General features: G+C 36.5%; 55 protein-coding genes (2 of these 55 cut by a window edge). 17 read left to right on the forward strand and 38 right to left on the reverse strand.

From position 1 onward, the window contains the following. Positions 1-931: the 3' portion of an amino acid permease gene (locus QN089_RS12020; protein WP_285215398.1), read on the forward strand. 446 nt of this gene lie to the left of the window's left edge; the window shows 931 of its 1,377 coding nt (coding positions 447-1,377); the start codon falls outside the window, past its left edge; its stop codon occupies positions 929-931. Positions 932-977: 46 nt separating this feature from the next. Here QN089_RS12020 and QN089_RS12025 read toward each other — a convergent pair whose 3' ends face one another. The 7 genes from QN089_RS12025 to lplA all read right to left on the reverse strand — a co-directional run bounded on the left by QN089_RS12025 (position 978) and on the right by lplA (position 8,283). Next, on the reverse strand, positions 978-1,223 hold the full coding sequence (locus QN089_RS12025; RefSeq protein WP_068451151.1) for a hypothetical protein: 246 nt from the start codon (positions 1,221-1,223) through the stop codon (positions 978-980). Beyond that, positions 1,220-2,668: an AMP-binding protein gene (locus QN089_RS12030; RefSeq protein WP_068451149.1), complete on the reverse strand. Its 1,449-nt coding sequence runs from the start codon at positions 2,666-2,668 to the stop codon at positions 1,220-1,222. Before QN089_RS12030 ends, QN089_RS12025 begins: the two co-directional genes overlap by 4 nt. A gap of 207 nt (positions 2,669-2,875) precedes the next feature. Next, positions 2,876-4,816, reverse strand: a complete 1,941-nt coding sequence (locus tag QN089_RS12035) for an FtsX-like permease family protein (RefSeq protein ID WP_285215399.1) — start codon at positions 4,814-4,816, stop codon at positions 2,876-2,878. After that, the gene (locus QN089_RS12040) at positions 4,788-5,561 is read right to left on the reverse strand and encodes an ABC transporter ATP-binding protein (RefSeq protein ID WP_068451145.1); all 774 of its coding nucleotides are present in this window, start codon (positions 5,559-5,561) and stop codon (positions 4,788-4,790) included. Before QN089_RS12040 ends, QN089_RS12035 begins: the two co-directional genes overlap by 29 nt. Before the next feature lie 14 nt (positions 5,562-5,575). After that, positions 5,576-6,565, reverse strand: a complete 990-nt coding sequence (locus tag QN089_RS12045; protein ID WP_068451143.1) for a sensor histidine kinase — start codon at positions 6,563-6,565, stop codon at positions 5,576-5,578. 1 nt (position 6,566) lies between these two features. Further along, a complete protein-coding gene (locus tag QN089_RS12050; protein WP_068451140.1) occupies positions 6,567-7,271 on the reverse strand; it encodes a response regulator transcription factor in 705 nt (234 codons plus the stop codon). Between the two features lie 19 nt (positions 7,272-7,290). After that, on the reverse strand, positions 7,291-8,283 hold the full coding sequence (gene lplA, locus QN089_RS12055; protein ID WP_068451137.1) for a lipoate--protein ligase: 993 nt from the start codon (positions 8,281-8,283) through the stop codon (positions 7,291-7,293). A gap of 142 nt (positions 8,284-8,425) precedes the next feature. On the opposite strand from lplA, the gene yhfH reads away from it, so the two are divergent. Next, entirely contained in the window at positions 8,426-8,551 is a 126-nt protein-coding gene (gene yhfH / locus QN089_RS12060) for a protein YhfH (RefSeq protein ID WP_082701353.1), read from the forward strand. A 224-nt stretch (positions 8,552-8,775) separates the two neighbouring features. On the opposite strand, the gene QN089_RS12065 is transcribed toward yhfH, so the two are convergent. The 9 genes from QN089_RS12065 to hemE form a co-directional block, all read right to left on the reverse strand. Beyond that, on the reverse strand, positions 8,776-11,256 hold the full coding sequence (locus QN089_RS12065) for a YhgE/Pip family protein (RefSeq protein ID WP_068451134.1): 2,481 nt from the start codon (positions 11,254-11,256) through the stop codon (positions 8,776-8,778). Between the two features lie 68 nt (positions 11,257-11,324). Next, complete coding sequence (locus QN089_RS12070; RefSeq protein WP_068451132.1) at positions 11,325-11,894, reverse strand: TetR/AcrR family transcriptional regulator; 570 nt, start codon at positions 11,892-11,894, stop codon at positions 11,325-11,327. 120 nt (positions 11,895-12,014) lie between these two features. After that, the gene (locus QN089_RS12075) at positions 12,015-12,401 is read right to left on the reverse strand and encodes a FixH family protein (RefSeq protein ID WP_068451129.1); all 387 of its coding nucleotides are present in this window, start codon (positions 12,399-12,401) and stop codon (positions 12,015-12,017) included. After that, positions 12,398-13,795, reverse strand: coding sequence for a sensor histidine kinase (locus QN089_RS12080; protein WP_087679956.1), 1,398 nt, complete (start codon positions 13,793-13,795; stop codon positions 12,398-12,400). The genes QN089_RS12075 and QN089_RS12080 overlap by 4 nt, the downstream gene beginning before the upstream one ends. Further along, entirely contained in the window at positions 13,792-14,472 is a 681-nt protein-coding gene (locus tag QN089_RS12085) for a response regulator transcription factor (protein WP_068451123.1), read from the reverse strand. Before QN089_RS12085 ends, QN089_RS12080 begins: the two co-directional genes overlap by 4 nt. Beyond that, the gene (locus QN089_RS12090; RefSeq protein WP_087679955.1) at positions 14,469-15,425 is read right to left on the reverse strand and encodes a YncE family protein; all 957 of its coding nucleotides are present in this window, start codon (positions 15,423-15,425) and stop codon (positions 14,469-14,471) included. Before QN089_RS12090 ends, QN089_RS12085 begins: the two co-directional genes overlap by 4 nt. 168 nt (positions 15,426-15,593) lie before the next feature. Continuing rightward, on the reverse strand, positions 15,594-17,015 hold the full coding sequence (gene hemG / locus QN089_RS12095) for a protoporphyrinogen oxidase (protein ID WP_285215400.1): 1,422 nt from the start codon (positions 17,013-17,015) through the stop codon (positions 15,594-15,596). A 19-nt stretch (positions 17,016-17,034) separates the two neighbouring features. After that, positions 17,035-17,970 carry a ferrochelatase gene (gene hemH, locus QN089_RS12100; protein WP_068451116.1) on the reverse strand — a complete coding sequence of 312 codons (936 nt, stop codon included), beginning with the start codon at positions 17,968-17,970 and terminating at the stop codon, positions 17,035-17,037. Positions 17,971-17,994: 24 nt separating this feature from the next. After that, a complete protein-coding gene (gene hemE, locus QN089_RS12105) occupies positions 17,995-19,032 on the reverse strand; it encodes a uroporphyrinogen decarboxylase (RefSeq protein ID WP_285215401.1) in 1,038 nt (345 codons plus the stop codon). 294 nt (positions 19,033-19,326) lie between these two features. On the opposite strand from hemE, the gene QN089_RS12110 reads away from it, so the two are divergent. Together QN089_RS12110 and QN089_RS12115 are read left to right on the forward strand one after the other, a co-directional pair. Continuing rightward, positions 19,327-19,863, forward strand: coding sequence for an antibiotic biosynthesis monooxygenase (locus QN089_RS12110; RefSeq protein WP_068451112.1), 537 nt, complete (start codon positions 19,327-19,329; stop codon positions 19,861-19,863). Positions 19,864-19,880: 17 nt separating this feature from the next. After that, on the forward strand, positions 19,881-21,056 hold the full coding sequence (locus QN089_RS12115; protein WP_285215402.1) for a M20 metallopeptidase family protein: 1,176 nt from the start codon (positions 19,881-19,883) through the stop codon (positions 21,054-21,056). Between the two features lie 51 nt (positions 21,057-21,107). Here QN089_RS12115 and QN089_RS12120 read toward each other — a convergent pair whose 3' ends face one another. The 3 genes from QN089_RS12120 to QN089_RS12130 all read right to left on the reverse strand — a co-directional run bounded on the left by QN089_RS12120 (position 21,108) and on the right by QN089_RS12130 (position 24,120). After that, positions 21,108-22,109, reverse strand: a complete 1,002-nt coding sequence (locus QN089_RS12120) for an LLM class flavin-dependent oxidoreductase (RefSeq protein WP_285215403.1) — start codon at positions 22,107-22,109, stop codon at positions 21,108-21,110. A 96-nt stretch (positions 22,110-22,205) separates the two neighbouring features. Then, positions 22,206-23,387, reverse strand: a complete 1,182-nt coding sequence (locus QN089_RS12125; protein WP_068451104.1) for an ABC transporter permease — start codon at positions 23,385-23,387, stop codon at positions 22,206-22,208. Further along, positions 23,380-24,120, reverse strand: a complete 741-nt coding sequence (locus QN089_RS12130; RefSeq protein WP_068451101.1) for an ABC transporter ATP-binding protein — start codon at positions 24,118-24,120, stop codon at positions 23,380-23,382. Before QN089_RS12130 ends, QN089_RS12125 begins: the two co-directional genes overlap by 8 nt. Before the next feature lie 135 nt (positions 24,121-24,255). Here QN089_RS12130 and QN089_RS12135 point away from each other — a divergent pair, with 135 nt between their 5' ends. The 7 genes from QN089_RS12135 (at position 24,256) to QN089_RS12165 (ending at position 28,680) form a co-directional block, all read left to right on the forward strand. Continuing rightward, positions 24,256-24,681 (forward strand): HIT family protein, encoded by a 426-nt coding sequence (locus tag QN089_RS12135; protein WP_068451098.1) that lies wholly within the window; start codon positions 24,256-24,258, stop codon positions 24,679-24,681. A gap of 113 nt (positions 24,682-24,794) precedes the next feature. After that, positions 24,795-25,322 (forward strand): tryptophan transporter, encoded by a 528-nt coding sequence (locus QN089_RS12140; RefSeq protein WP_285215404.1) that lies wholly within the window; start codon positions 24,795-24,797, stop codon positions 25,320-25,322. 159 nt (positions 25,323-25,481) lie between these two features. Further along, entirely contained in the window at positions 25,482-25,877 is a 396-nt protein-coding gene (locus tag QN089_RS12145; protein WP_068451092.1) for a YtxH domain-containing protein, read from the forward strand. 101 nt (positions 25,878-25,978) lie between these two features. Further along, entirely contained in the window at positions 25,979-26,500 is a 522-nt protein-coding gene (locus tag QN089_RS12150) for an HTH-type transcriptional regulator Hpr (protein ID WP_068451090.1), read from the forward strand. Between the two features lie 226 nt (positions 26,501-26,726). After that, positions 26,727-27,290: a DUF3267 domain-containing protein gene (locus QN089_RS12155; RefSeq protein WP_068451087.1), complete on the forward strand. Its 564-nt coding sequence runs from the start codon at positions 26,727-26,729 to the stop codon at positions 27,288-27,290. A 48-nt stretch (positions 27,291-27,338) separates the two neighbouring features. Beyond that, positions 27,339-27,521 (forward strand): hypothetical protein, encoded by a 183-nt coding sequence (locus QN089_RS12160; RefSeq protein ID WP_068451084.1) that lies wholly within the window; start codon positions 27,339-27,341, stop codon positions 27,519-27,521. Between the two features lie 262 nt (positions 27,522-27,783). Continuing rightward, positions 27,784-28,680, forward strand: a complete 897-nt coding sequence (locus tag QN089_RS12165) for a peptidylprolyl isomerase (protein WP_068451080.1) — start codon at positions 27,784-27,786, stop codon at positions 28,678-28,680. 51 nt (positions 28,681-28,731) lie between these two features. Here QN089_RS12165 and yhaM read toward each other — a convergent pair whose 3' ends face one another. Then, entirely contained in the window at positions 28,732-29,670 is a 939-nt protein-coding gene (gene yhaM / locus QN089_RS12170) for a 3'-5' exoribonuclease YhaM (protein WP_068451077.1), read from the reverse strand. 236 nt (positions 29,671-29,906) lie between these two features. Between yhaM and QN089_RS12175 the strand changes: the two genes are divergently transcribed. Then, positions 29,907-30,089 (forward strand): YhzD family protein, encoded by a 183-nt coding sequence (locus QN089_RS12175; RefSeq protein ID WP_068451074.1) that lies wholly within the window; start codon positions 29,907-29,909, stop codon positions 30,087-30,089. Between the two features lie 47 nt (positions 30,090-30,136). Here QN089_RS12175 and QN089_RS12180 read toward each other — a convergent pair whose 3' ends face one another. Beyond that, complete coding sequence (locus QN089_RS12180; protein WP_068451071.1) at positions 30,137-30,913, reverse strand: enoyl-CoA hydratase; 777 nt, start codon at positions 30,911-30,913, stop codon at positions 30,137-30,139. A 699-nt stretch (positions 30,914-31,612) separates the two neighbouring features. Here QN089_RS12180 and QN089_RS12185 point away from each other — a divergent pair. Continuing rightward, a complete protein-coding gene (locus QN089_RS12185) occupies positions 31,613-32,791 on the forward strand; it encodes a pyridoxal-phosphate-dependent aminotransferase family protein (protein WP_285215405.1) in 1,179 nt (392 codons plus the stop codon). Between the two features lie 2 nt (positions 32,792-32,793). After that, positions 32,794-34,380, forward strand: a complete 1,587-nt coding sequence (gene serA / locus QN089_RS12190) for a phosphoglycerate dehydrogenase (protein ID WP_068451064.1) — start codon at positions 32,794-32,796, stop codon at positions 34,378-34,380. A gap of 239 nt (positions 34,381-34,619) precedes the next feature. Here serA and QN089_RS12195 read toward each other — a convergent pair whose 3' ends face one another. From QN089_RS12195 to QN089_RS12255, 13 genes are all read right to left on the reverse strand, one after another. Then, the gene (locus QN089_RS12195) at positions 34,620-35,411 is read right to left on the reverse strand and encodes an HAD family hydrolase (protein ID WP_285215406.1); all 792 of its coding nucleotides are present in this window, start codon (positions 35,409-35,411) and stop codon (positions 34,620-34,622) included. Positions 35,412-35,578: 167 nt separating this feature from the next. Further along, entirely contained in the window at positions 35,579-36,505 is a 927-nt protein-coding gene (locus QN089_RS12200) for an ABC transporter ATP-binding protein (RefSeq protein ID WP_285215407.1), read from the reverse strand. Next, positions 36,506-37,555 carry an ABC transporter ATP-binding protein gene (locus QN089_RS12205; RefSeq protein WP_068451055.1) on the reverse strand — a complete coding sequence of 350 codons (1,050 nt, stop codon included), beginning with the start codon at positions 37,553-37,555 and terminating at the stop codon, positions 36,506-36,508. It abuts the gene before it with no gap. Between the two features lie 13 nt (positions 37,556-37,568). Continuing rightward, positions 37,569-38,486 (reverse strand): ABC transporter permease, encoded by a 918-nt coding sequence (locus QN089_RS12210; RefSeq protein WP_285215408.1) that lies wholly within the window; start codon positions 38,484-38,486, stop codon positions 37,569-37,571. Then, entirely contained in the window at positions 38,483-39,415 is a 933-nt protein-coding gene (locus tag QN089_RS12215; protein ID WP_068451049.1) for an ABC transporter permease, read from the reverse strand. Before QN089_RS12215 ends, QN089_RS12210 begins: the two co-directional genes overlap by 4 nt. Before the next feature lie 106 nt (positions 39,416-39,521). Then, positions 39,522-41,165 (reverse strand): peptide ABC transporter substrate-binding protein, encoded by a 1,644-nt coding sequence (locus tag QN089_RS12220; RefSeq protein ID WP_087679939.1) that lies wholly within the window; start codon positions 41,163-41,165, stop codon positions 39,522-39,524. A gap of 456 nt (positions 41,166-41,621) precedes the next feature. Beyond that, the gene (locus QN089_RS12225) at positions 41,622-42,518 is read right to left on the reverse strand and encodes an ABC transporter ATP-binding protein (RefSeq protein ID WP_068451045.1); all 897 of its coding nucleotides are present in this window, start codon (positions 42,516-42,518) and stop codon (positions 41,622-41,624) included. After that, the gene (locus QN089_RS12230; RefSeq protein WP_068451042.1) at positions 42,511-43,569 is read right to left on the reverse strand and encodes an ABC transporter ATP-binding protein; all 1,059 of its coding nucleotides are present in this window, start codon (positions 43,567-43,569) and stop codon (positions 42,511-42,513) included. Before QN089_RS12230 ends, QN089_RS12225 begins: the two co-directional genes overlap by 8 nt. 12 nt (positions 43,570-43,581) lie before the next feature. Then, positions 43,582-44,499, reverse strand: coding sequence for an ABC transporter permease (locus QN089_RS12235; protein ID WP_068451039.1), 918 nt, complete (start codon positions 44,497-44,499; stop codon positions 43,582-43,584). Next, positions 44,496-45,428: an ABC transporter permease gene (locus QN089_RS12240; protein ID WP_068451036.1), complete on the reverse strand. Its 933-nt coding sequence runs from the start codon at positions 45,426-45,428 to the stop codon at positions 44,496-44,498. Before QN089_RS12240 ends, QN089_RS12235 begins: the two co-directional genes overlap by 4 nt. Before the next feature lie 935 nt (positions 45,429-46,363). Beyond that, on the reverse strand, positions 46,364-47,197 hold the full coding sequence (locus QN089_RS12245) for a DUF2785 domain-containing protein (RefSeq protein ID WP_068451033.1): 834 nt from the start codon (positions 47,195-47,197) through the stop codon (positions 46,364-46,366). 100 nt (positions 47,198-47,297) lie between these two features. Continuing rightward, positions 47,298-48,392 (reverse strand): glycerate kinase family protein, encoded by a 1,095-nt coding sequence (locus tag QN089_RS12250; RefSeq protein WP_285215409.1) that lies wholly within the window; start codon positions 48,390-48,392, stop codon positions 47,298-47,300. Positions 48,393-48,495: 103 nt separating this feature from the next. Then, complete coding sequence (locus QN089_RS12255) at positions 48,496-50,010, reverse strand: coproporphyrinogen III oxidase (RefSeq protein WP_285215410.1); 1,515 nt, start codon at positions 50,008-50,010, stop codon at positions 48,496-48,498. A 66-nt stretch (positions 50,011-50,076) separates the two neighbouring features. Here QN089_RS12255 and QN089_RS12260 point away from each other — a divergent pair, with 66 nt between their 5' ends. Next, entirely contained in the window at positions 50,077-51,366 is a 1,290-nt protein-coding gene (locus QN089_RS12260) for a globin-coupled sensor protein (protein WP_285215411.1), read from the forward strand. A 144-nt stretch (positions 51,367-51,510) separates the two neighbouring features. On the opposite strand, the gene QN089_RS12265 is transcribed toward QN089_RS12260, so the two are convergent. Further along, positions 51,511-51,867 (reverse strand): YlbF family regulator, encoded by a 357-nt coding sequence (locus QN089_RS12265; protein ID WP_068451021.1) that lies wholly within the window; start codon positions 51,865-51,867, stop codon positions 51,511-51,513. Positions 51,868-51,887: 20 nt separating this feature from the next. After that, positions 51,888-53,027 carry a DUF445 domain-containing protein gene (locus QN089_RS12270; protein WP_087679935.1) on the reverse strand — a complete coding sequence of 380 codons (1,140 nt, stop codon included), beginning with the start codon at positions 53,025-53,027 and terminating at the stop codon, positions 51,888-51,890. Positions 53,028-53,159: 132 nt separating this feature from the next. Between QN089_RS12270 and QN089_RS12275 the strand changes: the two genes are divergently transcribed. Further along, positions 53,160-53,366 carry a DUF5342 family protein gene (locus tag QN089_RS12275; RefSeq protein ID WP_068451017.1) on the forward strand — a complete coding sequence of 69 codons (207 nt, stop codon included), beginning with the start codon at positions 53,160-53,162 and terminating at the stop codon, positions 53,364-53,366. 51 nt (positions 53,367-53,417) lie between these two features. Here QN089_RS12275 and QN089_RS12280 read toward each other — a convergent pair whose 3' ends face one another. Both QN089_RS12280 and QN089_RS12285 read right to left on the reverse strand, forming a co-directional pair. Then, positions 53,418-55,169: an ABC transporter ATP-binding protein gene (locus tag QN089_RS12280; protein ID WP_285215412.1), complete on the reverse strand. Its 1,752-nt coding sequence runs from the start codon at positions 55,167-55,169 to the stop codon at positions 53,418-53,420. Between the two features lies 1 nt (position 55,170). Then, the gene (locus QN089_RS12285) at positions 55,171-56,910 is read right to left on the reverse strand and encodes an ABC transporter ATP-binding protein (RefSeq protein ID WP_087679933.1); all 1,740 of its coding nucleotides are present in this window, start codon (positions 56,908-56,910) and stop codon (positions 55,171-55,173) included. A 509-nt stretch (positions 56,911-57,419) separates the two neighbouring features. Here QN089_RS12285 and QN089_RS12290 point away from each other — a divergent pair. Then, positions 57,420-57,671 carry the start of a hemolysin family protein gene (locus tag QN089_RS12290; protein WP_285215413.1) on the forward strand. The gene runs 1,095 nt beyond the window's last position, so 252 of the gene's 1,347 nt are visible here — the first part of the coding sequence; it begins with the start codon at positions 57,420-57,422; its stop codon lies off the right edge, out of view.

Here is a 57,671-nt window from a genome sequence, read left to right on the forward strand (position 1 = left end):
CGAATTCTGGTTCGCCTTTATTAAAGTATTTGCGATTATCGCGATGATTGTAATTGGTTTAGCTGTTATTCTATTTGGGATTGGCAACGGTGGTGTTGCAACCGGTTTCTCTAATTTATGGTCACATGGTGGATTCATGCCAAATGGATTCTCAGGCGTAATCGGCGCATTACCAATTGTTATGTTCGCATATCTAGGGGTGGAGATGATTGGCGTAACAGCTGGTGAAGCAAATAATCCAAAAAAGACATTACCAAAAGCAATTAATACGGTATTATGGCGTGTGTTAATTTTCTACATAGGTGCATTAACCGTTATTCTATCAATCTATCCTTGGAGTGATATGGACGGTCAAAGTAGTCCATTCGTTATGATGTTTGATCAAGTAGGTATTCGCTATGCTGCTGGTATTATTAATTTTGTCGTATTAACAGCTGCTTTATCAAGCTGTAACAGTGGTATTTTCAGTACAGGTCGTATGTTATTCAACCTAGCTGGTCAAAAACAAGCACCGAAAATTTTCCACAATGTTGGAAAAACAGGTGTACCAACTGTCGCAATTCTATTCTCAGCTATTGTTTTATTAATCGGTGTTGTCTTAAACTACTTCGTAGATGAAAAAGTATTTATCTATTTAACAAGTGTGTCGACATTTGGTGCCATTTGGACATGGCTCATTATATTATTTGCGCAAATTAAATTCCGTAAAACACTGACAGGCGATCAAGTAAATAAGCTGTCATTTAAAAATATTTTTTATCCATTAGGTTCTTACTTTGCAATCGCTTTCTTATCCATGGTTGTTGTGCTTATGTATTTCAACGTGGATACACGTATTGCACTCATCGTAGGTCCTATCTGGATTGCCTTACTCATTTTCTTCTACTTTGTTGTTTACAAAAAGCAAAAGAATCAAGGCGATTCATTCTAAATTTCAATACGAAACAGGCTGAAGCATATATGCTCCAGCCTGTTTTTTATTTTGAATCCGTATTTTTTTGTTCAGTCTGTTCATTGTATTTTTGTTCTTGTTGCACTTTTTCACGCGTTTGTGAAATTGGATTACGCCCATCCATATCGGGTCTTGTACCTGAAGTCGCCTCATCAAATGGTGCATATATGTGATCTGCTTTATTGTGTCGGAATAAATATCTGAAAATCACATAAATCACAAGAATAACGAGTATTAGACTAATCGCTCCCCAAACAATTGTTGCAATCATCTCAGTTCCTCCTCTGCTAATTGTCTTTTCAATACCTTACCTGTAGAATTCTTTGGTAATTGCTCGACAATTCGTATTTCTGTAGGACACTTATACTCTACTAAATGCCCTTCACAATACATTTTCAAACGTTCTGGATGAATTTCTTCTTTCAACGTAATATATGCACATACCTTTTCACCGTATTCTACATCTTTTAATCCAACAACAGCTGCTTCTAATACCGCTTCGTGTTGATATAAAACTTCCTCAACTTCTCGTGGATAAACATTATATCCACCTACAATGATTAAATCTTTTTTACGGTCAACAATAAATACATAACCCTCTTCGTCCATATAGGCTAAATCACCTGTGTATAGCCAGCCATCTTTTAAGACATTAGCGGTTTCTTCAGACATTTTATAATAACCTTTCATCACATTCTTACCACGTACTGTTAATTCACCAATCTTCATACGCGGCACTTCAAGTCCTTGTTCATCTACAATGCGATTTTCTACATGAACGATACTCTGCCCGATTGAACCCACTTTTTGTTTACCTAAAGGATTAAAACATGTAACGGGAGACGCTTCGGATAAGCCATACCCTTCTGAAATACGAAGCTGGAATCGTTCTTCAAATTGTTCAATTACTGCCTTTGGTAAAGATGAACCGCCTGAAATAGCTAAACGAATTGAACCGAGTGGCTTTTCATAACTAGATTCTGTATGTAGTAAAAAATTATACATAGTAGGAACGCCCGCCATAACAGTGGCTCCTTGTTCATTTGCTGCTTCGAAAATTCGAACAGGGCTAAAATGTGATTGAAGAAGTAGTGTTGCACCTTGTAAAAGTGGTGCATTGACAGCTACGGTCAATGCAAAAACGTGAAATACAGGTAATACTGTAATCATACGATCATCATGATAAATACCTAGAAATTCTGCTACATCTCGAGCATTTTCAAATAGATTTTCATGCGTTAACATAGCTCCTTTGGGATGACCTGTCGTACCTGATGTATATAAAATAACAGCCACATCTGCCATAGAATGTATATGAATATCTTGTAAACAGTTGTTTATAGAGGATAATTCAACTATTTCCACAGAACATACTATTGCCTCTAATGCTTGATATTGTTGTGTGACCAGTACAGTCTTTGCATCACTTTGTTCTAGAATGTATTGAATTTCGTGTTTAGTGTAATTTGGATTAATTGGAATGGCTGTTGCCCCCATTGCCCAAATTGCATAGAGTGAAAAAATAAAGGTTGGCTCATTGCCTATCATAATCGCAATATGGTCCCTTGCTTTGTACCCTTTCTCCTTTAAATCTCGTTGAATTCCTTCGATTACACGACTCATTTCTTCGTATGTATAAGATTCACGTTCTGCTTGAATCGCTAATTTAGTTGGATTTTTTCGCACATTTTCAATAAAGCTGTTCAAAAGACTCATATCATCACACTCCTATTACGTTACATTGTATGTTAATTTTTTGCATTTCACAATGTTAAGAAAAAAACAGATTGGGACAAAACAGTTCATCTTCTTTTTTAGCGTTCGCAACAAAAAACTGGAACCGCACCATAGCGCGATTCCAGTTCTTCTTATGCTCATGTGGGGTCATGTTTTTACACTTATCCCCCCCAATTTATTTTTAAATTAAATATTTATTTTTAAATGCGCTAAATAACGCCAGCGAATGAGATAAAAATAGAGCAATTGTAAGAGTGATACGCCAATCATCACTAAAATAATCTCCCTCATAATTGATAAATCTGCAATACCTCGCCAAAATACTTGTAAAGAGATGAAAGCAAATAAGCTATTCACCATCGCAATCGCCCATGGTAAAAAGAACTGTGGAATGAGTTGTCGATTAACGAGTTTACGAATTTCTTTTTTCGTTACACCCATTCGGTACAATGTTTCATATTGTTTTTTCTCTTGTTCTAGATTCGTATAAAGTTTGAAGTAAATAAAACTTCCCGCAGCTAGGAAAAAGACTGCTGCAGCTAATAAACCAATGAATAATAACAGTGCGAATGTCGAACGAATAAACGAATAATCTAAACCTGTATTTTCAAAATAAAAAGGTAATGATGCTTCAGTTCCCATCGCATAAGCAGTATTAATCATCATTTCTAGGTCATGCCCTACATATTTAGTATCTTGCCATTTTGGGACATTAAAAATATAAATATGACTTGAAGACTGTGTACCATTCATGCCTGTCATAGGTGCATAAATACGTTTAAAATCTTCATCACTGACAATAATTTGATTCGTCCCTAACTTATCTGCTGGGAATACAATTTTCGGATAGGCAGAATCAATATGTAGTTTCACATTTGATTCTTGTAGCGTTGTATAAACATTTTCTTTTGATAGCATTTTTAATGACTCTTCCGAATACGCTAGGAAAAGCGCATGTCCTTTTTCTAGTGAGACAAGTGGATAACCTAACGAAACAGCTAAATTATTCAAATCTTTTTCGCTAATAATCTTAACAGGTGCATACGTTTTAGAAGAAGTCTGCCTTTTTACGACGACACGATCTAATCGATAACTTAATCCCTCTTCTTGTAGTTCATGTTGAAGGTTCGTAATATGACGATGTTCATACGGGTTGTCTGCTGAACTTGTATATACGAGACTGAGTGGATTCAGTTGATGATATTTATGCGAAAATGTTGATAGTGAACTCAATGTGCCAATCGCTAAAAAAGCGAGCGTTGATACCATCGACGAAATGAAGAACATGCGTGCATTCTCTTTTAACATGGCTGCTACTTCTGAAACAGATAGTAAACGATATTTACGCCAGTAAACATGTTTATTTTTCCGAATGAGCTTTAAAAAGACTTGTACTGTATCTGTAAAGAATAAATACGTACCGAGTGTCACGATTGGTGGTAATAATCCTGCTAATGTCACTAAGTTACTCTTCGTCGCATTGGCAGCTAAAACGTACCCTACAACCAGTAATACCATACCAAAGATTGCACGCGCCCATGAGAATGTGACATCTTCTGGTTTTCGCTGTGTTCCTTTAATTAGTTGAATGACATGATCGTCTTTAATCGTAAAAATACTCACATAGGAGATGACGATAAATAGTGTCATAAACGTACCAATCGTAAGTGCAAAAGGCTTCCATGAAAAATAAAGTGCAAGCGATTTAATCTCTAAAATTTCACGTACAACCATGAAAAAGAACTTTGAAAAAACAAAGCCAAATAGAATACCTAAAATGACTGAAGTCATACCAATAATTAGAATTTCTAAAAGAACTAAACGATTTAACTGTTTTTTTTCCATTCCTAATTGCATTAAAATACCGAATTCTTTTGAACGCGCTTCTAAAAAGGCACGTACAGAATAGAATAAAAAGAACAGCATAAATAACACTAAAATAATTTCCGCAATAAACATCCCACGAAATGCAATCTCTGTTACAAATTCATTCTCAACACGCGGATGATACATGAGCATGGAATAAATGAAAAATACCATGACCGATGAAATACTTGCCATAAAAAAGGCCGCATATACACGGCTATTTCGAATGACATTACGGAAGGCGAACTGACGTAAAGTCACCAACATTCCCCCCTAGTAAGCTCAAGACATTCAAAATCCCTTGGAAGAATGTTTGTCGCTGATTGTCTTTATAAATTTCATTGAAAAACTCCCCGTCTTTAATGAACAGTACGCGGTCACAATAACTTGCTGCAATCGGGTCATGTGTTACCATAACAATTGTGGCGTTTTCTCGTTGATTAATGCGTCCTAATAACTCTAGTACATCCTTTGTTGATTTAGAATCTAAATTCCCTGTTGGTTCATCAGCTAAAATCAGCGTAGGACGGTGAATTAATGCACGACCAATGGCTGTCTTTTGTGCCTGACCACCTGAAATTTCGTTCGGTCTTTTTTCTAAAATTTTCGTTAAGTCCAGTTCTTGTGCTAATACATCAATACGACGCTGCATCTCCTCTACATTCATACCATCAAGTGTTAGAGGTAGCACCATATTTTCTTCGACATTGAGCATGGGAAGTAAGTTGAAATCTTGAAATATAAAGCCGAGTTCTTTTCTTCTAAAGTAAGCAAGCTCTGTTTTATTTAAGTCATGTGGATTCACACCGTCTAATTCAATCACGCCAGAAGTCGGACGATCAATCGTGGAGATAAGATTGAGAAGTGTCGTCTTGCCACTACCAGATGGTCCCATAATCGCTAGAAACTCACCCTTCTCTACTTCAAAGCTAAATTGATTCAAAGCACGATGCGTCACTTTACCTTCGTATACTTTCGTCACATCTTCAATTTTCAATAAAGCCATTTTCATCCCTCATTCTAAGCGTATTTAAAACAAACGGTAATTGTTGTTCCTTCTCCGACCGTTGATTCAATCGTCAATTTATGTCCTAATTTTGTGCAGATTTCCTGTGCTAAATAAAGCCCCATTCCTGTCGATTCTCCCGTTTTACGACCATTCTCTCCTGTAAAGAAAGCTTTCGTAACACGTTTTAAGTCCATCGCTGGAATACCAATTCCTTCATCCCGAATTTGAAGTGCAATTCCTTCTTCATGTTGAATCGCTGAAATATATACTTTTTTGCCATCTTCAAACGTATATTTCACCGCATTCGTTAAAAACTGTCCTATCATGAACTTGAGCCATTTTGGATCAGTTGGTACTTCAATATCATCTGATACATCAATACTTGGAAAGACATGATTCGAGATAAAAAGGCGTTTGTGTTGATTGACGACTTCTGTCACGATTTGTTTCAAATGTGTTTGCTCAATTTTTAAATCTTCTTCAAATGTATCCAATCGTGCATTCATTAATACCATTTCTAAACCATGTTTTAGGCGTTCCATCTCTTCACGTGTACTTTTTTTATCGAGTGGTTCATCTTCTTGCAACATCAATTCCATCACTGCAATTGGTGTTTTCATCTGGTGTACCCATTGATTCATAAACTGAAGATGACGATTTTGTTTTGCATATAATTCTTGCGCTTCTAGCTGATAAATACGATATAACTCATGCATGTACTCCTCGACTTGTACTTCTTCTGCTGTTTTCGCATTTTTTTGAAGCGCATCATCCATCGTCGTTGGTAAATGCACAATTTTTTTATAGAATGCTTGGCGCATCATATAACGTAAAGCTAAAAAAGTCAGCGTAAACACAATCGTTACGATGATGGAGTAAATAGCTGTACTCGTATTACGAAAGCCATCTAACCAATAAAGTAGCAGAATAAATGCTACAAGAAACAATTCGAACACGAAGAAAATAGCGTGGTCACGAATGAAAAGCTTAAGTGCTGCCATGCTACGCCTCCTCCTCATGCAATAAGAAACGATAACCTGCTCCTCGTACAGTTTCGATAGTTGACTGTACGTCATAATCCGCTAACTTTTTTCGAACGCGCGTCATATTTACATTTAGCGTATTTTCATCAACGAAAGCTTGGTCGTCCCATAATTCTTCTAATAAGCGTTCACGAGAGACAACTTTTGGTGCTTCACTCATAAGTAACTCTAAAATGACACATTCTTTTTTCTGCAAAGGAATCATCTCATCCTTCACTTGTAATTCCATACGTTCTAAAAATAATTGTAATTGCCCTTGTTGTACGGTTCTCTCCTCTTGTTTTGAAGCATATTCACCATACGTTCTTCTTAAATGACTTTTAATTTTTGCAAGTACGATTTCATAGTGAAATGGTTTCGTAATAAAATCATCGCCGCCATTTTCAAGTGCAAAAATTTGATCCATTTCGCCCGAACGAGCAGATATATAAATGATGGGTACTGTTGTGAATTGGCGTAATTGGCGACACCAATAGTAACCATCATAAGAAGGTAAGTTGATGTCTAACAAAACAAGATGAGGAGAGAAGGCCTTAAATTCCTCTACAATCTGGTCAAAGGCCTGTACAGTTTGGACTTCATAATGGTATTTTCGCAATGTATCCGCAAGCATAGAAGCAATTTTCAAATCATCTTCTACAATTAAAATACGATGCTTGTCCATTTTGTCCCCTCCTTCTCTATTAATACATTAATTGTACAAATTCTTCTTCTGTCACGCCACCAAAGTAAGTTGGTAAATCAAATGGTTGAAGTGCCTCTCGTATAGCGCTCGCTTCATATCGAACGCCTTTTAAAGCTTGTTCTAAATCTACCATATCACCAACACCGAAGAAATCGCCAAAGATTTGAATATCTTCAATCATACCTTTTTTCACTTCAATGTGTAAGTCGATAAAGCCCGATGCAAACTTCTTCGAACGCTGTGTATTGAATTTCGGTGACTTCCCGTAATTCCACTCCCACTTTTGATAGCGTTCTTCTGAAATTTTATGAATCGCTTTCCAATCTTCTTCTGTTAGTTCATAGTAACGAATTTGATCTTCTCCACCAAAAATAGCCTGTAAAATTTCTAAACGGAAATCTTCGATTGTAACCGTTTGGTCATCTAATAAATCAATAATATTCGTAACGCGTGAACGAACCGATTTAATACCTTTTGACTCCATTTTTTCTTTTTTAGGGCGTAAAGCGCGTACAACTTCTTCAATGTTTGCATTGAACATCAGTGTACCATGACTGAACATACGACCATTTGTTGAAAACATCGCATTCCCTGAGAATTTCTTTCCTTCTGCTAAAATATCATTTCGTCCTGATAATTCTGCTTTTACACCCATGTGATTTAGCGCGTCTACTACAGGTTGCGTGAACTTCTTAAAATTTTGGAAATTGTCTCCTTCATCTTTTGTTAAAAAGCTAAAGTTTAAATTACCTAAATCATGATATACAGCACCCCCACCTGAAAGACGACGAACGACGATAATATCATTTTCTTCGACATAGTCCGTATTGATTTCTTCGATTGTATTTTGGTTACGACCAATAATAATCGACGGTTGATTTATGTAAAACAGTAGTAAGCCCTCTTCTACATCTAAATTTGTCAGTGCATACTCCTCAATTGCTAAATTTATACGTGGGTCTGTAATCCCTTTATTATCAATGAATAACATAGATTCGTTAGCTCCTTTTTTAAGTTCTCACATCTATTTTACTTTATTTTTTATGTTTTGTATTGACTTTTCAATCTGTATTATAATACAATGTTAAATAACAAATCAGTAATATAACAGATTGCTTAGGAGGCGAATTCAAATGTTAGAAAACGTTGTAGAATTTTTCAAGAACCTGCCGGACAAACACTGTGCCAAATGTGGAGAGAAAATCGAAGAACAAAGTGAGTGCTACTCAAACACTTGCCATCATTGTGAATCACTGTAATCAATACTGTTGTGTGCTGAGCTAGAAATTCCCCAAAATATTTCTAGTTCAATCATTACCGTTCATATTCTATACTGAACCATAGAATATGAACCTATATAAAGTCGCTTAATTTTATGGAGTAAATCCAAAAACGCTTAGAGATTCTGAACCAATCTCTAAGCGTTTTTTCATATGTAAAAAGCGCTTCTACCTTCTATATAAAGGCAGAAACGCTTTTATTTTTATGCTTGTGTTTCTTCAGTTGGTGTACCTGAATAGCGTTTTTTAAATAGTAATTGGAAGTAACCGAATGTTACAAGTAAACATACGACGATAATTGAACCTAGTACGGCAATGTTTTTCCAATAGAAGTCAAAGTCACCTGTTGAAATGGCTGCTTTGAACGCTTGGATTGTATAGGTCATCGGCATGAATTTATTCAATGCTTGTAGCGGTTCAGGAATTAATTCAAGTGGGAATGTACCAGCACTTGATGTTAATTGCATAACCATTAGAACAAGTACGATGTAACGACCGACATCATTGAATAGTGTTACAAACATTTGAATGATTGCCATGAACGTATAACTTGCGACTAGTGCAAGTAAGAACACAGCACCTAAGTTTTGAACTTCAATACCTAAGAATAACTTCACAAGACTTACAACAATGACAGATTGTAATAAACCAACTACAGCTAATACACTTGTCTTACTTAAGAACCAAGATGTTCCGTTCGTTGGACGAATAGCTGGGTGAACAATTGAGAAGATGACTGTTACAACAATACCACCTACAAGTAATCCCATTGAGATAAAGTATGGTGCAAAACCTGTACCATAGTTTTCAACATGGTTGATTGCTTTTTTATCCACTTCTACTGGGTTACTTACCATGTTGTATGTTTTATTTGTTGCATGGATATCTGCTACATCTGATGAAGCATCACCTAGTTTTGTTTGTAATGTTTTCGCGCCATTTTGAAGATCTTGTGTACCATCAGCTAGTTGACCTGAACCGTCTTCTAGTTTTAGTGTACCGCTCAATAATGACGTTGTTCCATTTGATAATTTACCTAGACCTGCTACTAAACTTGTCGAACCTGTTTGTAATTGTCCCATACCATCTGTTAATTTAAATGCTCCGTTTGATAGTTCACCTAAACCAGATACAAGACTATTAGAACCTGTTTGTAATTTTGATAGACCATTATTTAGAGATGAGATTCCTGTATTTAATGAACCTGCACCTTCGTCTAATTTTTTAGCACCTGCAACCGAGCTACCCCAATTCTGTTCAAGCTTCTCTGTACCAGCTGCTAGTTCCGTTGTACCTGGTTTTAATTTATTTTTCACTTGATCACTTGCTGTAGCTGCGCCTTCTGCTACTTGTGCTGCACCAGATTTCAACTTACTTAAATCGCCAGCTTCAGGCACTTGTACTTTTGATACTTCTGAATTTAATACTGCTGTATTAGAGCTTAAACTTGCTGCTCCGTCACTTGTAGCTTTTGCACCTGCGCTCACTTGTTTCGCTGTTGCAAGTAAAACGGCCTTCTGTTCTTCTGGGATTTCTAAAGCCGCAATTTGTTGTTCAAGTGCTGCTGTTCCATCTGCTACATTTTTTGTACCTGCTGCTACTTTTGCTGCACCATCATTAATACCGGATACACCATTTTGTAGTTTTGATACAGTTTGTGGTAAGGCTCCTAAACCATCCACAAGCGCTGTCACACCATCTGATACAGATTGTGAACCGTTCGCTAACACACCTAAACCTTTTTGTAGAGAACCTACACCATCATTGACTGCTTGTGCACCGTTATTCAATGCTTGGATATTCGATGTGTTATTTTCTAAACCAGATACAAGCGTTGCTGTTCCATCTTTTAATTGCTGTGAACCACTTTGTAATTGTGTTGAACCATCTGAAGCCGAGCTAATTCCATTATTTAATTGGCTTGCTCCGTCTTTCGCTGATAATGCACCATCACCTAACTGTGTTGCACCTTTTGCAGCAGAAGCAATTCCTGTACTTAACTGTCCTGCACCATCTTTTGCTGATAATGCCCCGTCGTTTAACTGGCTTGCTCCATCTTCGGCACTAACAATCCCGTCTTTCAGTTCATTCGCACCATCTTTTAATTTTCCGGCACCATTTTTTAATTTTTTAGCGCCGTCTGAGCCTTCTTGGAATCCATCGCCCAATTTAGCAATGTTTTTAAAAAGTTGCTCAGCATATGTTTTTGATACTTCTTCATTTACCTCTGTACGAATCGTTTCAATTGCACTCTTACCGATTTGACTTCCTAAGAAGTTAATTCCTTCATTCGGTGTATATTTAATTTTTAGTTTTTCAGGTTTATCTTCTAATAAAGTACCTGCATTTTTACTAAAATCTTTTGGAATGCGAATCGTCATATAATATGTACGATCTTCCATTCCTTTTTCAGCCTCTTTTTCAGAAACTACTTTAAAGTTCAAATTTTTCTTATCGAGTAATTCATCTGTCAATTCATCGCCTAATTTTAATTTCTTCCCATCAACTGTTGCACCGCGATCCTGATTCACAACTGCAACTGGTAGCCGATCTAAATGACCATATGGATCCCAAAAAGACCATAGGAACATACCAGCGTAAATGATTGGAACAAATAAAATTGCTACTAATGAAATGAGCATCATTTTATTTTTGAATATTTTCGTCCACTCTGCTTTAATCAATTCCGTTTTCCTCCTAAATACTTAATGACTAAAAACCTCATACAGTCATTCCATTGTTTAAAAAGACTCTATGGTGTTAAACCACCAAAGAGTGTATTTTTAAATAAATCTACAATTGTATGTTCATCAAGTTCTTCGTCATGTGTTTCTGGCCATTCTACAACAAAAGATAAATAAACTTTAAAAACTAAGTATGCAACATGCTCAGGATTACATGGTTTGATTTCTTTTTTATCAATGGCAATTTGAATCTTACTTGAAATATACGTTAAGATTTCGTTTTCGATTTTTTTTAGGACATTTTCTACTTGTGGTGTGCGAAGTGCATGACCTTCTTCTACAAGCTTCGCATAAAGTTTATGTACATCCCTAAATTGTAAGAGCTTCATTAAAATTTGATGTGTATTTTCTAAAAAACTAACATTTGGATTAATAATACGCTCTGCTTCGTTTTTCATTTCTTCAATCATACCCATCACAATCTCTTGAAACAGTACGTCTTTATTTTCGAAAAATGTATAGATAGTTCCCTTCCCAACATTCGCCATACGCGCCACTTGATCCATCGTTGTAGCTTTATAGCCGAATAATGTGAAAGACTTATTTGCCGCGACCAATATTTCATGTCGACGATCCATTTCCTCACACCCCTTATAATAAGTAAAAATGACCAGAAACCGATTTCGGTCATCTAGTCATTTATTTTATACCTACATAACGAATTTAGCAAGCACTAAATATATTCTTTTTCTTATCTTCTATTGTACTTCAATTTTTTGTTTTGGCATAATGTGCAGACCATGTGCTTCTGTATGTGCATAGACATAATATACGCCTTTTTTCTTTACTGTAGCCTGCGCAGTATAGTGACCTTCTCCTATATGTTTCGCATCAATCATACGACTATCTTTTCGCTCACCATCTCGCCAAATTTCAAATCGTACAAAACTTGCATCTTCCACAGGCTTTTTGTCTTGTGTCACTTCAACTTCTAACGGAATCTCTTTTTTCTTAAATTCATCTGGGTTGATAAATTGAACCTGTACTGCCGCAATCGTCTGGTCTGCTTCTACTGGATCTTCTTCTATTGAACAACCCGAAAGAAGAAGGAGAAAGAATGCAGCCAACATCATTCGAATTTTCATTCTTCCATCTCCTCCATTAATGGTAGGAATATGCGTATAGTCGTCCCTTCATTCAAAACACTCTCAATTTGAACACGTCCACCATGTGCTGTTACTAACTGTTGAACAATTGATAAACCGAGACCACTTCCTCCATCTGCACGACTTCTCGCCTTATTCACACGATAGAAACGTTCCATAATATGTGGTAAATCTTGTTCTGGAATACCAATTCCATGATCTTCAACTTCAATACACGCTTGATTCTCTACTTCATAACTTCGTACATAAATAGATGTTCCTTCATTTGAATAGCGAATCGCATTTTCAAGTAAATTAATCAAGATTTGTTTCATGCGCAGTTCATCTGCATTCACAATCACATGATCGTCTAGATTCGTATGAATCGTAATATCAGCTTGTTTCGCACGTCCCTCAAGCATATGCACTACTTCTCGAATCGTTTCAGATAATGGTAGTGGATACAGCTGCAATGTTTCCTTTTGTTCAGTCGTACGTGATAACTGTAGTAGTTCATTCGTCAACTTTTCCATACGTCCTGCTTCTCGAACAATTAATGCTAGTTGGTCGTTACGCTCTTGTTCAGATGTATTACTTGTAAGTAATGTCTCACCATACCCTTTAATATAGCTAATCGGTGTACGCAATTCGTGTGACACATTCTCTAAAAATTGGCGCTGTCTCTGATCTTCTTCTTCAATTGCTTGTGCCATCTCATTGAAAGTTTGTGCTAATTGTCCAATTTCATCTTTTGATGTACTCATGACACGCGTTTGATAATGCCCCTGCGCCATTTCTTTTGCTGCATATTGAAGCGATTGTAGTGGCTTCATAATAACACGTATTCCTTTGAATATAATGAAACTAATCAAAATTAAAAAGACAATTGCGGAACAAATTAAAAAAACAACTTCTTTTGAAGCAAGTTCTGTAATTTTTTCCAGTGGGAAATAGAGATATAAAATCCCTTCTAGCCTTTTTTCATCTACAAGCGGAATCACAACAGAAATCACTTGACGATCAAATCGCTTTTCATATCCTTGCTTCGTAATGATATTCCCTTTTAACAATTCATGTCGTTCGTCTGGTCCAATTAACGTATCATAATCAATATCAAATGGGACACAGGCACTCAATTCACGTGGATTTCGTACAGCAAATACATTGACATTCGCATATGTATTATAACGGTCTACATTGTCGATTAATTCGTCTGTTACTTTACCACCTGTATACATCTTTGAAAGCTTTTCACCGATTTCGATCATGGAGTTTTCTGCATCTTTTACATACAATCTTTCGTATAAAAAATTAGTTAAACCATACATAAATAGAACCGTCACTGCTACTGTGGCTAATACAAACACCCAAATCTTCGTGGAGATTTTTTTCATCGTTGTTCCTCAAAGCGATAGCCAATACCCCAAACTGTTTGAATCAGACGACTATATTCTTTTCCAAGCTTTAAGCGCAATGTTTTAATATGTGTATCGACTGTTCGTGTACCACCATCATAATCAAGCGACCAAATTTTCTCGAGTAATTGTTCGCGTGTATAAACAATATTCGGTTGTTTCATAAATAAATGTAGTAAATCGAATTCTTTTAGTGTAAGTGGAATTTCTCTACCTTCCACTGTCACACGTCTCGCAATTTCATCTAGGCAAATATTACCGCGCTGAATAATTTGTGTATGTGTTACATCTTGTTGTGGTTGGTAGCGACGTAAAACTGCTTGAATACGTGCGATTAACTCGGAAGCAGTGAAGGGCTTTACCATATAATCATCTCCACCTAATCGTAGTCCACGCACTTTATCGGCATTTGCATCTTTCGCTGTTAAAAAGATAATTGGGATATCTGAGTTCTTACGTATTTTCTGACACACTTCAAAACCATCTTCATCTGGCATCATGACATCTAATAAGATGAGGTCAATGGGTTGACGGTCTAAAATATCATATGCCTCTTGTCCGCCACTGGCTTGGTAGGTTTGAATATGTTCTTGGTGAAGCATAATCGAAATCAGATGACGCATTTCCTTTTCATCATCTACAATTAATACGTTCATTTGACATTCTCCCTTACTAAAAGTTGAAATGGTGCTTGCCCTACTTTTGTTTTTTTCACGATATGATGGTCTTTCACCCAATAAAGTGTTTGATCGTCATACCCTGCAACGACAATTTGATTTTGAAAAGCTTCGACTGCAAATGGATTTGAGCCAATCTCTTGTTCCCAACTAATTTGTTGTTGCTCATTCAATTCATAGAGCATACTTTCACCATGACTGAGTACAAATTCACGTTCATCTAACTTTGCAAAAGCGATTGGCATAATTGGTAAATCCATCTTTCCAACAACTTTTGAAGTCTTTGGATTGATTTTTAATACATGTGTATTTGGTTTTTCACCTGCTCCATGTCCACCTAACCAGAGTTCACCATCAACAAAGTCTAATCCATGTGACGACTTTGGAATTGGTATTTTCTTTTCTAATTTTTTCGTCGTTGTATTGAATACAGAAATAAACGTATCTTTAAAATTCACCACGTATAAATGACCGTCTTCCACTAACATCGCCATTGGATACTTCCCTGTTTTCATTGTCTGAATACGTTCACCCTTTTGATTATAGGCAGTTACTTCGTTTAAGCCACTATTCGCTATATAAAAAGTTTTGTTTGCATCATCATAGTAAGCATTCGTAGCACCTTTTGATACATCAATTTTCTTTTGAATCTCACCCGTATCAAGATTCACTAAATCAGCTTGTTCTAATTGATTACCATATAAAAGAATTGCATGTTCACCAACCAATGTAGCTCCAGTATATGCTTCTTTTAAATCCCATGTTTCGATTTTTTCACCATTAGGCCGAATAAAATCAATAGATGGTTCACCAATATTTACTGAAGCGATAAAGGGTTCATCTTTTGAAATTCCTTTGTAATCTGTTCGATTGCAGGCTGTTAGTACAGCAAGCAACAATAATAATAATGACAGTATACCTACTTTTTTCATAACAACCCTCCTGTCCCTTATTTTATATGGAATATGTGAAAAAACAATGAAATGTACTTCATATTTTCAATCGTTCGCATAAGGTTCACATTCCGTAAATTTACTAAATAAAAAAACAAGAGCTTTCAGCAAACACTCTGCTGTCCTCTCCTGTTTTTTAAGACTCTTTTATTCGATTACAAAGGATGGCAAATCTTTTAACTCTTGCATAATTTGCTCCGCACTCTCAATTGCTTGACGAACACATTTTGGAATACTAATGCCATCATAGGTATTCCCAATCAAACGAATTGTTGGGTAAGCTTCATATAAAGATTCTTTCGATTTTCGCACGCGCTCTAAATGTCCAATCGTATATTGTGGCATAGCATTTTTATAGCGCGTCACAATCACTTTTTCAGGCGCGCCTGTAATCCCGACTAAACGATGTAAATCTTGCAACACGACTTTTTCAATTCCTTTATCGGATAACTCAACAATGGCTTCATCACCTACACGTCCAATGTAAGCTTTGATTAATACTTTACCATCTGGTGCCGTACCTTGCCATTTACGATTCATAAATGTAGCCGCAGTAATAGATAGATCATTATTACGTGATACAACAAAATCCGTTCCTGTAAAATGATGAGCAATTTGAGTTTCATCAAAAGCTAAAGAAACAGTAGCTACTGTGTTCAATGGGATACCATCTAGTTCTTGTAAAAGTTGTTTTTCATGAAATAACGACTGCGCAATTGTATGAGATGTTGCGATAATTACCGCATCTGCTTTAATTGAACTTTGGTTATTTAATGATAGTAAGAGTTGATGATTGCTTTTTTGAATATTCGTTACACGAACACTCTTTTTTAGCTTCACTTCAGTTAATTCATGAACCAATGCATCAACAAATGTCTCAAGTCCTCCTACGAACGAAAAACTTTGTTCTGCATCTGTTAAATAGTCCGAAGAACGAGTGTAAGACTTCATACTTTGAATCAAGCCACTTGAAGTTTTACTGTGTGTAGAGAGAAAGGGTAATACCGCCTGTAAACTTAGTTCGTCGATATCTCCATTATAAATCCCCGACAACAAAGGTTCGGTCAAGTTTTCTAATACTTCGCCACCTAATCGCTGCCTTACCCACTGTCCAAGTGATTGATCTTCTGTCATTTTTCCCTGTGGACGTAAAAAGTCGAATGTAGCTCGTGCTTTACCACTCCAAGACACCAAGTCCGATGTCAAAAAGGGTGTCATCTCTGTTGGAATACCGAATTGCACACCTTTTGGAACTGCATGCAATTCTTCATTCACCGCCACAAACTTCCGCTCTTCTTTACTCCGAACAAGCTGTTTTTCAACTTTTAATTTTTTCGCTAATGTAGCGACCGTTCCTTTGTGATCTGTAAAAGAATCCGGTCCTTTTTCAATTTGATAGCCATCTTCTACGATGGTCTGAATCTTCCCACCAAATCGATGCGATGCTTCAATCAATACAATCTCAATTGGTAATTGTGCTGACTTTGCTTGCTCTTGTAAATAATAAGCAGCGGTTAATCCCGATATTCCTCCACCGATGATTGCAACCCTGCGCTTGTCATTCGTCACATCAATCATCACTTTCTTTTTAAGCTTCAGCTAATCTTCTTGTTACAACATCAGCTAATCCATCAATGAATAGTGGATCTGCATTTGGCATTTTTGGACGACGGTAATTTGCGCCTAACTCATCACATACCACTTTACATTCGTAGTCATTATCGTATAGAACTTCTAAATGTTCTGCTACAAAACCTACTGGCGTATACACGAATGAACGATATCCTTTTTCGTTATAAAGGTCGCGTGTTAAATCTTGTACGTCTGGCTCTAACCATGGCTCTGGTGTTTGACCAGCTGACTGCCAACCAAACTCTACATTTTTCACACCCGTACGCTTTTGTAAAATATCTTTTGTATCAAACATTTGGTCACGGTATGGGTCACCCATTTCGATAATACGTTGTGGTAATGAGTGTGCGCATACGATTAAGCACGCTGTTTCACGTTCTTCTTCTGTCATATCAGCGAAAGCTTCATTAATTTTTTCAGTCCAGTATTGTAAGAATTTTTCTTCTTTATACCAGCTGTCCACTGTATAGAACTTCATTGAACTACCTAACTCTTTCGCTTTATCCATAGCACGTGTGTGATATGCTTTTGTTGAGAATGATGAGAAGTGAGGTGCTAGTACGATTGATACCACTTCTTCTACACCGTCCTTCACCATATCTTCTACTGCATCTTCTACGAATGGTGCGATATGTTTTAAGCCAAGATATAGTTTATATTCCACTTCGTCTTGCATCTCGTTTAAACGATTTACAAGTGCTTCACTTTGTTCAAGTGTCGTTTTTGCAAGTGGTGAAATACCACCAATCGCTTGATAACGTTCACGTAAATCTTCAATTTGTTCATCGCTTGGACGACGACCGCGACGAATATGTGTGTAGTAAGGGATTAAATCTTCATCTTTTTCTGGTGTACCATACGCCATTACTAATAAACCAACTTTTCTTTTCATCTCAATCACCTCATAAAATTATTGTTATTTCTTTGATGCGCTATATTCATGAATAAATGCTGTTAAACGTTTTAGAACATCTGGATTTACTGAAGGGAATACACCATGTCCTAAGTTAAAGATATGACCTGGCATTTCTAATCCTTGATCGATAATATCTTTTGTACGAGCTTCTAATACAGACCAGTCCGCTAATAATAATGTTGGATCTAAGTTACCTTGAAGTGGTTTTGTAATCCCCATTTGACGGGCTTGTTTAATTGGTAAGCGCCAATCTAAACCAACTACATCAACAGGTAGCTCATTCCAATCCATTACTAAATGACTTGCACCTACACCGAATAAGATTGAAGGAACACCTTCATCTTTTAATTCTGTGAAAATACGTGTCATGATCGGTTTAATAAAAATTTGATAGTCTTCATGATTTAAAGCACCTACCCACGAGTCAAAAATTTGGAAGGCTTTTGCACCCGCTTGAATTTGCGCCTTTAAATCTATAATAATCATATCTGCTAATTTATCCATTAATTTAAACCAAGCTTGTGGTTCAGACACCATAAAGGCTTTTGTTTTCGCATAGTTTTTCGATGGGCCACCTTCAATCATATAGCTTGCCAATGTAAATGGTGCGCCTGCAAAACCGATTAATGGTACATTCAATTGTTCTGTCGTCAGTAGCTTAATTGTATCCAATACAAAAGGCACATGTTCTTGGGGATTGAATTCACGTAGTGTATCGACGTCTTTTGCAGAACGAATTGGATTTGAAATAACAGGACCGATTCCTACTTCAATCTTCACATCTATCCCCATGCCTGGCAGTGGTGTCACAATATCTTTATACAAAATTGCTGCATCTACACCATAATTTTGCACTGGTAAATGTGTGACGTATGCACATAACTCTGGTTGATGTGTAATTTCCTCAAGAGAGTATTTTTCTTTAATTTTACGGTACTCTGGCTGTGAACGTCCTGCCTGTCTCATATACCATACCGGTGTATGTTCTGTCTGTTCGCCTCTTGCTGCGCGTAAAAGTGTATCATTAAATTTCGTCAATTGATTAGCCTGCCCTTCCTTCAGTTCATCTTTTTACTTTTGATTCACTTCATGTAAATCATCTTTTCTATATTGATATCCATTTTCACTATAGACTTTTCATATATTAAAGTATAGTTTCAAAACCTTTTTGTCAAAAAAACTTTTTCAAATCTTGTCTTTTTTTTGACAACGCTATCATAACGTAAAAATAATTTGGAAAAACGACTAGACATTTTCAAATGTTGTGAATCTTTTATGTTAAACGGATATACTATAGAGAGTAGAAAATTAAAACATGAAGGTGGCGTTGAAATGTATATCTATTTAGCAACCGGTACAGCCGATTTTATGGAGCATTTACAAGCAAAATATAAAAAAGAAAATATGACGGTACTATATGGTGGACAACAATCTGTCTTAATGCATGTGACGGAAGGTAAAACAAAATTTGCAACACCGCAGTCATTTGAAGTTGTTGAAGCAGTTGGTGAATTTGAACCAGGTGGCTTCTATGCCATTACGTATGTCGATATTTTTGAAGATAGCCAATTATCTTTTGAAAATCGTCTGAAAAGTAAATCATTCCACTTTATTAACGAACCTGGATTTATCGCGTATAAATTATTAAAGCCGATTAAGTCAACTGTATTTGCGATTATCCAACAATGGACAGGTCCAAACTCATATCAAGTTTGGCGCGATTCAGCAGACTATGCAGTGGATTTTGACTTTATGGGGAATCATGAAACAGACCGTAGACCAACAACACTCGCTGTTGCACCGTACACAAAACTCTATGGAACAGCACCTGTTGAAGAAGTAGAAGAAGACAGTGATGATCGTTTTTAAGAGAGAAGGTATTGTAGATGAAAGAAGTCATTTGGAATGAATTAGAAGAACAATTTACATCGATGCAAGAAATTCGACGTTATTTACACATGCATCCTGAAGTATCGTATAAAGAACATGAAACGGTTGAATATATTTGTAACTTTTATGATGAATTTGATATTCCTTACGAAAGAAATATTGGCGGGAATGGTATTGTTGCCCGCATTGAAGGTGGATTACCTGGCAAAACAGTGGCTCTACGTGCTGACTTCGATGCCTTACCGATTCAAGAAGAAACAGGTGTTGCTTATCAATCAACTGTTCCAAATGTAAGCCATGCTTGCGGACATGATGGACATACAGCGACACTTCTTGTGCTTGCAAAAACATTATTTCAACATCGCGAACAACTAGCTGGAAACTATGTAATGATTCATCAACATGCTGAAGAAGTAACACCAGGCGGCGCAAAAGCAATGGTTGAAGCCGGTTGTTTAGATGGTGTTGATGCTGTTTTCGGCACACATCTATGGTCACAATTCGAAGCTGGCATCATTCAAACACGACCTGGTGCTATGATGGCTGGAGCAGACTCTTTCACACTTACACTACATGGAGTTGGTGGACATGGCGCAATGCCGCATACAACCATTGATACAGTAACGCTCGGAGCGCAAATTGTGACGGCACTTCAACAAGTGGCTTCTCGTCGTATTAATCCAACAAGCCCCGTTGTACTCACAGTTGGTTCATTCCACGCTGGTGATGCTTTTAATATTATTGCAGGGAGTGCTGAACTAAAAGGAACGGTTCGTACGTTCGATGTAGAAGTACGCGAACAAGTAATTGTTGAGATGGAGCGCATCATCAAAGGACTTTGTGAAGCTGCAGGTGCAACCTTCACATTCGACTACACGCGTGGTCACCCTCCTGTTATTAATGATGTTCTCATGGCGCAACATGTACTGGAAACAGCGCAACATGTACCCAATGTAAAAGCCGCTCAAATCATGGATGCAAACATGGTTGGTGAGGACTTTTCTTACTATTTAAATGCACGACCAGGGGCATTCTTCTTCACAGGTGCAAAGCCTGTAAATGGCCCAGCTTATGCACATCATCATCCTAAATTTAATTTTGAAGAATACGCGATGGTAGCTGCCGCTCAAACATTAGCTGCTGTAGCCATTGATTTTAATACGAATGCTTAATATAAAAAGAGGCATCACACGTCTATTTTCGTGTAATTGCCTCTTTTATGTTTAATTTTCTTGTAGCTCTTTTAATGCTTGCATGATGATCTCATATGAATGGACGCGTTCTGCTGGTTCATAAATATGTGATGTCACCATAATTTCATCTACTTGTGTAATTTGCAAGAAACTTTGTAGTTGATTCTTCACTTTTTCTGGGCCGCCTTTGAATGTATAGCGAAGTGCTTCTAATACGGCATAGCGCTCATTCATCGTCCAAATCTCTTTCATCGAATCAATAGCAGGCATTAGTTTTTTCGGTGAGCCTTTTACAATTCCTAAGAAATATTGATACAAGCTCGTTACCATGCGCTCAGCTTCTTCATTCGTATCTGCTGCCATACCATTCACACATGCAATGGTGTACGGCTTGTCTAAATACTCGGATGGCTTAAACTGCGTGCGGTAAAGTTGTAGTGCTTGTTCTAAGTAATTCGGTGCAAAGTGACTAGCAAACGCATATGGTAGTCCCATTTGCGCTGCGAGTTCCGCACTGAATAAACTTGAACCTAAAATATAGATGGGTACATTCGAGTTCTCACCTGGGAAGGCATGTACACGCGCTCCTTCATTTGCACCTAAGTATGTTTGCAATTGCTCTACATCTTCTGGGAAGTTATTCGGTGCGCCGTATGGACTTCTGCCAAGTGCCTCTGCAGTTGTTGGATCTGTTCCCGGCGCTCTACCTACACCTAAATCAATTCGTCCTGGATACATTGCATCTAATGTACCGAACTGTTCCGCTACGATAAGCGGCTTATGGTTTGGTAGCATAATACCACCTGAACCTACTCGCATTGTTTTTGTATGTTCTGCAATTTTACCAATCAATAATACAGTAGCTGAACTCGCAATGCTTGCGCTATTATGATGTTCTGCAAACCAGTAACGCTCATAACCTAATTCTTCTACTTTTTGAGCGAGGTGTACGCTGTTCTGAATGGCTTCTCCTGCTGTAAATCCTTCTCCTACAGCAACTAAATCTAATACAGATAATTTGACGTTTTTCATCTCTTACCCCTCTCTTTCCTAAACTAGCCTAACAAATTCAAAGAAAAAAATGAAGTTTCCTTACTCGGACTTCTCCAAATAAAGAAACTTCACGTATTATTTTGATAAGCGTAATGTAATTTCTCCTACTACGAGAACGACGATACCTTGTAAGTAGAAGTACGGTGTACCAATGCCAGCAAGCGTTACAATTACTGCTTGTGCAATTAATGTATAGCGCGTTACTTTTTGTGCGGCTTTTTGACGTGCATCAGCTGGTAATGGATAGAGCATACTCATGGAGAAATCGACTGGCTTTCCTAGTGCTTGTTTTAATTGAATCGCTGTAGCAAAAGCAAGAGCTGCTGCGACAATCCCTACAATAATCGGCATATTCACAAATGCTGCTACTAACGCTGTAATCACAGTAAGACGGAACCAAAGGAAGAAATAATCATCCGTTCTTATAAAGCTTCTAACTAAATAATATTCGAATGTTGTTTTTTTCGTTTTCGGTACACCATTCACAAGGAAGTCCAGATAACGTCTTCTTTTAATATTTCCTTTTACAGCAGGTACATCCGTAAAGTAATTCGCAAAGCGGTAAATACGCATCATGCGATTTTCTTCTAATTTTACAAAGTGTTCGTAAGGGAAGGGTTCTTCTAATGTTTTTTTCTTACACATGACAGGATAAAGTGCCAAAATGATGATCATAATAATCGCATATAAACTATCATGATTTAATAAGAAGTATAAGAATACACCTGAAAGAATACCTCGTACAATGCGGTCTAGCCAAACATAACGACCTTTTGTCGCCCAGCGGAACATGAATTCCACATGTACATTCCACCATTTTAGTAATACAGTGAAAGCTAATCCGATTGCAATCCCAGAAACCTCAATTTCGCCCACTTGTCGCATCATCGGCCACATCACAAGATAGACGACGAGTGCGACACCTAATTGACTGAAGACGGTGTAGTTTAAGACACGATTGAAGTACATTGGCATCTTCGTCTCAAGTGGTAATAAATACACTTCGTCTGGCTTCTTAATAAGCGTTACAGGTTTACTTATCGTGAGAACAATCCCCATCACTGTTGCGACGAATAGAATCGTTGGAAAATCGTGCGGGGCAACTTTTAACCATTCACTGTACTGATAACCACCAGCACCAAGTAAAAATACAATCACGAGCGCCATATGACCTGTGAAAATATAGCGCATATATTTTTGTAGCTCTGTTATATAGTAATTAAACCGTTTACGCCAAACATCTTGTAAGTTATTCATGTTCTTTTTCCTTTGTCATCGCGATGTATAAGTCATCTAACGTCGCATCTGGCATGTTGAAGGATTGGCGTAAGTCATCCATCGTACCAAATGCACGTACATATCCGTTGTGAAGCAGTAGAATTTTATCACAATGTTTTTCAGCAGTAGCTAATACATGCGTTGACATTAAAATGGCTGCACCTTCTTTTTTCTTCTCATCCATTTGTTCAAGTAATAGTGAAATCGCAAGTGGATCAAGCCCTAAAAATGGTTCATCAATAATATACAGCGATGGTTCTACTAAGAAAGCACACATAATCATAACTTTTTGACGCATCCCTTTTGAAAAGTGAGATGGGAACCAATTCAATCGTTTTTCCATACGGAATTCACTAAGTAACGGGGCAACACGCTCACGCATCGTTTCTAAATCGATTCCGTACGCCATCGCTGTTAATTCTAAATGCTCTTTTAATGTTAGTTCATCATATAAAACAGGTGTCTCAGGAATGTATGAAAAAGAAGTTCGGTATACATCCATATTCTCTTTCATCGTTTTTCCATTAATTTTAATTGTTCCTTTTTGTGGTTGCATCATTCCAATGATATGTTTGATTGCTGTACTTTTCCCAGCACCGTTCAGACCGACTAAGCCGACTAGCTCACCTGCTTCTAGTTTGAAGTTTAAATCGTGTATAACGGGTTTTCGTGTATAACCGCCTGTTACAGCAGATACTTCTAATATTGACATCTTCATCACTCCATTCTCAGACACAATTGCCTGAAACATCCTATTTGAATATACTTAGTTTATCAAAAATTCAATTATATCGCAGTTGTCATATGATAGAATAGAAAGAAATATATGAAAGGTGTGTGAAATAGAATGGCTGATTGCGTATTTTGTAAAATTATTGACGGTTCTATTCCAAGTAAAAAAGTGTATGAGGATGATTACGTATATGCCTTTATGGACATTACGCCTTTATCAAAAGGTCATACATTATTAATTCCAAAAGAGCATGTTGCGAATGTATTCGAATTATCTCCTGAAACAGCATCGCATCTATTCTCTGTTGCACCTGTAATTGCGAATGCGATTAAAGATGCATTCCAACCTGCAGGTATGAACTTATTAAACAACAATGGTGAAGCTGCGGAACAAAGTGTATTCCACTTCCATCTTCACTTCATCCCTCGTTACGATGAAAAAGATGGATATAAGCCAATTTGGAAAACAAAAGAAGACGAGTTTACTTCTGATATTATTACACAAGTAGCAGATGAAATTGCTGCACAATTAAATAAGTAAGCGCACTTGATTTTACACGGTTGACACGATAGAATTACGCTAAGTTTCGCTAACGCTCACGAGGAGACGTTAGGAGACGAAAAAATTTTAGAAGAGCTTAGGAGAGATGAGAAATGAAAACAAAAAACTTAGTATTAATAGCATTACTTGTTGCGGTAGGTGCTGCACTGTATTTAGTCATCCCAGGATTCAACGGAGGAATGAAACCAGACTTCATGTTAACGATGATGTTTATCGGTATTTTCCTATTCCCGAATTCTCGTGACGTATTCTTATTAGCTGTCACAACAGGTATTTTATCTGGTCTATTTTCTACATTCCCTGGTGGGTTTGTGCCGAACGTGATTGATAAGTTTGTAACTGCGTACGTAGTATTATTCCTTGTGAAACTATTAAAAGGACAAGCAAAGAATTTTGTCGCATCAGCTATATTAGTTGGCGTAGGAACAATCATTTCAGGCAGTGTATTTTTAGGATCAGCGATTTTAGTGATTGGTGCAAACATTCCATTTATTGCACTATTCTCAACTGTTGTACTACCAGCAATTGCGATTAATATCATTGCGTTTGTTGTAATTTATCCTATTATTACAACACTCGTAAAACGCTCTAAGTTTGATACTTCATTGTCACATGCATAAGTAAGACGAAAGTCGGTTGCTACTAAAAGTTAGGCGCTACTCATTAGAAATTGATGAAAAGACGATGACTTTTGAGGGCAACCGCTTTTATTTTTCTTGAATCATGTTTTAATATAATAAAAAAAGGAAATATTATCATTAGGAAGGAGCTTTTCACATATGAATGTAAAAATATTTGTGCTTGGCATCGGCGCTGGGCTTGTAGCAGGTGCTGCCGTAACATTATTCACAACTCCAAAATCAGGTAAGGAATTAAAGGGTTCTTTAACGCAGTATAAAAATAACTCCTCAGACATTAAGAACGAATTACAGCAACGAATTGCAACGATTAAGCAATCGGTTAATTCGATTAAATATGAAGTTCAAAACACGCTACCTGATGCAGTTTCAGGTATTAAAGAAGCTGTTAGTACATTCCAAGAAACTTCAGCTCCGTCGCAAGAAAACTTGAAGAAACACATTGAAGATTTAAAAAAATCAGCCGATGAATTAAACGCTGAGATGGAAGAGCTTCAAAAAATTACACTGAAGAAAAAAAAGGGCTCAACAAACTAAGAGCATGAAGATTTTAAAAATTCATTTATTTCATTCTTTTCTCGTTGTATATTTTTGGGAAATAATGATATAATGAAAAAAAATGCGAAAGTGGTGGTAGCATGTCTGAAGATTTATATTCGGTGAAAGAAGCCATGATTTATTCACAACGAATTGCCCATTTATCTAAAGCACTTTGGAAGGCTGTTGAAAAAGATTGGCAAGCCTGGATTAAACCGTATGACTTAAACATCAATGAGCATCACGTCCTTTGTATTGCATCTAATTTAGAAGGCGCGTCTATTTCAGATATCGCTAAATTTGGTGTTATGCATGTATCAACAGCATTTAACTTCTCCAAAAACCTTGAAGAACGAGGATTACTTTCTTTCTCTAAACGTGATGATGATAAGCGAAATACATACGTTGAGATTACAGAAAAAGGTCAGGCACTATTGCAAGATCTAAATGACAACTACGACAAAACAAATCATACTGTAGTCGACGGTTCGCTTCCGTTAAAAGAAATGTATGGTAAATTCCCACAGTATCTTGAGTTAATGGCTGTCATCCGTAACATTTATGGTGACGACTTCATGGATATTTTTGAAAAGTCATTTGAGAACATGGAAAAACAGTTATAACACAATCAAAAATCCTCTTCAATTTCTTTATTGGAGAGGATTTATTGATACCATCACATTGTAAGCGTTCTCTTAAATTCATACTAAAAAAAGTGCTTGCTTTTGTCATTAAAAAGACTTATGTTATGTATCGACGATTTTATTCCCTATTTTGGGAACGTCGTTGAACACAGGAAGGACTACTACTTGGAAGCCCTTCAGTTATGAATGAATGGAGATGCTTACAGTGCATTGTTGGAAAACTATTAATGTGCAAAAACAATACGGACATGATCGTATTTTTCTATTTTCGATGATTTTCGTTTTTATTGTTTTTTCGTTTTTCTATATTTCAATTAATGTCTTTCGTCACGGTCCTATGTCTGATCAACGATTTTCATGGTTTTTACTCGTTTTATTATTGACATACCCTTTGCATAAATTATTACATTTTATGCCGATTGCACGTTATCGCAATCGACTACGCTTTTCAGTCGAGAGAAAATTCGGGATTATTCCCCTTTTAAATATGAGAATTCATGAACCAATTATGAAATCACGCTATTTGATTTCACTTATAATGCCTTTTATTATTATTAACTCGATCTTTATTATAGGTGCTATCACATTACCAAGTTTCCGCCACTACTTTACGATTCTACTCGCTTATCATAGTGGACTTTGTCTTATTGACTTGTTATATGCGAAACATTTATTAAAGACACCTAAAAAAGCATTGGTCGAAGAAACAGATAAAGGTTTTGAAATATTAGTTCCTTATACAAATACGCGAACAAACTTGTCAGCATAACAGTTCATTTGATATGCTTGAAGTGTATGATAGGAAGGGGGAACGGTCTTGATTATAATTGTCATTTTATTTGCGGTTTTTTACTTATTCCAGATCAATCGCATGACATATGCTCTATGCGCCAGAAAAGAAATTCCAGAAGAAAAACAACCAAAGGTATACAGAACAATCAATATCTTAATCACGATTTTATTAGTTTCTTTATATTTAAAGACCTACTATTCAATTTAAGCCTCACTTCTATCTTAAAACGTATATTTTATACTTAGATTATAAACAGGAGCAGCGAACGTCGCTGGTTCTGTTTTTATTTGCATATTTTTAGGGTAAAAAGCAGATAAATATTCTTTTTAAAAACAATATAGTAAAATATGTATTTTTTTCATATCGTTGTATAGGCAACCTTTTTATTTTTTAATCGTTCTATGGTATAGTTACAAAAGCAATGGTTTATTAGGCTTAAAGAGATATTAGGTTGGGAGAGAATTTAATAATGAAAAAGACAGTATTAACATTAACACTTGCGGCTTCAGTACTAGGTTTGGCTGCTTGTGGTAATTCAGGTGACGAGAAGGTAGTCACTTCTAAAGTTGGCGATGTAACACAAGAACAACTTTATAAAGAACTAAAAGAAACTGCGGGCGATCAAGCACTTCAATTAATCATGATTGAAAAAGTACTTGAAAACAAATACAAAGTATCTGACAAAGAAGTAGACGCACGTTACAAAGAACAAAAAGAACAAATCGAAGCACAAGGCCAAGATTTAAAAACTTACTTAGCGTCTCAAGGTATGACAGAAGATACATTCAAACGCTATCTTAAACTGAACCTTCTACAAGAGAAAGCACAAACAGACGGCATCAAAATCTCTGATAAAGAAGCGAAAGAATACTATGACCGCACAAAGAAAGAATTAAAAGCGAGCCATATCTTAGTAGCTGATGAAAAAGAAGCGAAGAAAATCGAAGCTGAATTGAAAAAAGATCCAAAGAAATTTGCTGAACTTGCAAAGAAAAATTCAACAGACCAAGGTACAGCATCTAAAGGCGGCGAACTTGGTTGGTTCGGTCCAGATCAAATGGTACAAGAATTCACTGATGCTGCTTATGTAATGAAAAAAGGTGAAATTTCTGAGCCAGTAAAATCAAGCTACGGTTACCACATCATTAAATTAGAAGATACACGTGTGAAAGAAGTAAGTAAATCATTTGATGATGAAAAAGATGCAATCAAACAAACACTTGCTCTTAAGAAAGCAAAAGCTGAAGATCCAAACTCTACAAAACTACAAGAAAAAATTGCTAAGTTAATGAAAGATGCTGATATTAAAATCAAAGATAAAGATTTAAAAGACGCTCTATCTTCATTCTTAGGTTCTTCTAAATAAATAAAGAAAAAGCATGATGGAGAATTATGATTCTCCTCATGCTTTTTTTGTTTATTCAATTGTTGGTTTGTAGAAAGCACGATTATCAAGAGCAAACAGACGCTCTGTAAATTCCCCTGCTTCTGTTTTTGATAATGCGCGTTTTAACATATTCATCTTCGCATCAATATTATCAATGTAGTGTAAAATCTCCGCTTCTTGAATCATTGGCTTTTTAGGGCTACCCCACTCTTCTTTACCATGATGCGATAACACCATATGTTGAAGTAGCATGACTTCCTCACCTTCAATCCCAAGTTCCTCTGCAATCACTTCAATTTCAGACACCATAATTGTAATATGTCCCAGTAAATTCCCCTTCACTGTATAAACAGTTGAAACAGGTCCTGATAGCTCTACTACTTTACCGATATCATGTAAAATAATCCCTGCATATAATAAATCTCGATTAATTGTTGGGTATAAATCTGCAATTGCCTTTCCTAGACGTAACATTGACGTTACGTGATCAATTAACCCCGATGCATAGTCGTGATGATTCTTTGTCGCAGCTGGATATGTCATAAACGCAATCTCATGCTTTTTCACTAATTGTCTTGTAATACGGTTAATCGCTGGATTGTGAATATCGAATAAATAAGATTGTAACTCCTCATACAATTGTTCTTTTGGTGTATCAGAAGATTGAACAAGGTCCGACACCTGAATTGGTTCGCCTTCTTTTACAGGTCGTATTTGTTTAATACGTAACTGTAACTTTCCTCTGTAATCTTGAATTTCTCCACTAATATGCACAATGCCACCTGCTGGATACATTTGAACTTGTTCATCACCTGCATCCCATAATTTCGATTCAATACTGCCACTCTTATCTTGCAAAATAAGGGTCATAAATGGTTTTCCCATTGTTGTAACACCCTTCGTTGCTTGTTTGATTAATAAATATTGGTTGACGGCTTCGCCAACACGTAATGTTGCAATTCCTTCCATCTCTTAATCAATCTCCTTTCCTCTGAAGTATTTAAAAAAACGCTTCAATATGATACTTACATAACATTTATTGTACCACTTTGGTAAAAAAGAAAGTATTTTAAATCCATTCGATTTCAGCATAGTGCATACTTTTTTTATCTATTCCCTGAAAAGCGTAGTTATCCCTAGAAAGTTTTTCGTATTTCATATTATAATGAATAAGTATTCATTATTTTATAAAGGGGTGCTTTATAATGAAATTTCGCTTTACTGCTTTTCAACCAACTGGGGAAGTCATTTTAGATGAAGATTGGGAATTCGAAAACGATCATGAAGCTAAAACAGCAGGTGCTGAAAAAATCGCCTCACTTGAATTAAGTGAAGCTACACATCGCTTAGTCAATTCAAAAGGAAAACTCATTCTTTTCCATTCGTAAAATAAAGAATAGGAAACCACGAATATGTGTGGTATTCCTATTCTTTTCTATTCCCCTTTAAAGTTTGGTTTACGCTTCTCTACAAATGCGCGAATACCTTCCATATGATCTTTTGTATCTCGCATTTTCTTCTGACCTTCTGTCTCTTTCAACAAAATCGATTCGAGCTCTGGTAAGCGACGTTCGTTTAGAATCTTTTTCGTCTCAATCATCGCTTTTAGTGGCGCATGTGAAAAACGTTGCACCATAGATTGTACAAATTCATCCACAGCACCCTCTGCTACAATTTCATCTACAAGACCAATTTTCTGTGCTTTTGTACCGCTCATAACTTCTCCTGCCCAAATAGCTTGCTTTGCTTTCACATTTCCCAAACGCTCCTGCATGAAGAAATGCCCACCACCATCTGGAATTAACCCAATACCAATGAAGTTCATCGCAATTTTAGCTGTTTCCTCAGCGATGACATAATCTGCTGCGAGCGCCGTACTCAACCCAAGCCCTGCTGCTGCCCCGTGGACTTGAGCAATGACAATCTTCGGTAATGTATATAATAAACGCGTATAACGCGCTACAAGCGTCATAGCGTCTTCCAAATCTAAATCACCTTGAATCATTCCTTTAATATCTCCACCTGATGAAAAGGCCTTTCCCTGTCCCTTTAAAATAACGACCTGAATTTCATGTTGATGATGAAGCTCCTCAAAACAATCACCTAATTCTTTCATCATTTCTAAATTAATTGCATTCATCGATGTTGGTCGATTCAATGTAATCGTTGCAACACGCCCTACCTGTTCAAAAAGAATTGTTTTTTCTGTCATATGGACACCCCTTATATTATGAATGGTCATTCATTATTAATATTCGTGAAAAATCTGAAAAGTCCTTTATTTCTTTTTGTTACGAACATTTATACGAATGAAAAAAACGTATTTTAACACTTTACTACACTAATGGATAAGAACTTTTAATGTTTACGGAAACCCCTAAACCTTACACCTTCAATATTGTAAGCGTTTTACTTTTACTCTCTGATACAATTTCAAAGCTTTCATTGTCCTCTCTAAAAGAACGAACATTTAAATGATTAATAATTAAAAATGTTCGTTTTAATTCTTTTTAAAGGTCTTAAAAAAGGTTATTTTTAATAATTTTCAAAATTACCGTTGACATTCCTTAACATTAGCTTTAATATAGATTTAAATTCAAATCACGCACAAATATGATGACGAAGACATGCTTATGATTTTTGAAAATCCCACAGCGAGCTGATGGTCGGTGCAAATCAGCGATTTCATGCATAAGTTCCACTTCTGAATAGGTATTCTGAACATCCAAAAGTAGGTTTACCCGGCACATGCACGTTACGCATATAGATAAGACTGTCCTCTTTGTATGGACAGTAAATTAGGGTGGTACCGCGTTACTAAATGTATACATTTAGCCTTTCGTCCCTTGCAATTTTTTTGCAGGGATGGAAGGCTTTTTATTTTTTCAAAAACGAAAGGGGAAATTTCATTATGTTAACAGATTATCAATTATTACGTATTCCAGGACCAACACCAATCCCACCGAGTGTAGAAAGAGCGATGACAAAACCGATGATCGGGCACCGTGGTAGCGAGACTAGTCAGATGATTCAAAATATTAAGTCAAAACTGAAAAAAGTATTCGGAACAGAGCAAGATGTCATGATGTTAACAGGTAGTGGCACTTCTTGTTTAGAAGCTGCAATCGTCAATGTTGTACATCCAGGTGACAAGGTACTTGTCGTTGCAACTGGGGTATTCGGAAACCGTTTCACAAAAATTTGTGAAGCATACCAAATCGATGTAGAGGAGTTCCACGTTGAATGGGGTACAGCACTTGACCCAGAGGCTGTAAAAGCACATGTTCAAGCAAACCCAGAAATTAAAGCCGTATTCTCTACTTACTGTGAAACATCTACAGGTGTCTTAAATCCTGTTGGTCGTTTAGCACAAGCGGTACATGAAGTATCTGAAGCACTTGTCATCATTGATGGTGTATCTTGTATGGCGGGTGTTGAAACGAAGATGGATGAATGGGGATTAGATATTGTTGTAACAGGTGCTCAAAAAGCATTAATGTTACCAGCTGGTCTTGGCTTTGTAGCTGCAAGCGAACGCGCTTGGAAAGTGATCGAATCAAATCCAAAACGCGGTTTCTACTTAGACTTAACAAAATACCGCGATAACTTAGCAAAAGATACGACACCATTTACACCTGCTCTATCTCTACTATTCGGCTTAGAGCAAGTTCTTGAAAATTTAGAAACAGAAGGTCTTGAAAATGTCTATGCACGTCACCGCTTAATGCGCGATATGACACGTGCTGCTTTCAAAGCACTAGATGTTCCACTATTCACGAAAGATGAAGATGGTTCTCCAACTGTAACATCTTTAAAACCAACTGACTTCGATGCAGAAGCATTCCGTAAAGAAATCAAAGGAAGCTTCAATCTAACAGTTGCTGGTGGACAAGCTGACTTAAAGGGTAAAATTTTCCGCGTTGGTCACATGGGTTACTGCGCACCAACTGACGTACTTCAATATTTAGCTGCAATGGAAATTGCATTAGTAAAAGTAGGTAAGAAAATTCAATTAGGTGCTGGTGTGGCTGCTGCACAGCAAGTATATCTTGAACAAACACAACAACGTGAATTAGAAGGAGCGAAATAATCATGGCAATTAATATTTTAATTAGCGATCCACTAAGCGAAGATGGGATTTACCCTCTTCGCCAAGAACAAGAATTAGATTTAAATATCGTTAGTAATACAGGTTTAGCACCTGAAGAACTAAAAGCAATCATCAAAGACTTCGACGTACTACTTGTTCGTTCTCAAACGAAAGTAACGCGCGAAATTATTGAAGCTGCTGACAATTTAAAATTAATTGGTCGTGCTGGTGTTGGTGTTGATAATATCGACTTAGAAGCTGCAACAGAAAAGGGGATTATCGTTGTCAACGCTCCAGACGGTAATACAAACTCTGCTGCTGAACATACAACAGCAATGATTATGGCACTAGCTCGTCATATTCCACATGCTTACCAATCTTTAATGGAAGGTCGCTGGGATCGTAAAAAATTCGTTGGTGTTGAATTAAAGAATAAAACACTTGGTGTTGTCGGTTTTGGTCGTATTGGTCAAGAAGTGGCTCATCGCGCAAAAGGTAACCGTATGAACGTCATCGCTTATGACCCATTCTTAACAGCTGAAAAGGCAGAAAAAGCGGGTGTTGATTACGGTTCTGTAGAAGATGTCGCAAAAGTGGCTGACTTCATCACAGTCCACACACCATTACTTGATTCTACACGTCATATGATTAACGAAAATATTTTTAATATTATGAAAGATGGCGTACGTATCATCAACTGTGCACGCGGTGGAATCATTGATGAAGAAGCTCTTTATGCAGCAATCGAGTCTGGTAAAGTAGCTGGCGCAGCACTTGACGTAATGGAAGAAGAACCTTTCGTAGGAAACAAATTATTAGACTTGCCACAAGTCATTGCAACACCTCACTTAGGTGCTTCTACAATTGAAGCACAAGAGTCAGTTGCAGTAGATGTAAGTAACGATATTTTAAGTTACTTCAAACATGGTACAGTTTTAAATCCTGTGAACATGCCATCTGTTCCTAAAGATATGGTCGCAAAAGTAGAACCATTCTTCGAACTAGGCGATAAAATTGGTAAATTAGTTTCTCATTTAACAGACGAACCAATTAACGAAGTCAATATCTATTACTCTGGTGATTTAGCAAACTTCGATGTTCGTCCATTAACGAATAATACAGTAAAAGGAATTTTAACGCGTAACTTAGGTAATCACGTAAATAACGTAAACGCACGTTACCTAGCGGATCGTAATGATATTAAAATTAACGAGCATAAATCAACACGTGCAAAAGCATTCTTAAACTCAATTACAGTTGAGTTAGTAACAAACAATACAACACATAAAGTAAAGGGTACGCTACTTGCTGGACTTGGCGCACGTATTGTACAAATTGATGACTATAATGTAGATATTAATCCAGAAGGACATATCTTATTCATTAAACATACAGATAAACCAGGTGCAATCGGTTTAGTTGGTACACTACTTGCAGATCAAAATATTAATATCGCAACGATGCAAGTTGGACGTGCAATTGAAGGTGGGGATGCCATCATGGTACTTTCAGTTGACCACGTAGTTGAATATGTTGACTTCTTAAAACAACAAAAAAATATTTTCGAAGTAAAAGCAATTACACTATAAATCATTTTCACAAAGGTAATGAGAGGAGACGCAATAACGCGCCTCCTCTTTTTGTACGAATAAAAAGGATTACGCATAGGCGCAACCCTTTTATGATTGTTTCATTTTATATAGACATACTGCAATTGTAAGTAATAAAGATACAAAGACAATACGTTTCTTTTTACGACTTCGATTCATATTTCTTCCAATTCCTCCTCATGTCATTATAGAACGTGACACAAAAAAGAAAGTTTCCATTAAGCTTCAATAATTGCTTTTAATTCACGCAAGTTCTGAATTTCATATGTAGGAATAACCGTATCAGAAGGTGCTTTATGTTCGCGATTAATCCATACATTCTTCATATCGATACGTGATGAACCTAAAATATCAGTCATTAAATTATCGCCAACCATAATTCCTTCTTTTGCTGAAATATCGGCTTTTTCTAATACATATTCAAAAATAGAAGCATCTGGCTTTCCTTTACCAAAATCACCTGAAATAATAATATGATCAAAATATGGAACTAACTCAGGTGTGATTTCTAATTTTGTATTTTGTAGACTTGGCGCACCATTTGTTAATAATACTAATTGGTATTTGCCTTTTAATTGCTCTAATACTTCAAACGTTTCCTCATATACAAAAGGACTTCTTTTACGCGCTTCAATAAAATATTCACCTAACATCTCACCAAGCTGCTCATCTTCAATACCATATGCTTTTAATCCTTGTGTCCAAGCATCTTTACGATATTGGGGTACAATTGTTTTCATCTTTTGGAATGAAGGTGTTGGATCGTCGAATGTTCCCCACATTCCTTCGAAGGGATTGATACCAATCATTTGTGTGTAATCGTAGACTTCATAACTTGCGTATAATTTTCTCGCTGCCGCACGAACAGCCGCTTCTAACTCCTGAACATCCACTTCTCCATCCACATGTTTTGCTGCTTCTTCACATGTTAAACGAAAAGCTTCTGCAATACTTTTTTGATCCCATAATAGCGTATCATCTAAATCAAAAATAACTGTTGTAATCGTCATATTAACGCCCCTATATCATTCATTTTTCTCTCTTTATTGTACTATATTTTACAATACAAACGACATGAATTCAGAAAATTACAATAGATTTTTATGAATAAAATTAAAAAAACGAACGAAAAACGTAACATTCAAACTAATGAATAACGTTTTCGTTCGTTTAGGCATTAATAATCAATAATATGTCCTTTTTCTGTTTCAGTTTTCCACACTTGGATTTGTTCGTCCGTTCCAAATACGTAGTGACCTGGGTAAACTTCATGCGTCGTTTGAGCAGCACTTATCCCTTCTTGTATATAAGGAATTCTTATTCTTTTTGCTTCGGATATTGGATCTGGTAATGGGATTGCTGACAGTAAAGATTTTGTATAGGGATGGATTGGATGATTGTAAATGGCATCGGCATCGCCAAGTTCAACAATCTTTCCATGATGCATGACAGCGATTCGATCGCTAATATATTTCACCATTGATAAATCATGTGCAATAAATAAAAAGGTTAAATTGCGTTCTTTTTGTAATTTTTTTAAGAGGTTCACGACTTGTGCTTGAATCGATACATCAAGTGCTGAGATGGGTTCATCTGCGATAATAAAGCTCGGATCTAAACTGAGTGCGCGTGCGATCCCAATACGCTGGCGCTGACCACCTGAGAATTCATGTGCATAACGCCCTGCATGCTCACGATTCAAACCTACTGCTTCGAGTAATTGACCAATAACTTCTTTACGCTTCTTTTTATCTTTATGCATACCATGAATATCAAAACCTTCTGCGATAATCTCGCCGGCTGTCATACGTGGATTGAGTGATGCATACGGATCTTGGAAAATCATTTGCATCTCTTTATTAAACGCCATCTGTGATTGTCGATTTTTTCGCCCATGTACATTCTCATCGCGAAATCGTACTTCGCCACCTGTAATATCATATAGACGAATAATCGAGCGCCCTGTTGTCGATTTTCCAGAACCCGATTCACCAACTAATCCTAGCGTCTCTCCTTCATACACTTCAAAACTAATATCATCGACTGCTTTAACTGTGCCGAAATATTGTTTTAAATTGCGTACCTCTAGAATTTTATTCGCCATCTACTGTTCTCCCTTCTGCAAGTATCCATCAATTCGTTTTTGTACTTCTTCTGGAATCGGAACATTCGGTGCATCAGGATGAAGAAGCCATGTTTTCGCAAAATGAGTTGGCGTTACTTCAAACATCGGCGAATCTTTTTCGTAATCAATTGCCATCGCAAACTCATTACGTGCTGCAAAGGCATCACCTTTTGGTGGATTAATCAAATCTGGTGGTGAACCTGGAATCGTACGTAATAACTCATCTGATTTATTATCTAAATCAGGCATTGAACCGAGTAATCCCCATGTATATGGATGACGTGGGTTATAGAAGATTTCATTCGCTGTACCATACTCAACAATTTGCCCTGCATACATCACTGCCACATAATCTGCCACATTCGCCACAACACCTAAATCATGTGTAATGAAGATAATGGACGTATTACTATTACGCTGAATTTCTTTCATCAATTCAATAATTTGTGCTTGAATCGTTACATCAAGCGCTGTTGTTGGCTCATCTGCAATCAAAAGTTTTGGATCTGCTGCAAGTGCAATCGCAATTACAACACGTTGACGCATACCGCCTGAAAATTCATGAGGATATTGAGAAAAACGCTTTTCAGGATATGGAATTCCTACTTCATCAAGTAATTCAATCGCGCGCTTTTTAGCACCCTCTTTTGAGAAGTTCTTTTTATGTTTTAAAATCACTTCCATGATTTGTTTTCCAACTTTCATCGTTGGATTTAAAGCAGTCATAGGGTCCTGGAAAATCATCGCCATTTCATTGCCGCGTATTTTCGTCATCTCTTTTTCAGTTAACTTGACTAAGTCACGACCATCAAAGAGGATTTCTCCTTCTGCATAAATACCTGGAGGTTGCGGAATGAGCTTCATTAAAGCATTACTCGTTACAGACTTCCCAGAACCTGACTCGCCTACAATTGCTAACGTTTTACCTTTTGCAATTGTAAAGTTCACACCACGTACAGCTTGTACTGTACCTGCATTCGTCTTAAAGTTAATCTTCAAATTTTTGACTTCTAAAATGATTTCATCCATATAAAACACTCCCTTATTTACGTAGTTTTGGATCGAGTGCATCACGCAGTCCATCACCAATGGCATTAAAAGCAAAAATCGTTAGTGAAATAAAAATTGCTGGGAAAATCAGTCTCCAAGGCGCTGTATCAATCGCATTATTACCATCTGATGCCATCGTTCCCCAACTTGCTTGTGGTTGTGGTACACCTAGACCGATATAGCTTAAAAATGACTCTGTAAAAATAGCATTTGGGATTGTTAATGTCATTGTTACGATAATCGCACCGAGAGCATTTGGAATAAGATGTCGCATAATGAGATGTCCTATACTTGCGCCAAGTGTTCTCGCCGCAAGTACATACTCCTGATTTTTAATGGAGAGTACTTCTCCACGTACAATACGCGCCATATTCACCCAACCTGTAATGGAGAGGGCGATAATCATTGGTAACAAACCTGGTTGTAGTACAACAAGTAAGATAATGACAACTAATAAATACGGAACAGCTGTTAAAACGTCTGCAATACGCATCATAATATCATCTACTCGACCACCTACAAGTCCTGAAATTGCACCCCAAGCGACACCGATAATTAAGTCAATGACTGCAGCAGCTAAACCGATAAATAATGAAATACGTGCTCCGTACCAAATACGTGTAAATACGTCACGTCCTAAATCATCTGTTCCAAACCAGTTTTTTGAGCTTGGTGGTTCATTAAACTTCCCTAAAATTTGGTCGTATTTATAGGGTGACAAAATGGGTGCAAAAATCGCCATGAGTGCAATCAAGATAATTATAATTACCCCAATTACAGCCAATTTATTATGAGAAAAGCGAATCCATACTTCTTTCCAAAAGGAAATGGATTTATCAGCTAATTGTTCATTTTTACGTTCGTCGACACCGACGATTTTAAATTTTTCTGGTGGGATTGGTTGCGTCATGATTTTTTCGCTCCTTTCAACTTGATACGAGGATCAATGAATCCGTATAAAATATCAACGATGAGAACACCTAGGAGTAAAATAATCGAATAGAAAACAGTTGTACCCATGATGACTGTATAATCACGGTTTGTAATTGAGGTAACGAAATATTTACCGAGTCCAGGAATTGCAAAAATCTGTTCCACGATAAAACTGCCTGTAATAACTCCGGCAAAAAGAGGTCCTAAATATGTGACAACTGGGAGAAGTGCATTACGGAGGGTGTGTTTGAAGACGGTTGTCCACTTTCCAATCCCTTTGGCGCGAGCCATTTTAACATACTCAGAACTGTTTTGTTCTAACATGCTGGAACGTGTTAATTTTGCGATGAAGCCCATATGTGTAATCGCAATGGAGAGGGCGGGTAAGATGCTATAAGCAAAGCCATTCCATCCGCTGATGGGTAGCCAGCCTGCTTTGAGTCCAATAAAATATTGTAAAAGTCCTGCAAGAATAAAGGACGGGACGGATATACCGAGTACAGCAATGGTCGTACCTAAATAGTCTGGGAATTTATTGTGATAGAGGGCGGTGACGACACCGATTAATACGCCTAAACCAACTGCAAGTAGCATGGCTTCAACGCCGAGTGTGAGTGATACTGGGAAACTTTCTGCAATCATATCATTTGTGGAGCGGTCTTTGTATTTCATGGATTGACCAAAATCAAATTGTGCAGTGGAGATGAGGTAATCTTTGTATTGAATGTACCAGGGGTTATTGAGTCCGTATTCTTCATTCATTGCTTTTTCAATTTCAGGTGGCAAACTTTTTTCGCTTGCGAAAGGACTACCAGGTGCGATACGCATTAGGAAGAATGTGATTGTTACAATAACAAATAGTGCAACAAGAATATAAGCAAACCTTTTCAAAATATATTGAAGCATCTTTCTACCTCCTTCTATTTTTGAATAAAACAAGAGGCTACGCTTAATCGAATCCTCGACTAAGAGTAGCCCTCTTGTGTGAAGCCTAATAAGTGAGGTTCACTTATTATTTTTCAATTTTAACATCTTTTAAGCTGATTTCACCAAGGCGGTTAGGTGCCATGTTTTTAACGAAATCTTTTTCAACCCAAAGGTTTGTGTAGTAGTAGATTGGTGCTACTGGGAACTCAGTCATAAGAATTTTCTCAGCTTTTTTCATAAGCTCTTCACGTTTCGCTTCGTCAGTTTCTTTCGTAGCTTGCGTCATTAGAGATTTGTATTCTTTGTTTTCCCAACCAGTGTCGTTGTTACCGTTCTTAGCAGTGTCATAACGCTCTAAGAATGTGTAAGGATCGTTGTAATCAGCAATCCAACCTAGACGACCTACATCATAATCTAATGAAGAAATCTTATCTAGATATACTTGCCACTCAGCGTTATCAATTTTAACGTTGATACCTAAGTTTTTAGTCCATCCTTCTTGAATGTACTGTGCGATTGCAGCATGTGCTTCAGAAGTGTTGATTGAGATACCGATTGTGATATCTTTTGCATCTTTAATACCTAATTCTTTCATACCTTCAGCAAGAGCTTTTTTAGCGCCTTCTACATCGTTATCTTTGATGTAACCGCGATCTGTTTCAAAGCCTTTGATTGCTTTTGGAACCATACCTAAAGCTGGTGTTTGCTCACCTTTTACAACGTTATCGATTAAACCTTGACGGTCAATTGATAATGTTAAAGCTTTACGGATGTTTTCGTTCTTAGTGAATTTACCTTTTGTATTGAATTTATACTCGTAAATAGCAGCATAGTCTTCAATTTTAAGTGATTTATCTTTTTTGTAACCATCGATTGCATCAAGTGGAACTGTTTGGAATGGAGAACCTAGGAAATCAATGTCACCGCTCTTGAACATACGGTTAGCAGTTGCTTCTGATTCAACCATTTTAATATCTACAGTACTTAGAGATACGTTTTCTTTATCCCAGTACGTGTCGTTCTTTTTAAGAGTAATTGAGTCTGAATGTTTCCAATCAGATAAAGTGAATGGTCCGTTTGATACGTAACCTTTACCGCCTTCAGCTGACCATTTTGCATTTTTCTTAGCTTCTTTTTCATTTACTGGCATTGCAGTGTAGAATGCAGTAATTTCAGTGAAGTAAGGAGTTGGATTTTCTAACTTAACTACTAATGTTTTATCATCTTTTACAGTGATACCAACATCAGAATCTTTACCTTTACCTTCGTTGAATGCTTGAGCACCTTTGATTGGGTATAGGATTGACGCATACTCAGAAGCGTTCTTTGGATCTAATGCATACATCCAAGCGTATTTGAAATCGCCTGCTGTTACAGTGTCACCATTTGACCATTTTGAATCACGTAATGTGAATGTGTAAGTTAATTTGTCATCGCTTACATCAATTTTCTCAGCAGCTGCTGGTTGCACATTACCGTCTTTATCAACGCGAGTTAAACCTTCGAATACTGAACGTAAAATTGCGCCTGATGTACTGTCTGTTGCTTTTTGTGGATTTAAGCTTGGTGGTTCAGATGGAATAACTAAGTTTAGTTGTTCATTTGAATCCTTACCGTTGTCTGAGTCTTTGCCGCCGCTTTCATCTTTGTCTTTACCGCCAAAGCCGCAAGCTGCAAGGACTAGCATTACTGCTGATAATAATACAAGCAGTAGTGACTTTTTCTTCATAAATGAAGCCCCCTTTATTGAAATTATTCTTCCAAGTAGAAAAATAGCTACCTTGTATAGCTATTAATATAATATCAAAATGTATAGAAAATTAAAAACATTATCTTTTAATTTTTCAAAAAAATTAAAATAATTGTAAGTTTCTATTTTTTCTAACATCTATGACCAAGTTGAAAACAAAAAAATACCATTATTTTGAATGCGCTTTTATCCTCAAAAGTAATAAAGTACTTCATCACATTAGATAATTGATTCAATGAAACGAAAATAAAATCCATTATATACCATTTTTAAGTTATCTATTAACTAGTTAATTAAAAAAGTATGTTGGTAATTTATTTTCACATTCTAATGTTTCGCACAACAAAACTTCTCATTTATATTGTAATAATGAGAATATATAGTGAAGAAGTCACTTTTTTTAAAAAGCGACTTCTTACTATTATATTGTTATATTTATGGACGCCATCTCTTTAATTGCTCTTCTGTTCCATAAACAAAATGACCTGGGAATACTTCATGTGTTTTTCCACCTTCGCCTACTTCCTCATGTTCATAAGGAATTCGTACACGTGTCGCTTCTGTTTTTGGATCTGGCAATGGAATAGCTGATAATAATGACTTTGTATATGGGTGTACAGGATGATAGTAAATATCTTCTGCTGTACCTAGTTCAACAATTTTACCACGGCGCATTACAGCGATACGATCACTGATGTATTTCACCATTGATAGATCATGCGCGATAAATAAATATGTTAAATCACGCTCTTTTTGTAATTGCTTTAGTAAGTTTACCACCTGTGCTTGAATTGAAACGTCTAATGCAGAAATTGGTTCATCTGCAATAATAAAGCTAGGGTCTAAGCTTAATGCGCGTGCAATACCGATACGTTGACGTTGACCGCCTGAGAATTCATGTGCATAACGCCCAGCATGTTCGCGATTTAAACCTACTGCCTCTAGTAATTCTCCAATAACTTCTTTACGCTTCTTTTTATCTTTGTGCATGCCATGGATATCAAAACCCTCTGCGATAATCTCGCCTGCTGTCATACGTGGATTTAATGATGCATAAGGATCTTGGAAAATCATTTGCATTTCTTTATTGAATTGTTGTAATTCTTTTTTCGATTTTTTACCATGAATATTTTGACCTTTGAAGATAATTTCTCCACCTGTAATGTCATATAGACGGATAATCGAACGACCTGTTGTTGATTTTCCACAACCTGATTCACCTACAAGACCAAGTGTTTCACCTTTATAAACATCGAAACTAATTCCATCGACTGCTCTAATCGAACCAAAATGTTGTTGTAAATTTTTAACCTCTAAAATTTTCTCAGACATATTGCTCGACCTCCTCACCTAAATAACCTTTAATGCGTTTTGCAACAGCTTCAGGTAATTCTACTTTTGGCGCATCTGGATGTAGTAACCATGTTTTCGCGAAGTGTGTTGGTGATACTTGGAACATTGGTGGCTCTTCTTCATAATCAATTTGCATCGCAAACTCATTTCGTGCTGCAAATGCATCACCTTTTGGTGGATTTGTTAAGTCTGGTGGTGAGCCTGGAATCGTACGTAATAACTCATCTGCATTATTATCTAAATCAGGCATCGAACCAAGTAATCCCCATGTATAAGGATGTTTAGGATTATAGAAAATTTCATTCACTGTACCATATTCTACAATTTGTCCAGCGTACATAACTGCTACACGATCAGCTACATTCGCTACAACACCTAAATCATGCGTGATGAAGATGATTGATGTATTACGCTCTTTTTGAATTTTCTTCATTAATTCAATAATTTGCGCTTGAATTGTTACGTCTAGTGCTGTTGTTGGTTCATCTGCAATAAGTAGTTTTGGTTCTGCTGCTAATGCAATGGCGATTACCACACGCTGACGCATGCCACCAGAAAATTCATGTGGATATTGCGAGAAGCGCTGTTCTGGATAAGGAATCCCGACTTCATCTAATAATTCAATCGCACGTTTTTTTGCTTCTGCACGCGACGTATTTTTATTATGTTTCAGAATAACTTCTGTAATCTGCTTTCCAACTTTCATCGTTGGGTTTAGTGCTGTCATTGGATCTTGGAAAATCATTGCAATGTCATTTCCGCGAATTTTTGACATTTGTTTTTCAGTCAGTGGAATTAAATCACGACCTTCAAACAAAATTTGACCATCTGCATAGATGCCTGGTGGTTGTGGAATCAGTTTCATCAATGCATTACTCGTTACAGATTTCCCTGAACCTGACTCACCTACAATGGCAAGTGTCTCACCTTGTTTCAAATCGAAGTTTACACCACGTACGGCATGTACAAGACCTGCATACGTTTTGAAATTTATTTTTAAATTTTTAACTTCTAAAATGGTTTCAGCCATTTTCCACACCTCCTATTTACGTAGTTTTGGATCGAGTGCATCACGCAAACCGTCACCGACTGCATTGAATGCAAAGATTGTTAATGAAATGAAAATTGCTGGGAAGATTAAACGCCAAGGTGCTGTATCAATCGCATTGTTCCCGTCTGATGCCATTGTTCCCCAACTTGCTTGTGGTTGTGGTACACCTAAACCGATATAACTCAAGAATGACTCTGTGAAGATGGCATTTGGAATTGTTAATGTCATCGTTACGATAATCGCACCAAGTGCATTTGGTACTAAGTGACGCATAATTAAATGTCCTGTACTTGCGCCAAGTGTGCGGGCAGCAAGAACATACTCTTGATTTTTAATAGATAATACTTCACCACGTACGATACGCGCCATGTTTACCCAACCTGTAATCGACAGTGCGATAATCATTGGTAGTAAACCTGGTTGTAAAACAACAAGTAAGATAATAACAACTAATAGATAAGGTACTGCTGTTAGTACATCTGCAATACGCATCATAATATCATCGACTTTACCGCCTACAAGACCAGCGATTGAGCCCCATGCAACACCGATAATTAAATCGATTACTGCTGCTGCCAGACCGATAAATAATGAAATACGTGCTCCGTACCAAATACGTGTAAATACATCACGACCTAAGTCATCTGTACCAAACCAGTTTTTTGCGCTAGGCGCTTCATTAAAGCGACCAAGAATTTCATCATATTTATAAGGTGATAACATCGGTGCAAAAATAGCCATTAAAGCAATAATTGCAATGACAATCATCCCTACTACTGCAAGCTTATTATGAGAGAAGCGAATCCATACTTCTTTCCAGAACGATACCGACTTATCGGCTAAGCGTTCACTTTTCTTTTCATCTACACCGACAATTTTGAATTTTTCTTTTGGAATTGGTTGTGTCATGATTTTTTCGCTCCTTTCAGCTTGATACGTGGATCGATGAATCCGTATAAAATATCAACAATTAATACACCTAGTAATAAGATGATTGAATAGAATACTGTCGTACCCATAATAACTGTGTAGTCACGGTTTGTAATCGATGTTACGAAATACTTACCTAATCCTGGAATCGCAAAGATTTGTTCCACGATGAAACTACCAGTGATAACCCCTGCAAATAGTGGTCCTAAGTACGTAACAACAGGTAATAATGCATTACGAAGTGTATGCTTGAATACTGTTGTCCATTTACCAAGTCCTTTTGCACGCGCCATTTTCACATATTCAGAATGATTTTGTTCTAACATACTAGAACGTGTTAATTTTGCGATGAAGCCCATATGCGTAATGGCAATTGAGAGGGCTGGTAATATACTATATGCAAAGCCATTCCAACCACTAATCGGTAACCAACCTGCTTTTAAACCGACAAAATATTGTAAAAGACCTGCCAAGATAAAGGATGGGACGGATATACCGAGTACGGCAATTGTCGTACCGAGGTAATCTGGGAATTTATTATGATAGAGTGCTGTGACAACCCCGATTAAGACACCAAGTCCTACTGCAAGTAACATCGCTTCTACTCCAAGTGTTAAAGATACTGGGAAACTTTCCGCGATCATATCGTTTGTTGAACGATCCTTATACTTCATTGATTGACCGAAGTCGAATTGTGCTGTTGAAATTAAATAATCTTTATATTGGATATACCACGGATTGTCTAAGCCGTATTCAGCATTCATTGCTTTTTCAATCTCAGGTGGTAAACTCTTCTCACTCGCAAACGGGCTACCCGGTGCGATACGCATTAAGAAGAATGTAATTGTTACAATTACGAATAATGCCACTAAAATATATCCAAGACGTTTTAAAATATACTTTAACATGTTATAGCCTCCCCTTATTTCTTAATTAAAAGATGGGCTGTTCAGAAGTTAACACTCCTAAGCAGCCCCAGTATGGTGTTCATCTGTCACCACACGCACTGACCTTACATTATGTCACTCACTTACAGACATAGCCCCTATTCCATGTCCCCATAAAACCTTTGCGTTATTACCATGATCAGCAGTTGTTATACACAATGAACAATGTATTCGCATCATTGTCACTCGATTCACCCCATGCGACCAACTTGATAATCAAAATTATTATCTTTGATTATTCACGTATGTTTACTACCCTCTTTTTTCTATACTTCTGTTAAAAATGTACTACGTTCATCTACGTTTCGTTTATGTAAAAAATATCCGTCTCTATAGATATGTAGAAGTTGCATAACTAACTTGTATAAAGTAAGTGAATAAAAAGAATAGAACCATTCGCAAATAGCATGTTATTACTATAGCAAAACAATTTTAAGAAAAAAAGAAGTTGAAAGAATATTTTCAACTTGCACACAATTATATCTTTTCTAAATTAACATACTTATTTATCCAATTCTAATTTCTCTTGTATTTTTATTAGAAAAAAGAGTTCAAAATCGTCAAATAAATAATAAATATACCATAAAATAATTATTTATAAATATTTAATTATTCAGACTAATGTTGTATGGATAAAAAATAGTTCGTACACTAATTCGTTAAAGTATTGATTTTTTAGTGTAATTTGTGTCTTTTTATCTATTTTTAAACTATAAGAATATTTTAAAAATTCGTATTTTCTTAAATAATTGATTTCTCACACAATTTTTAAGAAAAATGCTTTTTTTAGCACATTTTATTCTTTTTATACGTTTTTTTAGTTTTTTCAATATAGTAAGCCTTCAAAATATCCTAAAAATAAAAAAAGACTATATACTTTTAATATAAAGTCTTTTTTAAAAAGTAAAAGATATTTTAGATAAGCACTTTTTCACTTCAGCAAGCAAAAGTGGTTGGTTTTCACATAAATCGAGGCGAATATATAAACTCCGTAAAAGAGACTTGCAATTTTTATACAAATTCCAATAGTTCATATGTGTCATCTTTTCTTTTTGTCCTTCTAAAAATGCAGGTACTCTTTCTAAAAAATCAATGATTTTTTGCTCTGAAAAGCCTTTTTCTAACAGTAATTGAATAAAGTCTACTGTTATTTCTTCTTCATCATACTGATAGATTATCTGTGCTGTAAAAATTTTATTCATGACTGTTTGAAAAATCTGCGTATATTCTGCTGGATCTAGACGTGTATTTTGAACAATTGCATACAATGCTTCTAGACTAAAACGAACACTATTCACCCATCCCATATCCTCCGTATAAAAACGATAATCTTGTTCAAGATTAGTGTAGAGAATCACTTCTCTTTTAAGCAAATCAAATGTGTCGTGCGATAAAAAAACATCTTTTACATCTCTCTCTACTAATTCTTTAATAACATACATCGAAAATGCACGAGTCATTTTATAACGTGTGACAGTATCCCCGATTTCTTTATATAAATGTTCTTCATCAACACATTTTTTGGCTAATGCTTCTAAGGCCGATTCTGTTAGATGATATTGAACCATCTCTGACAAGAGGGGTTCTATTAACTTCTCTTTCAATTCAATATCGGTTGTTTGTATATGATCAAACATCTCTCGAACAACGTTGTTAACATCTATTTCATTCCATTCAATATCTTGTTGTTGAATTTGGATTAAGTAAGATTTCAAACTTTCTTCTGTCATGCGCGATCCCTCCCACTTTTTCGTAGGATTCAAACTACGATTTGAGTCATAACACTTTATACCTTAATAAATATTGGATTAAACACCACGTTATGACATTCTATTGAAAAGAAATTTGCTGTAAACACTTTTGAAGTGATTTTTGCGGTCTATTTAAAGCTTCTTCCATTGTTATTTCTTTCGTGATAATTTCATGTATTTCGTCAAAGTAAATAGCGAGCATATCTTTATTTTCAACTTTCCCAGAAATCAACATCGTCTTTTTATTTTTTAGCTTTGTTTGATATGCAATTTGAAAAGGCGCTTTACCTTCCAATGTTTGACGATCTGTTTTTCCCTCTCCTGTAATGACCCAATCTGCCTGTTGAAGATGTTGCTCGAATTGCTGTTCTTTCAATACAAGCTCTGCACCTGATACCATTGTTGTATTGAAGAAAGCTAATAACGCTGCCCCAATACCTCCTGCTGCACCTGCTCCTTGTTCATTCATGACACTTTTTTTAGTTTTACTTTCATATAAGCGACCCACATGATTCATATACGCATCATATTCTTCGAAATCTTCTTTTGATAATCCTTTTTGCTCCGAAAAAACATGCGTTGCTCCTTGTTCACCACATAAAGGGTTGGTTACATCGGAAGCAATCGTTACATGAAGCTCTGTAGGTATATGCATCTGGCGCGTATCAACTGTATCAATGTCATGTAGCTTAGGAATTTCCAACTTTTCACCTTGCGCGTTATAAAACTTTGCACCTAGTGCGGCAAGCATACCTGTTCCTCCATCATTTGTTGCACTCCCACCAATACCAATCACAATTTCGCTTAACCCCTTTTCAATTGCTAAATGAATCAGTTGCCCAACACCATATGTCGTTGTGATTTTAGGATTTAATTGCTCGACTGAAAGTAGCATTAAACCTGCACACTGCGCCATCTCAATAATCATTTTTCCATCTTTTATGCCATACATAACTTCTATTGGCTCGGCTATTGGATTCAGTACAGTATGGTGAAATCTTTCTTCCTCTGAAGTCATCGCCTCTAAAAAGCCCTCTCCTCCATCTGACATAATCATCCTTTTTACTTCATGTTGTGGATTTTGTTTTATAATCTCTTGTTCAATTAAGTTGGCGACTTCTTGTGAACTTAACGTCCCTTTAAATGAATCGGGTACAACTAAATAATGACTCATATCCATCCCCCTTTTTTGTAATATCTCCATCGTATCGAAAAAAGATTAAAAAAAGCAAAAATTAAAAAGAAGCCATAACATTTGTTATCACTTCTTTTCGATTCTATTTAATTTTTACGCCATACATATCATTTAAAAGTTCAATCTTCTTATTAATTGAATCTTCATACGTCATAATATAGGCGGCTGGCTCTTTTGGATTATGGTACTGTTCAATCTTACCTGTATCAGCATGAACAAACTTGCTTGAAGCCCCGCAACCGAGACCAATGATGGTTTGAACCTCTTCCATAATGGCTATATTGTATATACTTTCCTCTCCAGGCTTAGAATAGCCGATATTTTCTAAGTTGCCGACGATATTTTTTTGTCTATACAAATAGTACGGTACATAATTATTTTCAGCTGTCCATTCTTTTGCACGATTCATCATCTTCTCAGCTGTTTGACGATCCGCTACTTTGTAACGATCACGATTATGTGTCATTTCAGAAGCACGTTTGAATGAGAGTGTATGAACAGTCAATGATTCTGGCTGCATTTTTGCTGTTTCTTCAATAGAATGTTCGAACTCCTCCATTCCCTCATTTGGTAATCCAATAATTAAATCCATATTGATATTATTCATTCCCTCTTTACGAGCTAACCAAAATTTATCAATGGTTTCTTGTACAGTATGATGGCGACCAATCGCTTTTAATGTTTCATCTGTATAAGATTGTGGATTTACACTAATACGGTCAATTCCCCATTTGCGAAGTACAGCTAATTTTTCTTCAGTAATTGTATCTGGTCTACCTGCTTCAACAGTTACTTCACGAATTGTTTCAGGATTTGGGAATGAACGATACATCGTCTCATATAGCGCATCCATTTCTTCTGCTTCAATCGAAGTCGGTGTCCCGCCGCCCCAATAGACTGATGTAATCTTCATATTATTTTCAGTCAGCCACTGCCCCATTCGTTCAATCTCAATATGCAAACCATCTAAAAAGGTAGCTACGCGACCTTTTTTACGGTTACTTTGAATTGCATAAGCAGGGAATGTACAATAGGCGCATTTTGTTGGACAAAATGGAATACCAATATAGATACTCACCTCATTACCAATTGTATCTAAATCAGGGATTGTCATTAGTTGTCTTTCTACAATTTTTTCCATCAAATCTACTTTTTCATTTGATAATCTAAATTCTGTTACTAGTTTGTTTCTTATTTCCTCTTTAGATAGACCATTTCTCCTAAAGTTGTGATACAATTTGGTCGGACGCACCCCTGTAAGGATACCCCACTTCTGATAAATATTCGTCATTTTTTCAAGGTTTTCTAATAAAACGTGCGAAACCGCTCGCTTCAAGCGGATATTAACACCACGTTTATCTGCATCCTCTTCATATGTTTGGGTAAATTCACTTACAAACTGTTTATCGTCAACTACTAATGTTGATGTTGCAGAAACTGTGAAGTCCTCCGAAATATCATACATAAACGATACATGCACATCTGCCGATTCATTCTTTGTTGTTACTTTAGAATCCTCAAAGAATAAATTACAAATATGCGTAATAACACGAATCCAATCTTGTGGATACGTTTGATCTAGAGCAATCAATTTCATTTATTTTGCACTTCTTTCTTTTTAATTATTTACATACTTTTATTACACAAAAGGAGATGATGATTCATGCCAAAATTCACAAGGAAATCAATCACACATCAACTAGAGGATCATATGACAAAAGAAATACCATATGTTCTTATCGCTTCAGATTTAAATCATTCGATTCAAACACAAATTCAAATGATTCAACTGACAGTCGATGACCTAGCTATTTTACGCGTTATGCGCCCTATCGTACAAGACAATATCGATTATATTGTAGCAAACTTTTATGACAATCTCGAAAAGGAACCTTCGCTAGGTAGAATCATACGTGATCATAGTACAATCACACGCTTACAACAAACATTAAAAAAGCATATTATCGAAATGTTTGATGGTGTTATTAACGAGAATTTTTTACAAAAGCGTTATCGAATTGCTACCGTACACTCGCACATTGGCTTAGAACCAAAATGGTATATGAGTGCTTTCCAAGACTTATTAAATTATTTTTCAAATTTGGTGCAAACAACATTGTACCCATCTGAAGAACAATTTAAAATGTTAATAGCTGTTTCTAAAATTTTAAACTTTGAACAGCAAATTGTTTTAGAATCATATGAAATTCATCATCAAGAAGAATTAAAACAAGAAAATAATCGTCAAGCTGAAATGATGGGTGTAATACGCGATAACTCCGTTTCATTAAGTGAAATGACACATCAAACTAACAATGATTTAATTCATATGATGACGGTACTAAGTCAACTTGAAGAACTTTCGAGTAATAACTCCGCATTGGCGGAAGAAGTACGTGAAGCTGCTATTAAAGAGCAAGAACAATTAAAAGAAACAGAGCAAAACTCTGAACAATTGCAAGAAACGATGCATACAATTCAAGAAAGTGTTAATCAACTTCACACATTGAATAAAAAAGTGTCGTCCATCGCACAAATGATTACACAAATTGCAAATCAAACGAACCTACTCGCATTGAATGCTTCTATTGAAGCAGCACGCGCTGGCGAACATGGACGTGGATTTGCGGTTGTTGCTGAAGAAGTGAGAAAACTAGCTGAAAGTACAAAAGTGTCGCTTAGTGAGGTCGATCAAATTTTATCTGAATCCTACGATAAGACCGAAAACATTTCTGGAATTTCTAAAAATTTACAATCGTTAATTCATCAGTCAAGTGAAAAAGTAATGGCAACAGGTAGTTCATTCTGTAATATTGTCGATCATATGCATCAATTAACTGAACGAAACGATCATCTATTCCAAAGTGTTTCGGAATTAACAGCGAGCGTGAATTCCATTCAACAAAACTCTGAACGTATTCACCAATCTTCTGAAGATTTAGCTGGTATGTAAATTAAAAAATCAGGATGGGACGCTTTCCTTTTTTAGCTTTCACAAAGAAAAACTGGAACCACGCCACAGCGCGATTCCAGTTTTTCTTATGCTCATATGGGATGATGTTTTTACACGTATGACCCATCCCGATTTCTATATTCATTATTCTGCGTCTGGAATACTGTCGTATAGAGCTTGTACAGGTTTAATAATAACGCTTGTAATTTCATTAATTACAGCACTTACTTCCATTTCAGCTAATAGCATTGCATTAATTTTTTCGTTTTGTTGTGCTAATTGAGCTGTTTTTTGAGCGTATTGTAATTCTTCTTCTGATAATTCTTCACCGCTCGCTTGTTTTTCTTGTAATGTTAATTGCATTTTACGGAAGTTTGAGAATAACGCCACTGCATCAGCATCTTTCTTCACTTCTTCAATTGTAAATTCAAGTGCTGTGAATTGTTCTGTTTTACGGAATGTTGCTTCTAATTTGTTTAAATCGTCATAAATATTAACCATGTGTAAAAACTCCTTTGTATTTAAAATGCGACAGCGATAATCCCTTGCACGACACCAATGATTCCACCAAGTAAAAATCCTAGTACGGTAATCATTTTAAATTCGCGCTTTGAGATCCCAAGTACTAAATCTTCAAGTGTTTCTACCGGGAATTTATCGACTTGTTCTCTTACAACATTCTCTAAATCCATACGCGATAAAATATCTTCTAATTTATTTTCTACTTGTGTAAAGGTTGTCTCAACTAATTTTGGATATACATTGTCCTGTAACCATTTTGCACCATCTGGTAAGTAATGTACAAGCGGTAAGTCTAAACGATCTCGAATTGCTAATTGTTCACGTGCATATTTTTGAATGCGTTCCGTTGTAGAAGTGAAATCTAAATCACCTAATAATTGCGGAACTGTTTGAACTTGTAACTTATCCCACTCTTTTTGAAGTAAATTATTAAGCACATGGAATGTCGAATCCGAGCTTAAAAACTTCTTCACTTCTCTTTGAAGCATAGGCACAAGTGATGAACCATCACCAATAAACATCTGAATCATACCGCCGAATGTTCCTTTTGAGCTTAGGAAACCGTCAATTAAGCCTTTAATTGCCTGTTCTCCCTCAACTGTATCAAAGTATTGATCGCCTTTATTCAAAATGTAACGTGAAATTTCGGGAATTTTTGATTCTGCACGTTCTTTCCAACTAGCTGGTAGTAACTGTTCAACTGTCTGTGTAGCTAATACATTTTGCACTTGACCTACTTGTTGAACGATTAAATCATCTAATTTTTTCTCAATCATTTCTGGTGCATGTGAAAGTCCTGCTTGGTCTAACCATTGCTGCAGTGTTTTTTCTTCTGTGAAGATTTTCTCTTTTGTTTGTTGCCCTAACCATTCTAAAACTTTTTCACGCATCGTCACATTGAAAAACTTTGCTCGGAATGTGTCTGGCGTTAATAAATATTTTACAACTGTTTTTCCAAGTTGCTTCGCTAATTCATCTCGTCTACGTGGAATCAATCCAGGCGTAAATGGTAGTCGTTTTCCCCAGATATAAACTGGATTATGTGGACGAAACAACATTTTAATCGCTAAATGATTTGTCACACCACCGATTAATGAACCAATAACAACCATGAATAGAATTGTAATGACCGTATTCATGTAATCCACCCTTTTCTTTAAACTATCGTTATTATAACAGAGGATACTTTGTTCGGAAAATGAATCGTTTAGAAGTTTTAATTCGCTTTCCCTCCCTCATTCTGTTTATACTGAAAAAAAGGGGGATGAATGATGATTCAACATTTTACATTTGAACGATTATACGCAGGAGAAATGCCTGGTTGGCGTCTTTCTTTCTATTATAATAGAGAAAAGGTGACGGCTCTTTATCATGGAGATGGTGAAATTGAAATCGTGCAACCACAATCTTTTATCATTACTGAACAATTAAAAAAAGATATACATGAATTAATGGTCTTTCATGTATATGACCATTAAATAAAAAAGCAAACGAATCGATTTTCAACCGTTTCGTTTGCTTTTCGTTCATTATAAACTATGCTGTTTATTCCCAGACTGTAATTCATACATTTGACTATAGCGTCCACCTAGTGCAAGTAATTCATCATGCTTTCCACGTTCTACAATTTCACCTGCATCTAATACTAAGATTTGATCAGCATTTTTAATTGTTGAAAGACGGTGCGCAATGATGAATGTTGTACGACCTTTTTTCAAAACATCCATCGCATGTTGAATAATTTCCTCTGTTTCCGAGTCAATATTTGACGTTGCTTCATCTAAAATGAGAATGGCTGGGTCAAATGCAAGCGCACGTGCAAATGATACAAGTTGGCGCTGTCCAGCAGATAGTGTACTACCACGCTCGATTACAGGTTCATCTAAACCTTTTGGTAGATTTTTTAGTACACGTTCCCCACCAACCGCAACTAATGCATCTTCTATTTGTTTTCTTGTAATGCGTTCATCATTCAAACTAATATTAGATGCGATTGTTCCTGTAAATAAATACGGGTCTTGTAGTACGATTCCCATATGCTGACGAACGGTCTGTCTCGCATGATTTTCGATATTTTCACCATCAATTTTGATTGTTCCTTTTGAAGCATCATAATAACGGAATAAAAGATTGATAATCGACGACTTTCCTGAACCCGTATGTCCAACTAGAGCAACTGTTTCTCCTGCCTTAGCATCAATTGAAATGTCTTTTAATACATATTCTTCGTTTTTATAAGCAAACCATACATGTTCGAATTGTACGTGACCTTTATAACGTGCGATTTTTTCATCGCTAACGTCTTCTCCACTATAGTCTAGTAATTCAAATACACGTGTCGCTGCAACATTTGCACGCTCTAATCGCGAGAATTGATCGACGATTTGCATGATTGGGTTCATTAAACGTGTAATGTACTCAACAAATGCATATAAAATACCTACAGATGCAATCGACGTACCTGTTACTTCAAGTGAACCAAAGTACCAAACGAATGCAATGAGAATGATACTACGGACAACACCGACTAAATTGTGTGATGTAGCAGAATCTAAAAATAATAACTTATTATTGTAGCGAAAATGTTCATCATTAATTTGATTGAACTCATTCTTCATATTCTTCTCTTGCCCATATGCTTGAATAATCGTCATACCATTCATTGATTCATTCAACATACCATTTAAGTCAGATAGTCTTGAACGAATCGCATGATTATATTTCGAAGCATATTTACGGTACACAATCGACCATACAATGAGGATTGGGACAACGATTAATGCGAAGAAGCCCATCCATGTGTTTAAAGAGAACATGATAATAAAAATCCCGATTAATGTCATAAAACTTGCGGCAAATTGTGAGACAACAGTTACGAACAATTCACGAATTGCTTCGGTATCATTTGTAATACGCGACACAACTTTCCCAGCAGGTAGTCGGTCAAAATAGTTAATTGATAGACGTTGTAATTGACCATATACATCTTTACGCATTTTTTGGACAATGCGATTTGAACCGATTTGTAGCATATAAAACTGTGTATATCGGAAAATCGCAAAGATAACAACGGTTCCTAAATAGGCACCTAACATTAAATACAGTGGCTTTACTTCTAATCCAGATTTCGGCATGTTGGCAACATAATTGTCTAAAATATATTTAATAATTAATGGACCTGATAAGTCAGCTCCAACTGATATAGCAAGTAGCACAAGTCCCCAAATCATCGGTTTCTTATAAAGTAGTGCATACTGCCATAATCGCTTACGAACGGGCATCTTATTCGCCCCCTTTTACTTGTTGTAATTTGAATTGTTCTTGGTACCAACCAGGTTGTCTAACCAATTCATCATGTGTACCATATTGAATAATTTCACCATCATCGACTACAACAATTTTTTCAGCATGTAAAATTGCTGATAATCGGTGGGTTACAATAATCGTTGTTTTATCTTTTCGTTCATTTTGAATATTGTCGATAATGCGACTCTCTGTTTTTGCATCCACTGCAGATAGTGAGTCATCTAAAATAAGAATTTCTGGATTACGAATAAAGGCACGCGCAATCGAAATCCGTTGTTTTTGCCCTCCTGATAACGAGATTCCTTTTTCTCCAACCATCGTATCTAAGCCATCTGGCAGACGTTTTAAATCGTCTTCAAAGTTCGCCATACGAATTGCTCTAGCAATATCTTCTTCTGTTGCATCTGGCTTACCAAAGCGAATGTTATCACGAATTGTACGTGAGAATAGAATGTGACTTTGCGGTACATAGCCAATCCAATTCAGCACTTGCTCCTTATCTTGTAATTGAATCGCTTCATTCGCAATTTCTACGTCCCCTTCACCATGTGGATATTCACGCAATAACTGTTTCACAATCGTCGTTTTACCACTACCTGTCTTTCCGACAATCCCAAGTGTTTCACCACGATGTAATTCAATGTTTACATTCTTTAAATTAAGTGATTTTGATAATGGATATTGGAAGCTTACATCGTTAAATCTAATTGTCGTTGGTGTTTGAACGACCTTTCTTTCTTTAGGGTTCGGAACGTCTTCTTTTTCGTTCAATGTTTCACTCACACGATCCAATGAGGCATTCCCTTGTTGCATCGTATTGATTAATTCACCAATCGCCATCATTGGCCAAACAGCCATACCAAGATAAACGTTGAAAGCGACAAGACTACCTACTGTAATGTCGTTAATCGATACGAGATACGCACCGTATCCAAGTCCAATGACATAACTAAATGCTGTAATGAATTTACTGACAGGTGCGAATAAACCATTTACACGAGATACACGTAAATTCTTTTCAACGACTTCTTCGGTCTTTTGTGCAAACTGCTTTTCCATTTCACGTTCTTGCACATAGGCACGAACAACTCGTACCCCCTCGACTGCTTCTAGTACGCTATCATTCAATTCACCAAATGCTGCTTGAGAGATGGTATAACGTTTATGAATGAATTTGCCAATTTGTTGAAGTGCAATCGCTAATAGTGGTAATGGTAGTAACGCTGCAAGTGTCAGTTTCCAAGAGGTAGTGACACCCATCATAATAATGATGGTTCCAAGATAAAGCGTAGAATCAAGTAACGTCATGATGCCAAAACCAGCTGTTTCAGATACAGCTTGTAAATCATTCGTCGAACGCGCCATTAAATCACCTGTTCGATTACGTTCGTAAAATGGTGGTCGCATCCTCAAGAAATGGTCCATTAATTTCATTCGTAAGTCTTTTTGCAAGACATTTGCGCCGCCAAATAATTGGTACTGCCAAATGAAATTGACAATATACGCTGCAAATAATAAAGCGACAAGTGCGATGATATAATTCCATAACAATTCAGTAGTTAACTCTTTTGTATGAATGGCATCAATTGTATTTCCAATAATTTTAGGTGGGATGACTTCAATAATATTCGCTACCGTTAATAAAATGACGGCAGTTGTATACCTCCCCCAATTCTCTTTAAAAAACCATTTCAGTTTCGTAAATACAGAAAACATGTTTTCTCCTTCTTCCTTTTTACAAATTATCCCTTTAAAAAACAACAAAAAAAGGCGCACACCCTAAGGGCATGCGCCTATATTAGAGTATTGATGTGACACACCAATACAAATAAATACAAAATCGCTACATGTTGTCTTGTAAAGGTATGTGTCCATATGAATAGTTGTGTGTTACTGCAATTGTGTTTACTACTGTTAAGTTATTCATGATTCATACCTCCATTTTTTTATTTCACATTTCGTGTTTCTAAACAATAACATTTCGAATTCCGAATTGTCAACAATTTTTAGAAAAAAAAGATTATTACCATTTCTAGTCTTTACGTAAATATTATTTTTTTATGCCGTTTTTTCTTTATACATACAACTTTCATCCCATAAAAGCAGTTTGATGATTTGAATTTTTTCTAGTTCTATCTTATTATTAAAATACTGAACATTTTTAAACACACAGGAGGTGTACACTTTACTCTCCCCCTCATTTGGGCTAGGAGTAAAGGGATTCTTTGGAAATAGCCATACGGTTGACAGCATTCGCTGTCTTAATCGCCTGCTCTGCTTACTTTGTTGCAACGGAATTCTCCATTGTCAAAGTCAGAGCAACTCGAATTGATCAGCTAATCGCTGAAGGTAATAAAAAAGCTTTAAAAGCAAAAAAAGTTATATCTAGTTTAGATGAATATTTATCTGCATGTCAGTTAGGTATTACGATTACATCGCTTGGTTTAGGTTGGTTGGGTGAAGGTACAGTGAGCATG

It is taken from the genome of Kurthia sp. YJT4 (assembly GCF_030219945.1).
Taxonomy (GTDB): domain Bacteria; phylum Bacillota; class Bacilli; order Bacillales_A; family Planococcaceae; genus Kurthia; species Kurthia gibsonii.

What these genes read in the sequence shown, in the direction of transcription:
- QN089_RS12045 (WP_068451143.1), bottom strand. Translation starts at nt 6,565, where the DNA reads ATGGCAGCACTTAAGCTTTTCATTCGTGACCACGCTATTTTCTTCGTG.
- QN089_RS12225 (WP_068451045.1), bottom strand. Translation starts at nt 42,518, where the DNA reads ATGTCTGAGAAAATTTTAGAGGTTAAAAATTTACAACAACATTTTGGT.
- QN089_RS12195 (WP_285215406.1), bottom strand. Translation starts at nt 35,411, where the DNA reads ATGACGATTACAACAGTTATTTTTGATTTAGATGATACGCTATTATGG.
- QN089_RS12265 (WP_068451021.1), bottom strand. Translation starts at nt 51,867, where the DNA reads ATGGTTAATATTTATGACGATTTAAACAAATTAGAAGCAACATTCCGT.
- QN089_RS12230 (WP_068451042.1), bottom strand. Translation starts at nt 43,569, where the DNA reads ATGGCTGAAACCATTTTAGAAGTTAAAAATTTAAAAATAAATTTCAAA.
- QN089_RS12130 (WP_068451101.1), bottom strand. Translation starts at nt 24,120, where the DNA reads ATGTCAATATTAGAAGTATCTGCTGTAACAGGCGGTTATACACGAAAA.
- QN089_RS12070 (WP_068451132.1), bottom strand. Translation starts at nt 11,894, where the DNA reads ATGGATCGTCGACATGAAATATTGGTCGCGGCAAATAAGTCTTTCACA.
- QN089_RS12200 (WP_285215407.1), bottom strand. Translation starts at nt 36,505, where the DNA reads ATGGCGAATAAAATTCTAGAGGTACGCAATTTAAAACAATATTTCGGC.
- QN089_RS12165 (WP_068451080.1), top strand. Translation starts at nt 27,784, where the DNA reads ATGAAAAAGACAGTATTAACATTAACACTTGCGGCTTCAGTACTAGGT.
- QN089_RS12280 (WP_285215412.1), bottom strand. Translation starts at nt 55,169, where the DNA reads ATGCCCGTTCGTAAGCGATTATGGCAGTATGCACTACTTTATAAGAAA.
- QN089_RS12260 (WP_285215411.1), top strand. Translation starts at nt 50,077, where the DNA reads ATGCCAAAATTCACAAGGAAATCAATCACACATCAACTAGAGGATCAT.
- QN089_RS12090 (WP_087679955.1), bottom strand. Translation starts at nt 15,425, where the DNA reads ATGAAAAAAGTAGGTATACTGTCATTATTATTATTGTTGCTTGCTGTA.
- QN089_RS12120 (WP_285215403.1), bottom strand. Translation starts at nt 22,109, where the DNA reads ATGAAAAACGTCAAATTATCTGTATTAGATTTAGTTGCTGTAGGAGAA.
- QN089_RS12285 (WP_087679933.1), bottom strand. Translation starts at nt 56,910, where the DNA reads ATGTTTTCTGTATTTACGAAACTGAAATGGTTTTTTAAAGAGAATTGG.
- QN089_RS12275 (WP_068451017.1), top strand. Translation starts at nt 53,160, where the DNA reads ATGATTCAACATTTTACATTTGAACGATTATACGCAGGAGAAATGCCT.
- serA (WP_068451064.1), top strand. Translation starts at nt 32,794, where the DNA reads ATGGCAATTAATATTTTAATTAGCGATCCACTAAGCGAAGATGGGATT.
- QN089_RS12175 (WP_068451074.1), top strand. Translation starts at nt 29,907, where the DNA reads ATGAAATTTCGCTTTACTGCTTTTCAACCAACTGGGGAAGTCATTTTA.
- QN089_RS12250 (WP_285215409.1), bottom strand. Translation starts at nt 48,392, where the DNA reads ATGAGTCATTATTTAGTTGTACCCGATTCATTTAAAGGGACGTTAAGT.
- QN089_RS12040 (WP_068451145.1), bottom strand. Translation starts at nt 5,561, where the DNA reads ATGGCTTTATTGAAAATTGAAGATGTGACGAAAGTATACGAAGGTAAA.
- QN089_RS12255 (WP_285215410.1), bottom strand. Translation starts at nt 50,010, where the DNA reads ATGAAATTGATTGCTCTAGATCAAACGTATCCACAAGATTGGATTCGT.
- yhfH (WP_082701353.1), top strand. Translation starts at nt 8,426, where the DNA reads ATGTTAGAAAACGTTGTAGAATTTTTCAAGAACCTGCCGGACAAACAC.
- QN089_RS12235 (WP_068451039.1), bottom strand. Translation starts at nt 44,499, where the DNA reads ATGACACAACCAATTCCAAAAGAAAAATTCAAAATTGTCGGTGTAGAT.
- QN089_RS12210 (WP_285215408.1), bottom strand. Translation starts at nt 38,486, where the DNA reads ATGACGCAACCAATCCCACCAGAAAAATTTAAAATCGTCGGTGTCGAC.
- QN089_RS12270 (WP_087679935.1), bottom strand. Translation starts at nt 53,027, where the DNA reads ATGAATACGGTCATTACAATTCTATTCATGGTTGTTATTGGTTCATTA.
- lplA (WP_068451137.1), bottom strand. Translation starts at nt 8,283, where the DNA reads ATGTTATTCATTGATAATAAAGGGATTACAGACCCACGTATAAATTTA.
- QN089_RS12110 (WP_068451112.1), top strand. Translation starts at nt 19,327, where the DNA reads ATGTATATCTATTTAGCAACCGGTACAGCCGATTTTATGGAGCATTTA.
- hemH (WP_068451116.1), bottom strand. Translation starts at nt 17,970, where the DNA reads ATGAAAAGAAAAGTTGGTTTATTAGTAATGGCGTATGGTACACCAGAA.
- QN089_RS12240 (WP_068451036.1), bottom strand. Translation starts at nt 45,428, where the DNA reads ATGTTAAAGTATATTTTAAAACGTCTTGGATATATTTTAGTGGCATTA.
- QN089_RS12135 (WP_068451098.1), top strand. Translation starts at nt 24,256, where the DNA reads ATGGCTGATTGCGTATTTTGTAAAATTATTGACGGTTCTATTCCAAGT.
- QN089_RS12215 (WP_068451049.1), bottom strand. Translation starts at nt 39,415, where the DNA reads ATGCTTCAATATATTTTGAAAAGGTTTGCTTATATTCTTGTTGCACTA.
- QN089_RS12140 (WP_285215404.1), top strand. Translation starts at nt 24,795, where the DNA reads ATGAAAACAAAAAACTTAGTATTAATAGCATTACTTGTTGCGGTAGGT.
- QN089_RS12150 (WP_068451090.1), top strand. Translation starts at nt 25,979, where the DNA reads ATGTCTGAAGATTTATATTCGGTGAAAGAAGCCATGATTTATTCACAA.
- QN089_RS12050 (WP_068451140.1), bottom strand. Translation starts at nt 7,271, where the DNA reads ATGGACAAGCATCGTATTTTAATTGTAGAAGATGATTTGAAAATTGCT.
- QN089_RS12115 (WP_285215402.1), top strand. Translation starts at nt 19,881, where the DNA reads ATGAAAGAAGTCATTTGGAATGAATTAGAAGAACAATTTACATCGATG.
- QN089_RS12205 (WP_068451055.1), bottom strand. Translation starts at nt 37,555, where the DNA reads ATGGATGAAATCATTTTAGAAGTCAAAAATTTGAAGATTAACTTTAAG.
- QN089_RS12185 (WP_285215405.1), top strand. Translation starts at nt 31,613, where the DNA reads ATGTTAACAGATTATCAATTATTACGTATTCCAGGACCAACACCAATC.
- QN089_RS12180 (WP_068451071.1), bottom strand. Translation starts at nt 30,913, where the DNA reads ATGACAGAAAAAACAATTCTTTTTGAACAGGTAGGGCGTGTTGCAACG.
- QN089_RS12145 (WP_068451092.1), top strand. Translation starts at nt 25,482, where the DNA reads ATGAATGTAAAAATATTTGTGCTTGGCATCGGCGCTGGGCTTGTAGCA.
- QN089_RS12080 (WP_087679956.1), bottom strand. Translation starts at nt 13,795, where the DNA reads ATGAAAAAAATCTCCACGAAGATTTGGGTGTTTGTATTAGCCACAGTA.
- QN089_RS12030 (WP_068451149.1), bottom strand. Translation starts at nt 2,668, where the DNA reads ATGAGTCTTTTGAACAGCTTTATTGAAAATGTGCGAAAAAATCCAACT.
- QN089_RS12245 (WP_068451033.1), bottom strand. Translation starts at nt 47,197, where the DNA reads ATGACAGAAGAAAGTTTGAAATCTTACTTAATCCAAATTCAACAACAA.
- QN089_RS12075 (WP_068451129.1), bottom strand. Translation starts at nt 12,401, where the DNA reads ATGAAAATTCGAATGATGTTGGCTGCATTCTTTCTCCTTCTTCTTTCG.
- QN089_RS12220 (WP_087679939.1), bottom strand. Translation starts at nt 41,165, where the DNA reads ATGAAGAAAAAGTCACTACTGCTTGTATTATTATCAGCAGTAATGCTA.
- QN089_RS12085 (WP_068451123.1), bottom strand. Translation starts at nt 14,472, where the DNA reads ATGAACGTATTAATTGTAGATGATGAAAAGGAAATGCGTCATCTGATT.
- QN089_RS12025 (WP_068451151.1), bottom strand. Translation starts at nt 1,223, where the DNA reads ATGATTGCAACAATTGTTTGGGGAGCGATTAGTCTAATACTCGTTATT.
- QN089_RS12125 (WP_068451104.1), bottom strand. Translation starts at nt 23,387, where the DNA reads ATGAATAACTTACAAGATGTTTGGCGTAAACGGTTTAATTACTATATA.
- yhaM (WP_068451077.1), bottom strand. Translation starts at nt 29,670, where the DNA reads ATGGAAGGAATTGCAACATTACGTGTTGGCGAAGCCGTCAACCAATAT.